The following is a 54089-nucleotide window of genomic DNA, read 5'->3' on the forward strand; positions in this document are numbered from 1 at the left end:
TGTTTTTCGCCAGGACCTTGCCCGGCCCGTCCACCCGCAGCGTGCTGCAACCCGCCCCCGTCTTGAGCAAATAAGGACTACACGATGAACACAGAACATCAACACCACGCCAACGGCGCCCCGGTCGTTACCGGGCTGCAAGTCATCCCGGTGGCCGGCCACGACAGCATGCTGCTCAACCTCAGCGGCGCCCACGGGCCGTTTTTCACGCGCAATATCGTGATCCTTACCGACAGCGCCGGCCGTACCGGTGTGGGTGAAGTACCGGGTGGAGAACGTATCCGCGAGACCCTGGAAGACGCCCGCAGCCTGGTGATCGGCAAGCCCATCGGCCAGTACCAGAGCATCCTCAATGCCATGCGCCAGACCTTCGCCGCGCGGGATTCGGCGGGCCGGGGTTTGCAGACGTTTGACCTGCGCATCACCATCCATGCCGTCACGGCGATGGAAGCCGCGCTCCTGGATTTGCTCGGCCAATTCCTCGAAGTCCCGGTCGCTGCCCTCTTGGGTGAAGGCCAGCAGCGCGATGCGGTGAAGATGCTGGGCTACCTGTTCTACATCGGTGATCGCCAGCAAACCGACCTGGCCTATCGCAGTGAAGACCATGCCGAAGACTGGTTCCGCCTGCGTCACGAACAGGCCATGACCCCTGAAGCCATCGTGCGTCTGGCGGAGGCGGCCAAGGCGCAATACGGTTTCAATGACTTCAAGCTCAAGGGCGGTGTCCTGCGCGGCGCCGAAGAAATCGAAGCAGTGACGGCGCTGGCCGAACGCTTCCCCGATGCGCGCATCACCCTGGATCCCAACGGCGCCTGGTCGCTGAAAGAAGCCATCGCCCTGTGCCGCGACCAGCATCACGTACTCGCCTACGCCGAAGACCCTTGCGGTGCGGAAAACGGTTACTCCGGGCGTGAAGTCATGGCCGAATTCCGCCGTGCCACCGGGCTGCCGACCGCCACCAATATGATCGCCACCGACTGGCGCGAAATGGGTCACGCGATCCAGTTGCAATCCGTGGACATTCCACTGGCCGATCCACACTTCTGGACCATGCAAGGCTCGGTGCGCGTGGCGCAGATGTGCCACGAATGGGGCCTGACCTGGGGCTCGCACTCCAATAATCACTTCGATATTTCCCTGGCGATGTTCACCCAGGTGGCCGCCGCCGCGCCGGGGGAAATTACCGCTATCGACACCCACTGGATCTGGCAGGACGGCCAGCGGTTGACCAAGGCTCCATTGAAGATCGTCGACGGGCATATCAAGGTGCCGGCCAAACCGGGCCTGGGCGTGGACATCGACATGGACGCCGTGGCCCACGCCCACGAACTGTACAAAGGCATGGGCCTGGGGGCGCGTAATGACAGCGTGGCGATGCAGTTCATGATTCCGGGCTGGACGTTCGATAACAAGCGGCCGTGCCTGGTGCGCTGACCTCAGCTGAAGATCATCGAAAAGTGCGCGCCCACCCCGGCGCGCACGCCCTCGCCCACTGCCAGCGCTACCGAGCCGCCGGCCAGGTTGGCATCACCACAGGCAAACACGCCGGGCACTGTGGTCTGGCGCGTTTCGTTGGTCAGCAGGTAAGGTCCGGTCGGCCCTTCGACAAACTCACACCCCAACTGCTCGGCCAACGGGCTGGCCATGTGCGTTCGGGACAGGGTGAACATACCGTCCAGGGCGATCACCCGGCCGTCTGCCAATTCAACATCCACCCGCTCACCGACAATCCTCCGCACCGCCTGGCTTTCGACGCTGACCCCGCGCCGATCCAGTTGCGCCTGCTGTTCGGCATCCGGCACAAAGACGCCGTTGGTAAACAGCGTGGTGGTGCCCCAGTCCGGCAGCATCATGGCGTGATGCATCGCCAGCGGTGACGTCGCCAGCACGCCGATGCGGCCTTGATCCAGTTCATAGCCGTGGCAATACGGGCAATGGAACACCTGCTTGCCCCAACGTTCTTTCAGCCCCTCGACCTCGGGCAACTCATCCACCACGCCGGTGGCAAGAATCAGGCGCTTAGCGTTGAACCCACCGCTGCAGCGGGTTTGCACCACGAAACCGTCCTGGTTTTGAATCGCTTCAAGGGCCGTGTCCTGCACCCAGGTCACCGTCGAATACTCCATCAACTGCCCTCGCCCTTCGGCAGCGATCAGCTCCGGCGGCTGGCCATCCTGGCTGAGAAAACCGTGGGAGGTGGCCGCAAACCGGTTGCGTCGCTGCCCGGCATCAATCACCAGCACTTTGCGCCGAGCTCGCGCCAACTGCAGCCCGGCAGACATTCCGGCGTAGCTGCCGCCTACGATAATCACGTCGTAAACCATGAAGATGACCTCTCTGGTGGCCCTTGCATCGGTTGCCGGGCACTCACGACACACCATAAGTTACGTAAAAATACCTCGTCAAGCGTCTCGCAACTCCAATCGTTACGAACGATACTTTCGGGCAGGAAATCCAGAGGTTTGCAGATGAGAAACGACACCCGACTTTCGCGCATGCTCCACGTGCTGATCCACATGGGCCGCCACGAGGAACGCGCCACCTCGGAGACCATCGCGCAAATGCTCGGCACCAACGCGGTGGTGGTGCGCCGCACCCTGGGCCTGCTCAAGGAGAAGGGTTATGTGCGTTCGGAAAAAGGCCATCAAGGCGGCTGGAGCCTGGGCAAACCCTTGAGTGAGATCACGTTGCTGGACATCCACAACGCCCTCGGCACGTCGTCGATCTTTGCCGTCGGCTTGTCCACCGATCACCCTCAATGCCTGGTGGAACAGGCCGTCAACGCGGCGCTGAACCAGGCCTTTGATGACGCCCAGGCGTTGCTCCTGCAGCGTTTGGGCGAGGTCACGCTGGCGCAGTTGGCGGATGATTTTGATGAGCGCTACCAGGTCGCGATGACGCCGGTGCCGTGCGCGTGATGCCTTCGGCGCCCTAGGCGCCGCCCACCGAACGCCACGCGGCCTCGGCCAGGGTCTCGCGATAGAGCCGCGGGCTGCTGATCGCCCGCCCGGCCAGCCAGGCGCGGCAGTAGGTATCGGCCTGGCCGATGATCAGAGCCGGCAGCAGCTCGGCCGGTACCTGATTCAGCTGATCAGCACGCCCAGGTAGCCCCATCCACTCCTTCAGCACTGCATTGCGCGCCTGGTTGCGGCTTTCCAGCTCGGCGGCGAATGGCCCCTTGGTCACGGCGAAATGCGCGTGGTACTGGAAACGCGCCCATTGCGGTTCGCTGTCCACCCAATCGACATAGCTGTGAACCAGCGCGTACACACCCTCCTTCGCCGTTTCGGCCGATTCAAGATAACGCCCACGCAATTCGGCCTGGTCTTCCAGCGCGGTAAAAAACAGTGCGGCGACCAGGCCTTCCTTGTTGCCGAAGTGGTGATAGATCGCGCCGACGCTGGTGTCGCAGCGTGCGCGGATCATCTCGATGGTGGTGGCTTCAAGGCCCTGTTCGTTGAACAGGTCGAGGGCGGCCTTAAAGATATCGCGCTTCAATTCGGCCCTTCGACCAGGGAAGCAACGCTGGAGCAGATCCGGGGTTTGCATGCTGAACACGAACTCAGTCAGTGAAGAAGAACAAGCCCGGGCAGCTTGACAGATTTCCCATGGGCAGAATACTGTTCCGTTACAGAACATTATTCTGTAACGGAACAGTATTCCGTGAATTCCATTTATTCAGCGAGGCAGCACCATGAGTCAGGCTTTGAGCATGTTCAACAGTGTCGGTCCCGAAGCGTTCAGCAAACTGGCGTGCCAGATGGCGCCCTACTTCAGCACGATCAATCCATTGATGACCCAATTGCGTCCGGGGTTTGCTTCGGTGGAAGTGCCGTTCAGCAAGGCCATTACCAACCACCTGGGTACGGTGCATGCGATTGCCATGTGCAACGCAGCGGAGTTGGCGGCGGGTACCATGACGGACGTTTCTGTGCCGGCGGGTGCGCGTTGGATTCCCAAGGGGATGACGGTGGAGTATCTGGCCAAGGCCAAGAGCAGCGTGACGGCGACGGCCAGTGGTGAGGGGATTGACTGGCAAACGGCGGGTGACAAGGTGGTGCCGGTTGAGATGCTGGATGCGGAGGGGAAATTGGTGTTTACCGCGCGGATTACCATGAACGTGAAATTGGGGTGAGTGTGTTGGGGATTGGGGGTATATCCGTTATTTATGTAACGGCCGCCTATGGTTCCGCTCTTACAGCGGCTCACTTTTGAAGAGCGCAAAAGTAAGCAAAACGCTCTTGCCCCACCACTCGGCACCTCGCCCAGGCTCGGTGTGCCCTCACTCCGGCTTTGGACCGTGGGCCGCCGTCATGGGCCATCCCTGGCCCAGGACGGCTAACCTGGCGTCCTGCCAGGTTACCCACGCTCCAAAGCCTGCGTTCGGCCAGCGTGGTTTAACGGGGCGCCTAAGATCAAGATCAAAAGCAAAAGCACAGCGGCCTACCGGCCGGCTTGAGTGTTGAAGAGCAAAAGCCAAATCAAAATCTAAAGCGGGCACGGTCCAAATGTGGGAGCGGGCTTGCTCGCGAAGGTCGTTAACGATGACGCTGGCATTCTGGATGAACGCGGCGCTCTCAGGTTTTTCGCGAGCAAGCCCGCTCCCACAGAAAAGCAGCTTTGTTTTCGCTCTGGTTTTTGCTTTTGCTTTTGATCTGGCTTTTAACACTCAAGCCGGCCGGGAGGCCGCTGTGCTTTTGCTTTTGATTTTGATCTGACTGCCCCAATAAGCCCGAGGCCGAACGCAGGCAGTGCGGAGCGGGTAAACCGGCAGGACGCCGGTTTAGCCGCGCCGGGCCATGGATGGCCCGTCGCGGCGGCCCGCGGAGCAATGCCGGAGTGAGGGAACACCGAGCCCTAGCGAGGTGCCGACAGGCGGGGCAGAGCCCTTTGCTTACTTTGGGGCTTTTCCAAAGTGAGCCGCTGTAAGAGCCATCCCTTTCAAGGTCTGCGTTTAAAAGTCCGTTTAAGGCCATGTTTAAGTACGTTTATCCGACTTAGCCGCCTTAAGCACCCTAGCTGTTGAGACATGCACCCGTGCCGCCTTACCTTCCAGCCACTCCTTGGGCTTGGCTACTTTGGGGCCACGAGGGCTTTTGGCTACGGACTTAGGTTTGATCATCCTTGCCAGGGCCAGCAATCGCTCTGCCAGCCCTTGCGGAGTCTTTTCAAGAGGGAAATTTTCCGCAGGCAATGCGATCTGCAAGCCTTGATAATCACTGCGAACATGCACCGCCAAATGGAAAATCGAAACCTCCCAACCCTCTGGCTGCGTTTCGCGGTGCGCCTGCTCAACGCTACGCTTGAGAACCGACAAAACGTTGTAAGCCAGGACCGCCGAGGCAAAGCCCAATAGCGCGGCTTTCGGGCTGCCAAGGCCTGTAATTTCACTGTCCAGTACCGACTCAAGGCGCTGAAACATTCCCTCGATACTCCAGCGATGACGGTATAAATCGGCTATCTGCCGGGCACCGATGGTGTCGGGCAAATTGCTCCAGAACCACATCACCAAATCACCTGAGTCATTCGCCGTTTGCAGGCTCAACTCAACACGTCGCCAGCGGCGGCCACCCTTCACTTCGATGATTTGTTCGCGAACGGTTCCGCTATCGACCGTCCCTGAGTCTTGCCACTCACTTTCCTGGACCAGGCGTGGATGCTTGCTGGGTTGGCGAACGATGAACGAAGCCCCCGTGTCCTCGCAGGCTTGCAGGACGGGCAGCGTGCAATAGAGCCGGTCAGCCATCCACAACTGGCCCGCGCATGCGCGGGCCAGCAGCGGTAAAACACTGACTCGCTCACTGGCGTAGGCATCTTCCCACGGCTGAAGATCAACGACTAAATCCAGGTCCGGATCGTAGGCAACTACTGAAAATCCTGGGCGCGCTGCGCCGCGCTCATTGCGCAGAGCGCCTAGACGTTTTTCAGTGGCCGGCAAGTGGTTGCCATCCACAATACGCAACTGCCAGCCAGGCAGGATCGATGAATGGCCGAGCGTTTCGACGGTCGGTATCAAACGCTCGGCACTGCCCGAAATGAGGGCGCGAAGCAGCTCGGGTTCGGTTCGCTTGATCTTGTCATAGAGTGCCGAAACACTGACCGAAAGGCCCTCCATCTTGCGCGCCGCCGCGTGTAACGACGGCCTCAAGCCCAATGAAACAAGGGACATCAGCTCAACAACGGTTGAAAACAAAAGCTCACGTGAGTACTGCCGTTGGCGGTGATCATCGAACACCTTGTCAACCCAAGCGGCATCTACTGCCTGCTCTAATATCAACTTGGTCATGACGCTGGCCGGCGCCTGTTTTTCAAACCGTTCTAAAACCTTTTCCCACATAGTTTCGTCGTCCTGACTGGATTGGTTAGGGGATTTTAAACCAAGACCTTGAAAGGGATGGCTGTAAGAGCGGAACCATAAGCCGCCGTTACCTAAATAACGGATATACCCCCCCAAAAAAACGCCACCACCCGCTGCTCAATGGCCTGCAAGCAATCACGCTGACTCACCTCATACGCAGGCACCGCGCACTCGTTCAAATAGTCGGCAAGCACGAACGAAGGATCAAACAACGTAGCAGTACTCAGCCGCAGGGCAAACGTCGGCACCACCGAACTACGTGCTTTTTTCGTACCGTGAGCCCACGCCATCAACGACCAGCCACCCGGCGCGATTCACCAGCCCTCTTTCAACATCCGCAATTCAAGATACTGCAACAGCATGATGGTCTTGCCGTCGACGATCTCGGCACTGTCTACCATGGCCAGGGCCGCCTCAAACCCCAGCTCCAGCACCTCGATATCCTCGCCCTCATCTTCCAGCCCGCCGCCATCACTGACCCGATCACCCGGCTGATATTCGCCGATAAAAAAGTGAATGCGCTCCGTCACCGAGCCCGGGCTCATAAAGGCCGAGTAGATCTTTTCTACATGACCCACCCGGTAGCCCGTCTCTTCTTCCGCCTCCAGGCGAATACGCTCCTCGGGGCTGGCGTTGTCCAGCAAGCCGGCGGCGGACTCAATCAGGTAACCGTGGTAGCCATTGACGTAGGTAGGCATGCGGAACTGGCGAATCAGCAACACCGTCCGCCGTTCGCGGTTGTACAGCAGGATCGTCGCGCCATTGCCTCGGTCATAGATCTCGCGGGTCTGGGACTGCCAGCTGCCGTCCCGGCGGCGCAGGTCAAAGGTGTACTTTTTCAGCACATACCAATTATCCGAGAGCAGTTCTTCAGCGTGAATACGAACGGGGCTGTTTTCCATGGCGGGGCCTTTTTGTCTTGTGTTATTCAGCATGTCGTGCAAAATCGTGCACAGTCAAGAAAAAACATGCAGGAAGCAATCGATGCTCACCCAACAACGCAAACAACACCTGCTGGACAAGCTGCACCGCGACGGCCGGCTGATTGCCAAGGAGTTGAGCCAGGCATTGGAGGTTTCCGAGGACACGATTCGCCGCGACCTGCGGGAAATGGCCAAGGACGGTTTGCTGCTGCGGGTGCACGGCGGCGCCTTGCCGGCTTCGCCCGCGATGGCAGATTTTTCGGTACGGGAACACTTGGTGCCCAAGGAAAAAATCGCCATTGGCCGTACGGCGGCGCAACTTGTGCAGCCCGGCCAAGTAGTGTTTATCGACGGCGGAACCACATGCCTGCAACTGGCCCATCACTTGCCAGCGGGCCTGAACGCCACCGTGGTCACCCACAGCCCATCGATTGCCATGGCGCTGGTGGATCATCCGCAGATTGAAGTGATCATGCTCGGCGGCCGGCTGTTTCGCCACTCATTGGTGGGGGTTGGCGCGGCCACGCTGGAGGCCATCGGCCGGGTAAACGCCGACCTGTATTTCATGGGGGTGTGCAGCGTGCACCCGAGTGCCGGGCTGTCTACCGGCGATTATGAAGAGGCGGTGGTCAAGCGCGCGTTGTGCCACGCCGCGGCTGAAACCATCGTGCTGGCCACCTCGGAAAAGCTCAATACCGCATCGCCCTACCAGGTGGTGGAGCTGGCACAGGTCAGCGCGATCGTCGCATTGGCCAGTACGCCGCAAGCACTGCTGCAACCCTATGAGGCCCAAGGGCTGACGCTTTATCTTGCGTGACCGTCAACACTCCTTGATGGCCTCCCATGATGCGGCGACTTGCGTAGCATCCGAGGCTTGGACCCGCGCCAGGTCAACTGGATATTCGACATGTGGGTTCTCAGCGAAACGTGTGGCGGTGAACTGGCCGTTACTGGCCCGCAGGATGTAGCCGCTGTCCTGGCACGATGCCGAGGCCAGGAAGATCACCCCGGGGGTTACCCACTCCGGCTTGAGGTTGTCCGGTTCGCCGCTCACGCCCCACATGCGGGTCTTGGCGACCGGCGAGATGGCATTGACCAGAATTCCATCCTCGGCCCCTTCGCCACTCAACGCATTCATGATCCCCAGTTGCGCCATCTTGCCGGCGCTGTAGGCAACCAGTCCCGGCTGGGCATAGTGCGTGTACATCGCACGGTCGGAGGTGGTCAGCACGACGCGCGGTGCGGTGGATTGCTGGAGGTGCCGCCAGGCGTGTTTGCACAGCCAGATCGGCGCGTAGACATTGATGTCCATTGCCCGCCGGATGAACGCCGCGTCGGCGGCTTTGATCGGCTGATAGCCGACCCAGCCGGCATTGTGGATCAGGATATCGAGCTGCCCGAAATGGATGATGGCGCACTCGATCAGTTCCTGGCAGCCGGCTTCAGCAGACAGGTCACCCGCGTGGCTAACCACCTGCAGACCTTCACGTTGAAGCGCCAACGCAGCCGCCTGGACCACCTGCGGGTCCCCACCATCACCGAGGGCGTCCGCGCCGATATCACTGAGCACCACCTGCGCGCCGAGGCGCGCCAACTCACGCGCATAGCTGAAGCCCAAGCCTCGGGCGGCACCGGTCACAATTGCAGTTTTACCTGTAAAGTCCATCGTTGCGTTCTCCTCATAGGCGCTCCACCCTAACAACTCGCAACCGCACTGTTTAATACTGAAAAACAGCGATTTTGATACCCACCGCGTATCAGGCCACGCAGGCCGCTCACCTGAAGGAACAGCCGAGATGATCGAAACCCGCCTACTGCGCCAGTTCATTGCCGTCGCCGAAGAGCTGCACTTTCACAAGGCCGCGCTGCGCCTGCATATGGCGCAGCCGGCGTTGAGCCAGGCGATCAATCGCCTGGAGCAGAAGATGGGGTTTTCCCTGCTGCAGCGGGACCGGCGCGGAGTGCAGCTGCTGCCGGCCGGGGCAGCGTTTCTTCAGACGGCTTACTCCGTCCTCGGGCAATTGCAGCAAGGCGTCGAACACGCCCGGCAGGTGTCCCAGGGGGTCGCCGGCACCCTCACCATCACCTCGGTGTCGATTGCCGGTTATCCCTGGCTGCTGGATGCCCTCAAGCAGTTTCGCCTGGCGTTTCCCGAGGTACAGCTGGTGATCAAGGAAATGCCCTCCGCCAGCCAGGCCAAGGCCCTGATAACGGGTGATGCCGATATCGCCTTTTTGCGTTATCTGCCGGGTCAGGCGGATCACATCGAGTCCCGGCTACTGCTGGATGAACCGATCCTGATGGCGCTGCCCGTGGACCATCCCGATGCCGGCAACGCCGCTATCGAGCTGAAGGATTTCGCCGATGCCGACTTTGTGTTCACCCCACAGGTATTGGGCAGCGGCTATCACCACCAGTTGATCTCATTGTGCGAGGCCGCAGGCTTCTATCCGCGCGTGGTCCAGGAAGCCGATCAATTGCACACCCTGATTGGCTTGGTGGCGTGCGGGTTTGGGGTGGCACTGGTACCAGAGTCGATTGCCCGTTCGATCACCGGTGACAAGGTGGTGTTTGTTCCCCTCTCCGTCTCGCCTTCCACCATCGGGCTCTACCTCAATTGGAGCACCGACAATCCCTCGCCATTACCCGGACACTTCTTCTCGGTACTGGAGGGACACCTGTAATACTTTGCAAGCAATGCCCGGTGACGACTGTCTAAATATTTCCTGCGGGGCCAAGGCATCTGTTAAAAACCGTGCTTAGCCTCTGTCCTGGAACCTTCATGTCTTCACGTTTACTGTCCCGCCTCGGCCTGCGCTGGTTTCCCCTGCTGTGCATGGCAGCCTTGATCATCGGCCTGCCCGTGGGGTGCGCGGTGCTGCAACACAAGGAGCGCGAACTGCTGTTTCGCGTCGAGCCGGGCACAGCCAGTTGGTACAGCGGGTTGCCGCGTGATGTGCAGGAGTTCGACCTGAAACCCGCAAGTTTCAAGTCCGGGCAAAATATTCACGGCTGGTGGTGGCCCGCTGCACAGAAGGACGCACCGGCGATTCTCTATCTGCACGGCGTGCGCTGGAACCTCACCGGCCAGCTGTTTCGCATTGAGCAACTGCGGGCCCTGGGTTTCTCGGTACTGGCCATCGACTACCGCGGCTTCGGCCAGAGCCAGGGCGACCTGCCTTCGGAAGCCAGCGTGTACGAAGATGCGCGCATCGCCTGGGAGCGCTTTCAGGTGCTGCAACCCGACCCCGCCAAACGCCTCATATACGGGCACTCCCTGGGTGGCGCAGTGGCCATCGACCTCGCGGCGGAACTGGGCAAACAGGCAGCGGATAATCATGTGCCGCCGCCGGTGCGCGGGCTGGTGATCGAGTCCACGTTCACGTCACTGGCGGACGTCGCCACGGCGGTGGCCAAGACCTCCCTGCCGGTGCGCTGGTTGCTGTCGCAGAAGTTTGATTCGATCGACAAGATCGCCGATATCCACATGCCGCTGCTGGTGGTTCACGGACTCGCCGACGCCTTCGTACCACCGCGCTTCAGCCAGCAACTGTTTGACGCGGCACAAGAGCCCAAACACCTGTTGCTGGTGCCCGGCGCTACTCATAACGACAGCATGCGGCTGGCTGGGCGCACCTACCGCCAGGCCTTGGATAGCCTGATGCAATCGAAGCGCCCAACCCAGGTGGCCGGTCCCTCTACCGGGCGTCCTAACGACTCGTAAATCTGCATTTCGGCACCGGTTTCGCCGGTGCCTGTCAAGGCGCAAAGCCTGCCCATACTGGCCATAAACAGCGACTGATCAAATATTAACCGCAGGTTAAATCGCCATACCCGCCGGGCTCAAGGGAAGTTATCCACAGAGATACCCACGGTTTCCGTGGACAACTCTTTTTATTTTTTTACGATTTTTTTGCTCAGTAATGCTCTGTTGGAAAGCTTCACGGCAGCTAAAACGCCTGCATCACCTCGCTGACAGAAACCACGGCACTTGATAGCGAGCACGCTCATGACCCTGCGTGGTTTGGTCATGATTTTCAGCACATTCGACAGGACGTCGGAGGGGCACAGCCATTGCGTTTGCGCCTGATGCTGATTAATCTCGCACAAACACGCATTAACGAGCATAAAAATGCACAACACCCACGCCGCCGTCGACCTGCCCTCCCTGCGCAAACAAAAAATCCTGTTGCTGCTGGAGCGCGACGGCAAGGTCACCGCCTCGGAACTGGTGGAACATTTCGCCGTTTCCCAGGACACCATTCGCCGCGACCTCGGCGAACTCGCCTCTGCCGGTTTGCTGCAACGCGTGCATGGCGGCGCCCTGCCGCGACCAAAGGACACGGGCAAGGACTTCTTCACGCGTTTCGGCGAAACCACCGCGACCAAACGCCACCTGGCGCAACTCGCCGCTGATCGCGTGGAAGACGGCCAGATCGTGCTGTTCGACTCCGGTACCACCACCCTGCAAATCGCTCAGTCCTTGCCGCATTCCATCAAGCTGACCGCCGTCACCCACTCACCGATGATTGCCATCGCGTTGTCCGAGCACCCCAATGTGACGGTGATCCTCGCCGGTGGCCAACTCAACCCGGTGACCATGGCGGCCAGCGGGCACGAGGCGTTGCGGCTGATCCAGGGCATCAAGGCCGACCTGCTGTTCACGGGTGTGTGCGCCCTGCATCCACAGGTCGGCATCAGCTCGCTGCACTTTGAGGAGGTAGCAGTAAAACAAGCTATGCTCGACAGCGCCTCCCACGTGGTGGCCGTCACCTTGGCCGACAAACTGGGCGCCGTGGAGCCATTTGTGGTGGCTCCGTGCAGCCGCATCCATACCCTGATTACCGAGTGGCATGTGCCGCCGGGCAGCGTCGAGGCTTATGAATGCCAGGGGCTGGAGGTGTTGCAAGTGGATGCCTGACAAGCCGTCCCATGACAGGCCAGGCCCGATAGCCTGTGCAGAGGAATATTCCCATGGCGTTTCCCGTGCTGATTCTGGATGCTCCCAACCCTCCACTGCTCCATGATGAAATCGAACGGTGCCTGGCATATGGGTTGGAAATCACCCTCAACCTGCACTACTTCGCCGACCAGCAAAGCATCAAAAAACAGTACGCCGGGCGGATTCAGTTCGTGGATATCAACTGCCACGACACACCTTCGCTGATCAGCACCGTGGTCAACGCCGGGGGCTACAGCGTCCTCAAGACCCGCTTAAACATCCCCTTGGGCGCTGCACTGATCAACGCCGCGGCCTCGCCTCATCTAAGCCGCCCGTTGCAGGCAATCGCCCAGGCTGGAGTCGGGCTCAACCATATCGACTTGCAGGCCGCCGCCGAGCATGGCGTGGCCGTGCTCAATACCCCGGGCTCCAACGCAACCGCCGTGGCGGAGTATGTGCTGGCACAAACCCTGTTCCTGTCTCGGGACCTTAACCTCTACAACACCCAAACCCATCAAGGCCAGTGGTCGAAAGGCCTGCTCGCGCCCGCGTTGCAAATCGCCGAGTTGACGCTGGGGCTGGTGGGCACCGGCAGGATCGCCCAGGCGCTCGCCCATAAAGCCCAAGCCTTGGGTATGCACGTGATCGCCACGGGCTCCGAACGATTCACCCGGCAAGCCGCCGCTTACCTGGGCCTGCAATGGCGCGCCACACTCGGCGAATTGCTGGGTGAGGCCGACGTCGTGTCCATTCACACGCCGCTTACCCCGCAGACCAAGGGCTTGTTCGACAGCAGTGCATTCACACGGATGAAACCGGGTTCGATCCTGATCAATACAGCCCGTGGCGGCATCGTCGACGAGGGCCAACTGGCAAGCTTCATGACGCGCTTTCCCGGCAATATCAAGGGGGTCGCCATCGATACCTTCGCCAGGGAAAAAGATCAGTTCGAATCGCCTTTGACGGGTATTGCCAACGCGATATTGACGCCACACATTGCGGGCAACACCCGTACCGCAATCATCGAGGCGTCAGCGCAAATCATTGACCACATTCATGCCTTCCACCAAGCAAGGCTTGAAGGCTGAGGGCATCCGCAACCGCATGGCCACTGGCGGTGTTGTCAAAAATGCACCAGGTGGGAACGCCCTCGGTTGACGATCTTTGCATCGCCTCACCCAAGGCGTGCAGTCGATCCATTTCGTAGGCGCTGTGATAGATACGCGGCGAACCGTGCAGGCGCCAATAACGCACGCCCTGCCAACCTCTCGGTACGTCACCTTCAGCAATCACCGGCGGGTCGGCGGCCACCCGGCCTATTTGATACTCCTGCAACATGCCTTCGGCCTGCACCCAACTGGCATGCCGCGGCTCCAGCACCACATTGCCGGCGAAGCGCTGGCGCAAGGCCGTGAAGAAACCGGCAGCGATGGCTGCCTCATAGTTCAATGAAGGCGGTAATTGCACCAGCAGGCAGCCCAGGCGATCACCCAACTGCAGGCACTGTGAGAGGAATTCATCCAGCGCCTTATCACAGTCATGCAGACGCAACTCATGGGTTATCAGTCGAGGCACCTTGACCGAAAAACCAAAACCACGCGGCACCGACTGCGCCCATCGCTCATAGGTTTGCGGGCGATGGGGACGATAGAAAGAGCTGTTGATTTCAACCGCATTCAAGCACGCGGCATAACGTTGCAGATGGGTGCCCTGCCGAGGAAATCGAGGCCATTGCTCTCGAGGCAGGCTCCAACCGGCACACCCTAGAAAAATCGGCATCAGAACAACACCGACGCTGCATCCCTCATGAAAATCTCCACCGTCTTCGGCCCGACGCCCTCGAACGCGTTCAAGCGTTTTTCAAACTCCGCGCGGTCGGCACTGGCGTTGTGTATGTGGCTGATCTTGCCCGCGTACTCCGCGTTCAACTTGCTGCTGAGGTCCAGCAGGCGTTGCGCGGTGCTTTCGTCGTAACGCACGTAATGCGCCTCGCCGAGCATGGCCACCAACTCACGGGAGGTGCAGTGTTGCAGTTTGCGCGGCGTGTCCCGGCCATGCTTCACCACAATCACCTGATAGGCCTGGGCCGCAATCTGCGCCTGAATGCGCTTGCCCATCAAGAAGCTGGCGATAAACCACTTGAACAAGGCGTTGTCATCGCCGGGTGTGAGCTCAATACCCAGCTCACCGGCGCTGATGGATCGGCCCATGGCTGCCTCCGTTATTCACTGGCCCAGCTTGCGCTCGGCCTTGGCGGCTTGCTCGTTGATCTGGTCGGTTTGCCGTTGTGTGTCCTTGATGGACGTCGGCGTGATCACCTTATCAACGGTTTCAGTCTTGGGATTCGGGCGCTGCAAGGAACTGTCCTTCTCGTCAAGCTGGCGGCCTTTCTGCGCCTGTTCGGAGCTGATTGCATTGGGGGTTTTGTCGGGTTTTTTTTCAGTGCCCATGGTGATTCTCCTGCTGTTAAAAGATCACGCTCCAGCGCGGAGCCGCTATGCAGCAGAGCCCATGGTTTTTTGATAGTTCAAGGAAATTGCGTGGGCTGCGGCCCGGAGAAATAAGCGCAAATTAATTTAAACCTTTTGCTCAGGCACCCGCTCAACAGTCAGGTAACGGCATCGCGCCACTCTTCAGGAGAAGCATCATGAAGCACTTGCTGATGAAACAAATGGGACTGACCTTCGCGCTGGCCGCAGGCTCGATTGGCGTGGCCATGGCGTCCTCCTCCAACGACTTCGTGGACGCCGCCGCCCAAGGCGGAATTACCGAAGTTGAGGCTGGCAAACTGGCGTTGGAAAAGAGCGGCGCCGCCGATATCAAGGCGTTTGCCCAGCACATGATCACCGACCATACCAAGGCCAACCAGGAGCTGACCGCCCTGGCGACGAAGCTCGACATCAAGGTGCCGGACGACGCCAGCCTGACCGACAAGGCCAAGAAAATGATCCTGGAGATTCGTGATGAGTCTTTCGACAAGGCTTACGCCAACAACCAGGTGAAGGCCCACGAAGACACCGTGGCGCTGTTCAAAAAAGAAGCCGCGTCCTCGGACGACGCCGAACTCAAGGCTTTCGCCGAGAAGACGCTGCCGACGCTCGAAACCCATCTGAAGATGGCCAAGGAGCTGCAGTCCAAGCACGCCAATTAATATCTACCCACTCAGGAGACACTCGACCATGAGTTCGCAACTGTACGGCAAGAAGATTCTGATCATCACCTCCAACACTGGCATCGAGCGCGACGAGCTGCTCAAGCCGCTGGAAGCCCTGCGTGGCTTTGGTGCCACGGTGACCCACGGCTCCAGCAAAGGTGGCAGCACCCAGACCTTTCTCCAGGACACCGAGAAAGACAGGACAGTGGAGTCCGATGCCAAGCTTTCGGATCTGCACGGCAGTGATTTTGATGCACTGGTCATCCCAGGAGGCACCGTCAACGCCGACACCCTGCGTCAGGACGCGGATGCCTTGCGGCTGATCAATGATTTCGTCAAGGCCGGGAAAACTGTCGCCGCCATCTGCCACGGCCCTTGGGCCCTGATCGATGCCGGCGTGATCGGCGGCAAGACCCTCACCTCCTACAAGAGCGTGCGTGCCGACCTGGTCAATGCCGGCGCGGCCGACTGGGTGGATGCGCAGGTGAAAGAATGCCCGGCCAATGGCTGGACCTTGATCACCTCGCGCACGCCTGATGATTTGCCGGCGTTCAACGAAGCGATTGCCAAAACCCTGGCGGCTTGACGCCAGCCAATGCAAACAGGCGCCCTAGGGCGCCTGTTCTTTTTCGATTCTGTCTTAGCTTTTGCCGTGCTCGGCGGCGTGTGTCGCGCGGTTCACACCCTTGGGCCCAAACAGCGCCCAGAGGATCAGCCCCAACAGCGGCATGAAGATCAGTACCACCAACCATAAACCCTTGGTTTCCCAGCCACTGCCACTGCGCAGCACGCTATTGATCGCCCACAGTTCCAGCAGCACCAGAATCACCGCCAAGCCAATCCAGACATATTCGATTTGCATGATTCATCCTCCTGAGGTCGTATGCGTTAGGTCAAGCAACACGCCCGAGGGTTCATTAAAATTGCAGCGGATGGCTCTCGCCCAACGGTTGCGGCACATGCGCCGTAACCTTCTAGACTCAACTGCACGTCACCTCTCACCCCACGGAGGCCCAGGATGACCGAGCACATCATCCACTTTCACTGCCAGATCGATCAGGGCACCACCGAGCGCTTTCGGGATTGCTGCCTGGACGCCATCGAGCAAGGCGCCAGTTCGTTGCTGTTGAACCTGTCGACCACCGGTGGCAGCACCAATTTCGGCTTTACCCTCTACACCTTCCTCAAGTCCCTGCCGGTGCCGCTGTGTGCGATCAATGCAGGCAACATCGAGTCCATGGGCATCATCATGTTCCTGGCCGCCGGTCGCCGAATCACCACGCCCCACTCCCGCTTTTTGATCCACCCGATGAACTGGTACTTCAACCAGAGCTCCGTCGATCACCAGCGTCTGCGCGAATACCTCTCGAGCCTGGACAACGACCTGGCGCGCTACGTGAAAATCTACGAACTGGAAACCGCCAACGCCGATACGCACCTGGATATTTTCAAGTGCCTGTCGGCCGAGGAAAAAGTCATCGCCGCCCACGAGTCACTGGCCTACGGGATTGCCCATGAGGTCGAGCAGATCGTGTTTGCCGACGACATCAAGCACTGGAAAGTCAGCGGCGGCTAGGCATTGTTTAATGCATGCCAACCGCCACCTGACCGTGCAACCTGCACGACCAACGCCGCTATTTATTCGATATAACCGATTGATTTTTAATAAAATAAATATTCAGTTCAAGTTGGTACAACTCATGCTGTAGAGGTGTGCACAGGCGGGCAATTCGACCCGCCCTTTCGCTACCCGTGAGGTGTCACCCATGAATGCCATTGATCTTCTCAAGGCCGACCACGAACGCGTCAAAGCCATCCTGAACCAACTGAGTGAGTCTACGGAGCGCGGCGTCAAGAAGCGCACTGAGCTGCTGGCGAAGCTGGAGATGGAAATCAGCCTTCATACCCGCCTTGAGGAAGAAATTCTCTATCCGGCTTTTCGCAAGGCCGGGGGCAAGGATCAGGAAATCATGTACCACGAAGCCAAGGAAGAACATCGCACCGTCGACTCCCTCGTCCTGCCAGACCTGAAGCAGACTTCGCCCTCCACCACCGAGTTTTCCGGCCGGGTGAAAGTCGTCAAGGAACTGTTGGAGCACCATATCGAGGAAGAGGAAAGCGAGATGTTCCCGCAGGCCAGGAAGCTGTTGGGCAAGGCCTTGCTGGAAGAGCTGGGCGCGGAGATGGAAGCGATGAAAGCCGCGCACAAGAAAGCACCCGGCGCGAAGCCAATGGCCGCTTGATGTCCATTCGTCGCATGCCTGGAAACTATTTCAAACTTTGATTTGGCTGGAGGATTCCCAATTAGGCAACACCATTGATTCGCTCATCATTGAGGGTTTTCAAAATGGCTAATAGTGGAAAAACCACCCCAGGTGCTGGTCACAAAGACCAGAAAGACACAAACCGTAAAAGCGGCGGCCAGGGTTCAGGCGGCAACTTCGCCAATGACCGCGAGAAGGCTTCTGAAGCGGGCAAAAAAGGCGGGGCTCACAGCCACGCCCCAGGCTCCAAGAAGTCTTGATTGAGGCGTCGCCGAAGCCTGGATGTGTTCCGGGCTTCGGTCCCCATCGCCAAGAGGGATTGAGTCATGAAGACCAGCATTTCCCAAAGGATCGTACTTGCCGCCAGCTTGACGCTTGTACTGTATGCACCCGCCTACGCGGCCTTCGGCGACAACACCGCACCCGAGACGCCTGCCTTGAGCGGCAACAGCGTGCCAGGCTCGGCACTGCCGCCAGGCACCTATCCCAGCAGCCCATCCGGGGCCGACAGCAGTGGCAGCAAGGACACTGAGACCAAAGCGCCCGCGCCGTCAAAAAGCGTGAAGAGCACGCGCCACAAAGGCTCCTCGACCCAGCACCCGTCCATCAAGAGCGACAAGAAACCCGCGCCTGCATCGGGAAGTTGAGAAACTAGAGCTCGCTCGGGCCACCGATAAAGTCCAGGCGCAAGTTCAACCACTGCCGAACGATTTCCCGAGACGCTTGCCGGGCATCAACTGCAGAGAAGCCGCGCTCACGTTGCAGCCAGTCGCTCGTCGCTTGGCGCGCCGGCTCGATGGCTGCCAGCGCCTGCTGGCGTTCCTTGGCGGGCCATTGCTTATCGGCGCCCCAGTTACGCAGGGTCAATTCAGGATCCTGGCCTTTCCCTGCGGCGCCTGGCTGGAGGAACAGCCGAGGTGACGCGGTGGCCTTGAGCGAAAGAGCGTTCCAGTCGGCATAGCTGGCGAAGCGGATCGTGCCCTCGTTCTGCGAGGCCGTGGACAAAGGCTCGGTCAAACTGTCTTCCAGCCGCTTCCATGCCGGCTGAGCAAACAGATCACCTTGTGGGGCACAGATCGGCGCAAAGCTGTCGCGGGTGGAGCCGTACAACGACCCGAACGACTCATACGCAACCTCGCCCTGCCGGCTAAAAACAAAACAGTGCACATACGGGCGTTGGTCGGCGTACATCTCATACTGTTGGCGCTCGATCATCATGCGCAGCAAGGTCAACATCACCCGGTCACGGCTGACAGCAGGATCATTCTGCAGGTCCTGCCAGATCGACCAGGGAAAACTGTCTTCCTTGAGTGCTACGAGAACCTGCTTGCGATTCTCTTCGGCCTCATTCTCCGTCACGCCACTGTCAGGCTCAAAACGCTGCAGGTAGACAAGCCAGGCGGCGGCCAGATCGTTCATCGGGTAGCGCCGAAGCCCTTCTGCTGCCTGGGCCGGATGGTACGGAATACTGGCGATGATTGCGTCAACGGCTGCCGTGTCCTTGTGGGTGATCGTACCCACCTCGACCACTCTCTGGCTCAGTTGGGATTGCAGGCAGCCGGGCAATTGTTCCGGGGTACCGGCACACGCGTTGCGAGTCTGCAACCACGTGCGCTGGCCACGGCGCAATTCGTCGCGCTGGTCGGGTGCCAGTTTGGCCATTGCCTGGCTGTAGTAAACGCCCAGCGTAGTGTCGAGTTCGCTTAATTCAGGGCTGGCGCAAATGGCCTTTTCCACCGTGGTGGAGGCCTTTTTACAATCGAAGGACGCGCCACTGGCAGGCATCGCAGCGCCTATCAGCGCGCCAGCGAGCAACAACATTGGGTAGGCAGAATGAATACGGCGGGCCATGGCTTTCCTTGGGTGAGTTCCTTTCAAGGCGCTTATTGTGCCGACGCGATTGCCAATGTCCAGCCTGTCGGCACAGTACTACGAAGCACTGGCCATGGAGGGTCGATCACTTGCCAGTTCACGCTCAATCTGTTCGATGCTGGGCAGGCTGGTTTGCAGCTCTGCCGGCAGGGATTCCACCAGTTGATATTCGGCAACCCCAATAGGGCGGGAGCTGTCACGCAGAGCGTATTCGGCCACTACTTCGTTCTTGCTCTTGCACAGCAGCAGGCCGATGGTGGGGCTGTCCTGCGGGTGCTTGAGCTGGGCGTCTACCGCCGCGAGGTAAAAGCCCAACTGCCCCAGATGGTCGGGTTTGAATTTACCGGCCTTGAGTTCGATCACCACGTAGCACCTCAGCTTGAGGTGATAAAACAGCAGGTCGACGAAAAACTCCTCGCCCCCTACGTCCAGCAATACTTGCCGTCCCACGAAGGCAAAACCGGCGCCCAGCTCCAGCAGAAAATCGGTGACATGTTTGACCAGGGCGTTTTCGATTTCACGCTCCTGCGCGTCAAGGGACAGGCCCAGGAAGTCGAAACGGTAAGGATCTTTAAGTGATTCCCGAGCCAGGTCGGATTGGGCTTTGGGCAGCAGTCCCTCGAAGTTGCTGACCGCATTGCCGCTGCGCTCCAGCAGGCGACCTTCGATTTGCATCACCAGGACGTTGCGCGACCAGTTGTGTTCGATGGCCTGAGCGGCGTACCAGCGACGGGTTTCTGGGCCGGGCAACTTGTCCAGCAACGCCAGTTGGTGATACCACGGCAATTGTGCAAGCACCCCTTGCACAAATTCCCCGTCCGGCCACGCCTCCGCAAATGCGCGCATGTACTTCAGGTTGCGCGGCGAAAAACCCTTCATCTCCGGAAATGCTGAACGCAAATCCTGCGCCAGCCGCTCAATCACCTTGCTCCCCCAGCCCTGCCGCGCTTGCCGGGTCAAAATATCCTGGCCGATTTGCCAATACAGCAACACCAGCTCGCGGTTTACCGCCAGGGTGGCGCGTTGCTGGGCGCGGTGGATTCGACTCTTGAGATCGGACAGCCAGTCGCTGTATCCCTCGGGTGGTGTGTTCAAGCTATCGGGGGTCTCACTCATTCCTTTTCCCTCGTGGGTTGGGCAGGCGGCCGATAGTAGCGAGGGAAAAATGCGTGATGGGCCAGCAGAATGCTTTCGATACAAATCCACTGGAACCGTACCTTCAGGCGCATCAAGGGGTGCCTCAACATGCGTGCTGTGGTCAAATGAGCCGGTCACTTCCATGGTTATTCCCGATCTATGAACACCACACCCACCGACGACAGCCAGGCATCCACCGGGGACCGCATCCTGTTCCTGCTAAAGACCCGTGGCCCACTGAAAACCACGGACCTGGCTGCACTGTTGGACATCACCTCCGAAGCCGCCCGCCAGCAAATCCAGAAGTTGCAGGTCGCGGAGTTGATCGTCGGCGTATCAGCCCCCATCTCGGGTGCCGGTCGGCCATCCTTGAAGTGGACCCTGACCGAGACCGCCCAGAGCAAATTCCCCGATTCCCATAGCGTTCTGACCTTGCACCTGATCGAGTCCATCGAAGGGATTTTTGGCAGTGAAGGCGTGGAGAAAGTCATCGCCAGCATGGAGGCGACCGCCAAGCACGAATACATCCAGGCCTGCTCCGCCGCATCGAGCTTGCAGGAGAAAGTCGCGATCCTGGTGCAGATTCGTGAGCGCGCCGGGTACATGGCGCAGATGGAGCCGCTGGACGATGGCTGGCTACTGGTGGAAAACCACTGCCCGATCTGCGTGGCCGCCCGCAAATGCCAGGGTTTCTGCCGTTCGGAGTTGCAGATTTTCCAGGCTGCGCTGGGCGATGAGAATGTGGTGGAACGCTGCGAGCATTTGATCTCTGGGGATCGACGCTGCGCCTACAGCATTCAGCCCCGCCACCCGTAAGAAAGAGGCTGTGATGGGCTGCGCAGCAACCGCAATTCCTGCGCCGCAGTGTCCCGGATACACCAACGGTTCAGGACTCACCATTGCTGCGCAGTCCATCGCAGCCTCATGCCGAAGTCAGGCCCATTGCAGGTTGAACAGAGCGAACGCCGACAGTGCCCAGATCGCCAGCACCAAGTGCGTCAGTTGCAAGCCCTCCTGGCGAATCCAGTAGCCAAACCACAAGCCACCCAGCAGCATCGCGAAAACGAAAGCCGAGAAGCCGCTGAGGGCGAGATTGAGCCATGGCCGCGCGGCCGAGAGGCCATCACCGAGGACCAACTGGTAACTGCCGGTCCATGCCGCCACTGCCGCGATCACTTGCAGCGCCAACACACTCAGCAGTGCCAATTGATGCAAGTGGTGGGAACGCACAGCGCGCCTTAACAGGGGTATGTCGATGGCCGGAGCCTGGTGCAGTGGCGCCATGGCCATGGTCGCGCCCACCGCACCGACCGAGCTGCGAAAGGCCTGCAAATTGTTGACCACGGCGAGGGTCAGCCAGACACTCAAACCCAGGGCCTGAGTGATAAGGAACAGCCCTGCGGTACCTCCCGGCAACCATAGCTCGACGCTCATCCAAACCTCCTTGTCTGCTGTAGGGCAAATCAGGCTCTTGGCATATAACCAAGAATGTACTTGGATAATACGGTGAGCGCTTTAACTTACACAAGGCAAACTTTTAGATCCGGTAACCGTTGTTGCCCAGTGGATCGAGCGGAACCTCAAGGCACCGGCAACCACCCGCTGAACCTTCCCTGGCTATCCAGCGCGCACCAGGCGAAATCTCCGGGCAGCGGCGGCAAGTTCTGCAGCGGTACGCCGCTGCCCTGCTTCCAGTCCACCACTTGCAGGGATGAACCTTGCCAGGCCAGGACCAGGCCCCGGGCCTGGCTGGTGTCATCGCTGACCCAACGGGCTGCCGCCGCCGTCATGAACGCTTCGATGGGTTCTTCATCGATCTGCGTGCGATACACCGAACCGAGCAACCAACGGCACACGTTTACATGGTAGGTCCAATCCAGGGAGGGACGATTGCGGTAAGCCCAGGTCATGAAACTGCGAAACAGGTTCAAGCCCTCCGGCGGGTCGAGCTTGAGCAGACCGGGGCAGATGTCGAACAAGGTGTGCCAATACGGCAGCAACCGTGCATCCAGGTGGACGAAACAGCGGGCGTTACTCGGGTATTCGACAGACGGTAGCAACACGTCGCCGCGGGGCGGACGGCGCGACGCCTTGCTGACCAGGCGGGCAGCGCCGGAAGGCAGGATAGAGCTCATGGAACGCACTCACACTCGTGACGATAGAACGCCTCCTGGTAACAGGAAGCCCAAGGCACACGTCAGAATGCAGGGGAAGCGCGAGGGTTGGCCGAGGGCCAGGAATACCGCGGAGGCGCCTTGTTACGCTGCTCATGGGCCGGGCGCGGCTTTTGCCCCAGGCCCAACAACCAGGCCAGGCAAAACAGGAAGACGATGCCCAGGGTCACGGCGGAGCACACCGGGCAGGCGAAGAAGTTCGACCAACTGCTGGCCGTCGGATTACCCAGGCCGGCGTCCGAGGCCGGCGCTTTGGTGCCCAGGCTTGAGCAGAACTGACCGCCCAGGCCGTTGAGCTCCAGGCCCATCATCTGCCCATGGCCCAAACCGCAGACGAACACATTGAACAGGACGCAAAAATACAGGGTCCAGGCAATGAGTGAACGGTCCGGGCGGGAGAATTTCATGGCGGCGACTTTACCATTCCCCCTGTAGGAGCTGTCGAGCTTTAGCGAGGCTGCGAATGGATCGCCTCGGTGCCCCTGCAAGACCGTGGCGCCTGCATCGCAGCCTCGCTAAAGCTCGACAGCTCCTACATTTGGTCTTGCCCGGCAGGGCCTGTGACAGAACGTCGCAGATTACGCCCAGAGGCTCGGGTTGTTAGAATGCCACGCTCTCCTCGCCTGATTTAACGCTTCGTGGTACCCAGGCGCTTCACAGGATGCACAGTTGATGAGTACGTTATTCACCCGCCGCAAAGTCCTCTCCGGCATGGGATTGCTGGGCCTGGGCCTGCTGGCCGGCTGTGACAACAGCCCGAAACTGAACTTCAAGTACGGCAAGGATCTGAGCGACAAGATCATGGGCCGTACCTTCAAGCTCAAGAACACTGACGGCGAAACCGTCACCTTGAGTTCCTTCCGCGGCTTGATGCCGGTGGTGTTCTTCGGCTTCACCCAGTGCCCGGCCGTGTGCCCGACCACCCTGGCGCGCATGGCCCAGGCGAAAAAACTGATGGGCCGCGACGGCAAGATCATGCAGGTGGTGTTTATCACCCTCGATCCGGAACGCGACACACCCGAGATTCTCGACGCCTACGTCAAGGCCTTCGACCCGAGTTTCGAAGCGCTGTATGGCACACCGGAAGAAATCGCCGTGGCTGCCAAGGAATTCGGGATCTTTTATGAAAAGATCCCCGCCGGCGACAGCTACACCCTCTCCCACACCGCCACCAGCTTTGTGTTCGACACCCGAGGCACCCTGCGCCTGGGCCTGTCGGCCTCGCTTAACGCCAAAGAGTGCGCAGAAGACCTGCTCACCGTCATGGAGGTCTGCTAATGACTGCCGTTCAACACCTCAAACGCTTCGCCCTCGGTCTTTCCCTGCTGGGCCTCGCCGCACACGCCAGCGCACAGGCAGTGGTCACCGACGCCTGGGTACGCGCCTCGGTACCGGGCCAGCCGTCCAGCGGCGCGTTCATGACCGTCACCGCCGACAGCGACAGCAAACTGCTCAGCGTGGCGTCGCCGGTCGCCAAAACCGTGCAGATCCATGAGATGACCATGAAGGACGACGTGATGCGCATGGGCCCGGTGGATTCGGTTGCGCTGCCCGCCGGCAAGGCAGTGAAGCTCGACCCGGACGGCTATCACGTGATGCTGATCGACCTGACCGCCCAGATCAAGAAAGGCGACCAGGTGCCGCTGACCGTCACCGTTGAAAATGCCAAGGGTGAAAAACAGTTGATCGAAGTGAAGGCCGAAGCCCGTGCGTTGAATGAGACGGAAACCATGGATCACAGCAAGATGCACTAAAGCGCAGATCAAAATGTGGGAGCGGGCTTGTGTGGGAGCGGGCTTGCTCGCGAATGCGGTGTAACACTCACCGGATGTATTGACTGATCCACCGCTTTCGCGAGCAAGCCCGCTCCCACATTGGCCTTTCAGTGTTTGAGAAATCGAGCGCACCCTTCTGATACTTTTTTCGTCTCGCCTCAACACTTTCTATATATTTTCAATCTGCAAAACAACTCGTTAGCCTGCGCAAGCCGGACGCGTCTCCCTGTCGCCGTCCGGCCAGATAATTCTAAAAATAAGCAGCAGACAACGGGAATAACAATGAAAAAATCCCCCATTACCCTGGGCTTGACTTCGGCCACCCTCGGTTTGACCCTCGCCTTCCCAACCTTTGCCGAAGCTGACTTTTTTGAAGACAGCAAGGCCGACCTCGAATTTCGCAACTTCTACTTCAACAGCGATTACCGCCAGCCCAACGCCAGCCAGTCCAAACGGGATGAGTGGGCCCAAGGGCTGATCCTCAATTACCAGTCGGGTTACACCGAAGGCCTGGTGGGATTTGGCATCGATGCCATCGGCCTGCAAGGCCTGAAACTCGACTCAAGCCCCGACCGCCAAAACAGCGGCCTGCTCCCCGTCGGCGAGGATGGCGCACCGGACAGCTACAGCCGAATGGGTGCCACCGCCAAGGCACGCATCTCCAAAAGCGTACTTAAATTCGGCACGCTGATCCCCAAGCTGCCCACCGTACTGCCCAACGACGGCCGGCTGCTGCCCCAGACTTTTCGCGGCACGCAACTGACCAGCCAGGACATTGCCGGCCTGACCTTCGATGCCGGGCGCCTGACCAGCAACACCCTGCGTAACGACAGCGGCCATGCAGACATCGAAGTCGACGGCAAAGGCATCAAGGGCGCCGTGCCCAGCGATAAATTCGACTTCGCCAGTGCCAGCTACGCCTGGACCAAAACCTTCGTCACGGGCTACCACTACGCCAACCTCGAGAACAACTACAAGCAACACATCTTCAACCTGGTCCACACCCTGCCATTGGGCGACGCGCAGTCGTTCAAGACCGACCTGCGTTACGCCGACTCCAGCAAGGAAGGCAACAGCAACATCGACAACCAGGCCTTCGGCGCCAAGTTCACCTACAGCCTCCACGGCCACTCGTTCGGCGCCGCCTACCAGCGCATGAAAGGCACCACCGGCTTCCCGCACCTGGACGGCACCGACTCCTACCTCGTCAACTACGTGATGATCTCGCCGGACTTTGCCAACCCCGAGGAAAAATCCTGGCAGGCCCGCTACGACTATGACTTCGCCGCCCTCGGCATCCCCGGCCTGACCTTCATGACCCGCTACCTCAAGGGTGACAACTTCGTGCGTACGCGCACCCTGGAAGGTACCGAGTGGGAGCGCAACACCGATATCGGCTATGTGTTCCAGAGCGGTGCCCTGAAGAACCTTGAAGTGAAATGGCGCAATGGCACGTATCGCAGCAATGGCAGCGGCAGCGATATCGACCAGAACCGCTTTATCGTCAGCTACACCCTGCCCTTGCTGTGATTTTTCCCGGAGCGTTGCACATGAATACCCATAAAAGCCTGATCCACCTGGCCGTCGCCTTTGCCCTGTTCAGCAGTTACGGCGCCTACGCCGCCGACACCGGCGCGTTGCCCTGCAAAACCACCGAAGAATGCGCGGCCCAGGCGGCCAAAGTCGGCGCCACGCCGGGCTCCTCGCAAAGCGCCCACAAGGCCAAGGGCGACCCGACCCAAACCCAGTTCGCCTGGCTGAACCGCATCAACAAAGCCTCGATCGTGATGCTCACCGAAGAAGGCATCGTCAAGCCGGACATGGGCCACAAGATCGCCGGCGGCGTGCGCTTTGCCATCGACCAGGCCGACCAGCCCGATGGCAAGCGCCCGGAAGATGTACTGCAACTGGAAAAAATCATGACCGACAAGATCGGTCCTGAAGCCTCCCTGATCCACTCCGGCCGCAGCCGCCAGGACATGCTCGCCACCTACCGCCTGGCCAAACTGCGCTCACAGGTGCTGGCCTACAGCGACGCACTGAACGCCACTCGCCAACGTATCCTTAACATCGCCGAGAAGAACGTCGACACCCTGGTACCTGCCTACACCAACGGCGTGCAGGCCATGCCCATCAGCTATGCGCACTACCTGCTGGCGTTTGAAGCCGCTTTTGATCGCGACGGCCAGCGTATTCGCGAACTCTACACCCGCCTCAACCTGAGCCCGATGGGCACCGCCGTGCTGGCGAATTCCGCTTACCCGCTGAACCGTGAACGCCTGGCTGAACTGCTGGGCTTTGACGGCGTGCGGGAAAACTCCCTGGACTCGAGTCAGGTATCGACCTATGACATCCCGATCGAAGCGGCCAACCTCGCGGCATCTTCGGCGATTCGCATCGGCGCGATGATTGGTGATATCCACACCCAATACCATCAGATCCGCCCTTGGCTGTTGCTGGACGAAGAGTCCACCTACACCAGCAGCGCGATGCCGCAAAAACGCAACCCGGGGTTGTTGATGCGCACTCGGGAATCAGCCTCGGACGTGGTCGGCCTGGCGCAGACCGTGACCTTGCGCGCGCACAACGTCACCACCGGCATGACCGACTACAAGTTCGCGTTTGATTCACTGGGGCTGTTCCAGTCCACCGACGAAATGTTCAAGAGCATGGACGCGGTGCTGGATGCGCTACAAATCAATCCGCAGCGTGCGCTGGATGAGCTGGAGTCGGAGTGGACCACTTCGATGGAGCTGGCTGACACCCTGGAGCGCCAGTTCAAGGTGCCGTTCCGCATTGGGCACAGCTTCGCGTCGCTGATCGTCACCGAGGCGCGCAGCAACGGCACCACGCCAAAGACCTTCCGGTATGCCGACGCGCAGAAGCTGTACACCCAGGCGGCAGACAAATACAAATGGACGCCGAATACCTTGCCGCTGGATGAAGCGGGTTTCCGTGCGGCGCTGTCGCCGACGACGATGGTCAAAACCCGTAAAGGCACGGGTGGGCCGCAGCCGGAAGAGGTCAAGCGGATGCTGGTGGAGGCGCGCAAGAACCTCGACGCGGACCAGAGCTGGTTGAAGGAGCGTCGTGAGAAGCTGAAAGGTGCTGAAGGTAACCTGGACAAGGCGTTCGACAAGTTACTCAACGCCAAGGGCTGAAATGCAATCTAAATGTGGGAGCGGGCTTGCTCGCGAAGGCGGTGAATCAGTCAATACATAGGGTGACTGTCACACCGCCTTCGCGAGCAAGCCCGCTCCCACATTTGACCGAGTTGGGGTCTGGAAGTGGTGTTCCGCTCAGTGACTCAATTCTCGCTTCAACACCTCACGATCAATCGCCTTCTGCCACCCGCATATCGCCAGGCACGCCACGCAATTGCCCAACACATTGGTCAACGACCGACACTTCATCAGCCGCTCCACCCCCAACAACAACCCCACCCCTTCCAGCGGCACCAGTTGCAGGATGTTCAAGGTAGCAATCAGGGTAAACAGCGCCGAGCCCGCCACACTGGTAGACCCCAGCGAGGTGAACAGGCAGATCACCAGCACCGCCAGCAACTCGGGGACCGCAATCTCGACCCCAGCCAAATGCGCCAGAAACATGATGGCTGTGGTCAGGTAAATATTGGTGCCAGCCAAGTTGAACGTATAGCCGGTGGTGAGTACCAACCGTACTAACTGGCGATCACAGCCCAGCGCTTCAAGTTTGCTGACACAACCGGGAAGTGCGGCAACCGACGAACCGGTAAACGTCACCAACAATAACTCTTCTTTCAAGTAAACAATTAGCCGCGTCAATTTAAATCCAACCAGGCGCGCAATCGTCGCAAAAACTAAAATGACGAAAATCGCGCAAGCCAGATAAATAACCACAATAAACTTCAACAGCGGCAAAACAGAACTTACACCGTACTTCCCCACCACAAATGCCATCGCCCCAAAAGCCGCGAGCGTTGCAAATTTCAAGATAAAGCGCAACAGCAAGAACAGTCCGGCGACTGCTGCTTCCAGCCAGCCGAGGCAGCGGTTGCCAACCCTACCGCCACGCCCCAGCACCAACCCGCACAGCACCGCCACCAGCATCACCTGAAGCACCAGACTCTGGGTAAAAACCCTGTAAAGGCTGGATGAAATCGAGGTCGCGGACAGTTCATGCAAGAGCTTTTCCGGCGCAACAGGCGGCGTCAGATGGTCAAAGTCCAGGTTAGCCACCGCCGTGTGATCCAGGCTGAACAGCCACCCCGTCGACATTCCCAACACCAATGCGGCCAGGGACATCAGCTGGAAATACACCACGATCCGCCCCACTACATGCCGATGGTGGGGCTCGCGCTTGATACCTGCGACACCGGTCGACACCAGCACAAACAACAGAAACGGCATCAGTAACCCGACCACTTTTATAAAAGTGTCACTGAGCAGTTTCATCTCGACCGCAACGCCCGGATAAAACAACCCCAACACCATGCCAAGTGCAATGGCAATCAAAATAGGCAAAGTGGCGTTAGTGGAAAATCGGGCTGACATCAATGCTCCAGGGTCTTTTTATTTATTGTTATTGTCGGATCAGGCCACTTTCGGCATATTGGTCGCCAAGGCGCATTCTGGCCACAAATAATAAAGTCTTGTCACGGGATATACCACCATGGAACTTCGCCATTTACGTTATTTCATCATGGTGGCCGAAGAGCGACATTTCACCCGCGCTGCCGCCCGCCTGAACATGCAACAACCGCCCCTCAGTCAACAGATTCGTGCCCTGGAACAAGAGCTGGGGTTCGACCTGTTCAAGCGCCACCCCAAGGGCGTCGACCTGACTGCCGGCGGCCTGGTATTTCTCGATGAAGCGCGGGCCATCCTCGCCCGCGTCGAACAAGGCTCCCTCAAGGCCGCCCGCGCCGCCCAGGGCATCGAGGGCACACTGGTCATCGCCTTCACCAGCTCCGCCGCTGCCCATCCACTGATCCCGCGCATCATCCGCGCCTACCGCGAGCACTACCCGGGCGTGGAACTCTCGATCAACGAAGGCAGCGCTCGGGAAGTCACTGAAGACACCATCGAAAAACGCATCGATATCGGCATCCTCCGCGCCCCGGTGGGCGACCACCAGAGCCTGACCTTCCACCGCCTGCTCAACGAAGAAATGCTGCTGACCTTGCCCGTCGGGCATGCGCTGCTCAAGGGCGCCGAGCCAAAAATCACCATGGCCGACCTCAAGGACGAACGCTTCATCCTGGTCCGCCGCCCCGGCGCGCCGGGGATGTACGCCAACCTGATCAAGGCCTGCCAGAACGCCGGCTTCGAACCGAAGATTGCCTTTGAAGTGGAGCGCATGCTGACCAACGTCAGCCTGGTGGCCGCCGGTGAAGGCATCTCCGTGGTGCCCGCGTCGATGCGCGATGTGCACCGCGAGAGCGTCGTGTATTGCCGAATCAGCGATGCGCGGCCACGATTATTGGCGCCGATCACCCTGGTGCGGCGCGCGTTCAATCCGTCGGCGCCGTTGCAGAATTTCATTGGCTTGGCGCGGGAGTTGGCGGGGGTTTATCGCAAGGGTTGACCTGCATCGTCGGCGCGTCGAACGACTCAACGGAAAGAGATACTCCAGGCAAATCCGAAATACTGTCATTGAGCCACCACTCCTTGTACGCTAACGGGCCTTTTTGACCGTGAGATAAAACATGGATGTGCTGCACAAACTGAAAAACGCCTACGTCAGCGAACGCAAAGCCCATATGGTCGCCACCTATTTTACTTTCCGCCACATAGGCCTGCGACTGGGTAACGCTGAGAAATACTGGGACGAACTGACTCGTCAGGAAGCCCGCCTACTGGAGAAAGGCTTCCAGGTTCTGGCCGATACACTAACCCAGCAGCCGAAAACGCAAGCCGAGTTGAAGGCCTATCAACTCGTCCTGAAAAACACCAACGCGAAGCTAACCGAGCGTGGCAACTTTCTGCTGGCGCTGGTTACCCTGATGACGGCCTTGAGTCTGACCAAACTCAATGACGTGTTCCATTGGCCTGATGGTTTCTGGTCCGCCGGACTCGCGTTCTTCGTCGTTGGTGCAGCCATCTTTTTTTCGATTTTCGACACCGTACGAGTACGCAGCCGGGCGGCGATCCACGAGGAACTGATAAACGTAATAGAACGATATCTACAACACGCGCCCTCTGTCGCACCTGTTACTCCTCAAATGCCTGCTCCAATCCCAGCGGCCCCTACGTCGCGTCCCGCCCCCGTAGCAGAAGGCGTTCTGGAAAGGGTCTTCAGCAAGGAGGTCTACTCAGCGCTATTTAAGGCTTCCATATTGGCCTTTGGTATTGCCTTGGTCGGAATATCACAAACCGGACCGACTCTTTACGAAAAAGAACTGAGTGCCTACGCCGACAAGTTCAACATCGAAGCCGTTACTGGTCGCACTCTCGAGGAAATCGACTGCGAACTGCTGACTACGCATAAAGCCGGATGCAATATGGCCAAACACAAAATCGACGCGTCGAATAGCGCATTAGACCTGCTCGATACAATCGTTAAAGGTGGCCTGCGCTTCGGAATGGGATTGTTCCTGGCGGCGGTCTTCATCTTTATCGCCTCATTTTTTGTGCATCGTGCCGCCAACGAAAGCCGCCCGTAATCGTTGGGTACTTCGTACTTAACGAGTCAATCAACGACAAACAACTTCGCCCCAATGGCGGTGGAGGAACGATGCCCTTCCATGTCATTGCCCACCTGATAACTCATCCCGGCAGTCAGCGTGAACTGCCGGCCATCCTCCAGCTCGGTGTGCAACTCACCTTCCAGGCACAGCAGGATATGCCCGCGCCAACACCAGTGGTCAGCGAGATAACCGGCGCTGTATTCGACCATGCGCACGCGGGTTGAGCCGAACTGACAGGTGCGCCAATACGCGCTGCCGGTTTCGCCGGGGTGCAGCACGGGTTCGAGGGTCGACCAGTCGGTGGTGCCAAAGGGGATTGCGGTCAGGTCCATGGTTTTCTCGGCATTGAATACGTGTAGATGAACCGTACCGATAAGGTGAATGCCGCGATAGAGACAGATCCGCTGCATTTGCGGGATACAGGGCAACAACTCTTGGTATCCTGCCAACCCTCTTCGCATGGAAGCCCGTCGATGAAGATCGATCCATCCTTTGTTGTGCATGAGACCGAGCATTGGCTGCTCAATCATCACCTGTCGTCCACGCTGCCGGGCTACCTGATGCTGGGTGCCAAGGCGCCTATACACTCCCTGGCTGACATGCCCGATGCGGCGCTCGCGGAGCTGGGCGGGTTGCTGGCCAACATCCAGCGAGTGATGGAAGCGCAACTGAAACCCAAGTGGCTTTACATCAGCCGGTTCGGGCATATGCCGGGCTTCCCGCTGCACTTTCATTTCATACCGGTGTATGGGTGGGTTGAAGCGCTGTTCTGGCAGGATGAGCGCTATCGGGTGTTGCAGCATTTCGGGACGCAGCAGAAGGCAACCGACGGTGCAGAGCTGACGCTTTTTATCTGGCGGGAGTTTGGTGAGAGTCCTACGCCGCCGGTGGTTCAAGGCGCTTCGGTGAGCGAGGTGATCAGGTGTTTGCGTACGGAGTTCAATACCCAAGACCACACATGACCTGTGGCGAGGGAGCTTGCTCCCGCTGGGCTGCGCAGCAGCCCCAAAAAGGTCAGCGAGTTCTTTCAGTCAGATTGCGATAGCTTTATTGGGGCCGCTTCGCGACCCAGCGGGAGCAAGCTCCCTCGCCACAGCAAGCGCCCTCACCACAGTTTTTTTCCGTGTCAGCGCAAACGGCGCAGGTGTTTGCGCATAGGAATACAGGCCAACTGCAACCCCGATGGCGAATGGTAGATTGCCTGCTCATCGCCCACATACCCACACCGCCGATAAAAATCCGCTGCGTTCAACGTCGCGTCCAGGATCACTTCTTCAATCCCCAATTCCTGCGCCAACACCTCCAGATACACCAACACCTGCTTGCCAATCCCGCGTCCGGTAAACCCGGGCAACACAAACAGCGCACCGATTTCGTTGTTCGCCAAATCCAGCATCCCCGTGGCCACAGGTTCACCGTTCACGCAGCCCAGGTAAAAATGCTTGTCCATCAGCGTGTCGTAACCGTCCTCAGCGGCGCCCCGGGTCCACACCATCATCTGCTCGGACGTGTAGGCGCCGATGCATTGGCTGCGTATGGCCAACAGGCGAATGTCGAAGGCTGTCTGTGCATCTTCCAGCGTGGCGCGTCGTATCTCGAGCATTTGTCCCTCCATGGACGTCAGGCGTTCTCGTCACCCGGTCGGGTAAACGAATAGCGGTCAATATCGGTCCTCAGTTGCCAGCCCTGGCCCTGCCAATAACGGGCGGCGCTGTCATTGGTCTTGAACACATCCAGGTGGCATTTACGAATGCCCAACTGCGCAAGGCTGGTGAGGCAGCGCTCTACCAGCGCGTTCGCAATGCCCTGGCGACGATACTCAGGCAGCACCAGCAGATGCTGCAAATAACCGCGCCGGCCATCGTGCCCGCACATCACGCACCCACCCAGCACACCGTCGATCTCGGCCACGAAACTCATGCCGGGATTGCGCTCCAGGTAACGCGCGGTGGCCTCGCGGGAGTCGGCGTCGCGTAGGGAGATGCCAGGCGTGTTCTGCATCAGTTCAAGCACGGCGTCGTAGTCGGCGGCGCTCATTACGCGAAGAGTGACCATGGTGTTCAAAACCCTCTGAGTTCGCGCTGAGTTTGCCTGCACTTGTGCCGGTCGCGCACGCATAAATACACGACCGGACGACTGCTTGAGTTAACGCAGCTGAAACCAGGTGGTTTTCAGTTGTGTGTACTTGTCAAAAGCATGCAGCGACAGATCACGCCCGAACCCGGATTGCTTGCCGCCACCGAAAGGCACCGCCACATCCAGGGCGTCGATGGTGTTGACCGAAACCGTTCCGGCATTCAGGGCTCGGGCCACACGGTGCGCACGGTTGAGGTCATCACTCCATACCGAGGCCGCCAGGCCGTAGACACTGTCATTGGCCTGCTGGATCGCCTGCGCTTCCGTGTCGAAGGCGCTCACCGCAAGCACCGGGCCGAACACTTCATCACGGGACAGGGCCATGTCGTGGGTCACACCGGCAAAAATGGTTGGCTGGATGAAGTTTGCTGAACCATTGATGATCAACTGTTCGCCACCGCACAACAGCCTGGCGCCCTCCCCGTTGGCCTGACTGATGGCGTTCATGATGCGCGCGGTTTGCTCACTGTCGACGATTGCACCGGCTGCACTGCCAGGGTCCAGCGGATCACCCGGCATCCAGGCGCGCGATTTGGCAATCAGGCGCTCGATGAATTCATCATGGATGGAGCGTTGCACGTAGAGACGGGAGTTGGCCGAGCACACTTCGCCCTGGTTGAAAAAGATGCCGAAGGCGGCCTTCTCCGCAGCGAGGTCCAGGTCCTGGCAGTCGTCAAACACCAGGTTCGGGCTTTTGCCACCACATTCCAGCCACACCTGCTTAAGATTGGACTGGGCGGAATACTGCATGAAGTACTTGCCCACCTGAGTGGAGCCGGTGAACACCAGGCAATCCACATCGTTGTGCAGCCCCAGCGCCTTGCCGGCACTTTCGCCGAGGCCGGGCACCACATTCAACACGCCTTCCGGGATACCCGCTTCCAGCGCAAGTTGGGCCAGGCGCAGGGCAGAAAATGGCGACTGCTCAGCGGGCTTCAACACCACGCTATTACCGGCCGCCAATGCCGGTGCGAGTTTCCAGGCGGCCATATCAAGCGGGAAGTTCCACGGCACCACCGCCGCGATCACCCCCAGTGCTTCACGCGTGATGGTTGCCAACGCGTTGTGAGCGGTGGGCGCGACTTGATCGTAGAGCTTGTCGAGGGCTTCACCGTACCAGGCAAACACATTGGCGGCGCCGGGCACGTCGACGTTGTAGGCATCCATCACCGGCTTGCCCATGTTCAGCGAATCGAGCAGCGCCAGCTCTTCGCGGTGGGTCATCAGTAACTCGGAGAGCCTGATCAAAATTTTCTTGCGCTCCACCGGCGGCATCCGTCGCCAGGGGCCCGTATCGAAGGCCTGACGAGCGCTGCGCACAGCCAGGTCAACCTCTGCGTCACCGCAGGCCGCCACCCGCGTTAGCAGTTGCTGGGTGGCCGGGTTGATCGCATCGAAGGTGGCCCCGGACTCCGCACTCACTGAGCGGCCACCGATCAGGGCGGAGTTGATGAACGTCTGGCGGGCAACACGCTGTTGCCAGTAATTAAGGTCAAACACGTTGTACTCCCAATGAATGGCGATAGAGAAACAGAGGACTCACTCGGCGATCTGTAGCTCAGGCATCTTCACGCTCAACCCCCGCGTGATACCCAGCAAACAGATGAGGCCAAGCCCCATCCAGCACAGGCCGATGGTGAATGACAGGCTGGACAAGCTGGTCCACAGCCAGATCGTGCTGAGGAATCCCAGCCCCGGCACAACGGCGTACAGCAGGTAGTTCTTCGTGCCGCGTAACTTCTGGTCGACCACGTAATGCTTGATCACCGCCAGGTTCACCGCCGAGAACGCAAACAGCGCACCGAAGCTGATCATGTTGGCGACGGTATCCAGCGTGATGAACAAGGCAATCAGTGAGAACAGGCTGACCAGCACGATGGCCGTGGCGGGCACGCGCTTTTTCGTCACCAGCTTGCCGAGCACGCGGGGCAACGCGCCGTCACGTCCCATGGCGAACAAGACCCGCGACACGCTGGCCTGGGAGACCATCGCCGAGGCGAAGCAACCGGCGACATAGGTCGCGGTAAAGGCAGTCACCAGCAGTTCGCCGCCTACCCGGCGCATCACATCCACCGACGCGGAATCCGGGTCGACGAAGCTGTTCCATTCCGGGAACACCATTTGCGCGAAATACGAAACCAGCAGGAACAGCAGGCCGCCGAACAGCGACACCACCATGATCGCCAACGGGATGGTGCGGCGTGGGTTGGGGGTTTCCTCGGCCATGGTCGACACCGCATCAAAGCCGAGAAAGGACAGGCACAACACCGCGGCACCCGCCATGATCAGCGGCGCGCTGAAGCCTTCGTGGTGGAACGGCGCAAGCAGCGACACCGGTGCGGACTGCTCGCTGAGGGTGTGCACCGATAACGCTACGAACACCACGATGAACACCAACTGGGCGACGATGAGTATCCAGTTGACCCGGGTGATGGACTCGATGCCCACCAGGTTAAGTACCGTCACCAGGGCAATCGAGCCGAGCACCCACACGGCGGTGGGCACTGCGGGGAAGTATTCAGACATGTAGATACCGATCAGCAAATAGCTGAGCAGTGGCAAGAAGATGTAGTCCAGCAATAGGGTCCACCCGGCGATGAAGCCGAAGTAAGCGCCAAACGCTTTGCGGGTATAGGAGTAGACCGAGCCTGAAAACGGGTGCGCCTGCACCATGCGTCCATAGCTGTAGGCCGTCAGCAGCATTGCGGCGAGGGTCAGCATGTAGGCGGTTGGCAAGTGGCCCTTGGTCATTTGGGTCACCAGGCCATAGGTGGTAAACACTGCCAGCGGCACCATGTACGCCAGGCCGAATAGCACCAACCCGACCAGGCCGAGCGGCTGACGGAACCGGCGGGACGAAGCGGTTTTGGGTGAGGGTTGATGAGCGGGCGTCGCGGTCACGTTTGTTATTGTATTCATGGGTGACTCCTGGAAATGGGGATGCAGGGCGTCGCGGCATTCGATGGCATCGATGCCGTTCAAGCGTTGCCTGATGGAGATTGCGCACCACCCCTCACTTGGGGCGGCGCGCAGGTCACTTCAGAGTTTTCCCGCGATCCGTGCGGTGCGATCGACGGCGATGCGGGTCTTTTCAACCAGCTCGTCCAGCTCAGTGCGCGTGGCCACCAGTGCCGGCGCCATGATCATGCGGCCGAGCGTCGAGCGAATGATCACGCCCTCTTCAAAACCGAAGGTACGGCACTGCCAGGCCAGGTCGTTTTCATTGTCGAAGCGTTTGCGCGTGCTCTTGTCTTCAGCGAACTGCAAGGCCGCAAGCAGGCCCGTGCCCTGGATCTCGCCGATCATCGGGTGATTGCCGAACACTTCATGGAGGATTTTTTGCAGGTACGGCCCGGTGTCGTCCTTCACTTGGCGCACGATGCCTTCATCCCGTAGCGCCTTGAGGTTGGCCAGCGCCACCGCCGCCGCCACCGGGTGCCCGGAATAGGTCAGCCCGTGGGCGAACACGCCGCCGTGTTCCACCAGCGCATCGGCAATGCGCTTGCTCAGCACCAGGCCGCCCATCGGCAGGTAACCGGAGGTCAGGCCCTTGGCGATGGACAAGGTGTCCGGCTCAAAACCGAAGTGTTGATGGGCGAACCACTCGCCAGTACGGCCAAAGCCACCAATCACCTCATCGGCGCACAGCAGCACATCGTATTGACGGCAAATGCGCTGGATCTCGGGCCAGTAGCTTTCCGGGGGGAAGATCATGCCGCCCGCGCCCTGGAACGGTTCAGCGATAAACCCGGCAACGTTTTCAGCCCCCAGTTCGAGGATTTTTTCTTCCAGCTGCAAGGCGCAGCGGCGGCCAAACTCGGCCGGCGTCAGCTCGCCACCATGGGCGTACCAATAAGGTTCGTCAATGTGTGCAACGTCGGGAATCAGGCCGCCCATCTCGTGCATGAACTTCATGCCGCCCAGGGCAGACGCCGCCAGGGTGGAGCCGTGATAGCCGTTCCAGCGGCCGATCATGATTTTTTTCTGCGGCTGACCCACCACCTGCCAGTAGCGGCGCACGGTACGGATCAGTACTTCGTTGGCCTCGGAGCCGGAGTTGGTGTAGATCACGTGGCTGTAGTGGCCCGGCAACAGGCTGAAGAGCAACTCCGACAGCTCAATCACCGCCGGGTGGGTGGTGTGAAAGAACATGTTGTAGTACGCCAACTGATCCATCTGCGAGGCAGCGGCAGCGGTCAAATCCCTGCGGCCATAGCCCAGCTGGGTGCACCACAGGCCCGACATGCCGTCCAGGTAACGCTTGCCTTCGCTGTCCCACAGGTAAAGGCCCTCACCGCGCACCATCACCCGCGGGCCTTCGGCATTCAGCGCTTTTTGATCGACAAAGGCATGGATGTGGTGGGCCGCATCCGACTTCTGGTAGTCCTCGGTCAGGCGGTTCAGTTGGACGGGTACGTTCATGGTATTTCTCTCTTATTAGTAGTGACGCAAGGGCGAGCAACGCCGCTCAGCGGTGCTTGCTCATGTAGCTTTCGAGGGGGTCTTTGCTCAGCACGCCCTGGGCTTCTGCCAACGAGTCGATAAACAAGGCAAACAGTTCCGATTGCGCGCCGATATCGAGCTTGGTGTAGATGTGTTTGCGGTGGGACTTGATGGTGTCTTCCGAGACGTCGAGGCGCTCGGCCAACGAGCGGGTGGAATGCCCACGCAGGATCAGTTGGGCGATCCGGCATTCACGCTCGGTCAATATCGACGAGCCGAAGTTGTTCAACGCCGAGTGAATGCGCTGCTCCAGCAGGTTTTCGAAACGTGCACCCTGGGCATCCAGGCCAACGAAATGCTTGCCCAGCACGGCCAGCACCCACGGGGCGATGCGCTTGAATTGCTGGGTGGTGGCGGCGTCGAGCTTTTGCGTAAAGGCCAGTGACACCGCCAGGCTCGAGCCGTTGCTCGACTGCAGGATGTAGTTCAGCTCATCCTCCAGATGGGAGTGGCGGTAAAACGACTGGAAGTACTCGCTGAGTTCGAAGTGATCGGGGGCGACGTCGGCCAGGTCATAACACCCGGAGCTGACGCCTTCCACGCAGGCCCCATAAAACGGGTCGAGTAAATAAAACCCCGACAGGTATTGGCGCACATTGCCTTGTGGCAACCATGGCCCTTCCAGCTCGAACAACGCGCTGGGCATGCCGCCACGCGGGTAGAAATACAGCGTGGTGGCCTGGATCGGATGGAGATAGCCGAGGGCCTCGAACAGGATCGCGGCGAACCCCGATTGCCCGATGCTGTCGGTCACCCGGGCCATCTGTTCGAACCATTGCGCAGAAGAAAGCCGGTCGTTTTCCACTTCAAACACTCGCTGAAAGAACTGCCAGGATGGTTACACACCCGCCCCATCCTCGAAATCACCCGATAGGGTGAGCCTGCATCCGATATTTATGCTCACTTCCCAGCTTAATAATATTTTATTAAAAACCGCCCTCCCCCTAGCCTTGAAGCCATGCCCAAGCTGAATCCAACTGCATTACGCAAGGACAGACACATGACTCAAGCAATAACAAAAATAGACACGCTGGTAGTGGGAGCCGGTCAGGCTGGCGTCGCCATGAGCGAGCACCTGAGCAAACAAGGCGTGCCGCACCTGGTGCTGGAGCGCAGCCGTATCGCGGAGCGCTGGCGCACCGGCCGCTGGGACTCGCTGGTCGCCAACGGCCCGGCCTGGCATGACCGTTTTCCGGGCCTGGCCTTCGATACTGTCGCCCCCGATGGCTTTGCGCCAAAAGAACGCGTGGCGGACTACTTCGAAGCCTATGCACGCAAGTTCAATGCACCGATTCGCACCGGCGTGGACGTGACCTCCGTGGTGCGCAATGTCGGTCGTCCAGGCTTCACCATTCACACCAGCGAAGGCGTGATCGAAGCCAACCGCGTGGTGGCGGCGACCGGGCCGTTCCAGAAGCCGGTGATTCCGGCGATTGCCCCTCAAGACAGCGCGCTGCACCAGATCCACTCCGCCGACTACCGCAACCCCGCGCAACTGCCGGCTGGCGCCGTGCTGGTGGTGGGCGCCGGGTCCTCCGGGGTGCAGATCGCCGATGAACTGCAACGCTCCGGGCGCCAGGTGTACCTGTCGGTCGGTGCCCACGACCGCCCACCGCGGGCCTATCGCAACCGCGATTTCTGCTGGTGGCTGGGGGTGCTGGGCGAGTGGGACCAGGCCGCGATGAAGCCCGGCCGCGAGCACGTGACCATTGCGGTGAGCGGCGCCCACGGCGGCAAGACCATCGATTTCCGCGAGCTGGCCCAGCAAGGCATGACCCTGGTCGGCCTGACCCAATCCTTCGACGGCAGCGTCGCCCGCTTCCAGCCCAACCTGGTGGAAAACCTGGCCCGCGGTGATGAGAACTACCTGGCCCTGCTGGATGCGGCGGATGCCTACATCGAACGCAACGGCCTCGACCTGCCGCCAGAGCCCGAAGCACGCCGCGTGTTTCCCGATGCCGAGTGCATCAAGCAGCCGATTCTGGAACTGGACCTGGCCAAGGCCGGTATTACCTCAATCATCTGGGCTACCGGCTTTGCCGTGGATTACAGCTGGCTGAAGGTCGACGCATTTGACGCCGCCGGCAAGCCGCAGCACCAGCGCGGCGTGGCCAGCGAGTCGGGAATCTACTTCCTCGGTTTGCCATGGCAGTCGCGCCGGGGTTCGTCGTTTATCTGGGGCGTGTGGCATGACGCCAAATACGTGGCCGACCATATCGCCATCCAGCGTCAATACCTTGAGTACCGCGAATCCGCGCCGGTTGCTCACACCTCACCTGTCAGCGCCTGATCACTTTTTTCTGGAGTTTTTTTGATGCCTACTCACACTCGCATCCGCATGTTCAACACCAAGGAAACCTACCCCAACCAGAGCCTGGACAATGACCTGTGCCAGGCCGTACGCGCCGGCAACACGGTGTATGTGCGGGGCCAGGTGGGCACCGATTTCGACGGCAAGCTGGTGGGCCTCGGCGACCCGCGCGCCCAGGCCGAACAGGCCATGCGCAACGTCAAGCAACTGCTGGAAGAAGCCGGCAGCGACCTGAGCCACATCGTCAAGACCACCACCTACCTGATCGACCCGCGCTACCGCGAGCCGGTGTACCAGGAAGTCGGCAAGTGGCTCAAGGGCGTGTTCCCGATCTCCACCGGGTTGGTGGTTTCGGCCCTGGGCCAGCCACAGTGGTTGATGGAAATTGATGTGATCGCCGTCATCCCCGAATAAGGAGTCGCTCATGACCTTTTCAATCGTCGCCCGCTGCGCGGAAACCGGCCAGATGGGCATTGCCATCAGCTCCTCAAGCATCGCCGTAGGCGCCCGCTGCCCCTGGCTGCGGCCCGGCGTGGGTGCGGTCTCGACCCAGAACATCACCCTACCGGCCCTGGGCCCGGATGTACTCGACCTGCTGGAGCAAGGCCTGGCCCCTGCCGACGCGGTGGACAAGGCGCTCACCCGCAACGGCTACAGCCAATACCGGCAACTGACGGCGATTGATCACCTGGGGCGCACCGTGCATTTCAGCGGCAGCGAAACCCTCGGCACCCATAACGCGGTGTCGGGTGAACAGTGCGTCGCCGCCGGCAATATGCTCGCGGACCGCTCGGTGATCCAAGCCATGGTCACCGCATTTGAACAGGGCGAAGGCCAACTCACTGATCGCCTGCTGGCGGCGATGCACGCAGCCATCGCCGCCGGTGGCGAAGCCGGCCCGGTGCATTCGGCAGCCGTGGTAGTGGTGGGTGAACTGACCTGGCCGATCATCAACCTGCGGGTGGATTGGGCCGATGAGAACCCGATTGGCGAACTGCAGAAGTTGTGGGACGCCTACCGCCCGCAGGTGCAGGACTACATTGACCGCGCCCTGGCCCCGGACCGTTCACCGGGCTACGGCGTGGCCGGAGACGACCGATGAGCAACAGCCGCGAATTGCTGCAGACGCTGGTGGGGTTTGATACCACCAGCCGCGAGTCCAACCTGCAATTGATCGAGTACGTACGCGACTACCTGGCGGGGTTCGGCGTCGCCAGCGAGCTGATCTACAACGATGAGCGCAGCAAAGCCAATCTGTTCGCCACCATCGGCCCGGCGCAAGTGCCCGGGATTGTGCTGTCGGGGCACACCGACGTGGTGCCGGTGGATGGCCAGCCGTGGACGTTGCCGCCGTTTGAATTGACCGAGTGCGACGGCAAGCTGTTTGGCCGGGGCACGGCGGACATGAAGGGCTACATCGCCTGCGTGCTGGCGCTGGTGCCGTCGCTGGTGAACGCAGACCTGCGGATGCCGGTGCATATCGCCTTGTCCTATGACGAGGAAGTCGGCTGCCTTGGGGTGCGCTCGCTGCTCAAGGTGCTGGAGCAATGGCCGGTGAAACCGCTGCTGTGCATTATCGGCGAGCCCACCGAGCTGAAGCCGGTGCTGGGCCATAAAGGCAAGCTCGCCATGCGCTGCGAAGTGCATGGCGAGGCGTGCCATTCGGCGTATGCGCCTCAGGGCGTGAATGCAATCGAGTACGCGGCGGAGTTGATTGGTGAGCTGGGGCGGATTGGCCAGCGCCTCAAGGTGCATCAGGACGAGCGCTTTGACCCGCCGTTCAGCACCGTGCAAACCGGGGTGATTTCCGGGGGCAAGGCGCTGAATATCGTCCCGGCTGATTGCCGCTTCGACTTTGAAGTGCGCGCCCTGCCCTCGATGGACCCGGGTGAAGTGGCTGAGGAACTGCAGGCGTATGCAATGCAGCAGGTGTTGCCGCGTATGCAAGCGGTGAGCCGGCAGAGTGCGATTCGCTTCAGTGAATTGTCGGCGTACCCGGGGCTGGCCACTGATCAGCGTAGCCAGGCGGCAGAGCTGATTGCGGCGTTTTGCGGCTCGCGGGAATTTGGCACCGTCGCGTTCGGGACCGAGGGTGGGTTGTTTGATGCAGCCGGCATTCCCACCGTGGTGTGCGGGCCTGGGAGCATGGACCAGGGGCATAAGCCGGATGAGTTTGTGAGTGTGGAGCAACTGAAGGGTTGCGACGCCATGTTGTTGCGCATGCTCGACTCGATTCGCGCCTGAAACGCGGGCCAAATGTGGGAGCGGGCTTGCTCGCGAATGCGGTGTGGCAGTCACCCGATGTATGGACTGATCCACCGCTTTCGCGAGCAAGCCCGCTCCCACATTTTAGTTCTGTGTCTAACTCAATAGCTGAGCCAGCTCTTCCCGGCAATACTCCACAAACAACTGCACCGGCTTGGTCAACGGCGCCCGCCGCAACCACACCGCCGACAACCCCGACCCCGTCACCGTCTCCGCCAACGGCACACACACCAGCTTCTGCCCGTCATAGGAGTACAGCGAAAACGGCTTGGTCACCAGAATCGAAAAGCCAAACCCGCGCCCCACCATCCCGCGCACCATCTCGATCGACGGCGAACTGAAGACAATATTCGGCGTCAGCCCACGCTCCTCAAAGATGCTCACGAAGTACGTCCGGCTCGGCAGCACATCCAGCAGAATCATCGGTTCCAACACCAAATCCGCCAACGACACCTTGGCCTGCTGCGCAAACCGGTGATCCGCCGGCAACAACGCATAGGGCTGCTGCGGCGGCATCAGCGGCGTGGTCTCGATGGCGCTGCCCAGGTCATGCTCAAACAGCATCGCCACGTCGATACTGCCGGCAGTCAGCGCCTGCACCAGCTCCTGCTGCTCACCGTCCCGCAGGCGGATTTCCACCCCCGGCCAGCGCTGCTTGAAGCCTGCAATCAAACGCGGCAAATACAGCGGCGCCACCGTCTCGAAACACCCGATATCGATCTGCCCGGCCACCACGTCGTTGTCTGCCAGAGCGTTCTGCTCGAATTCATGGGCGACCCGCAGCAGCTCCAGGGCCTTGCGGTAGAACCGTGCACCACTGGGGGTCAGCGACACGCCTTGGGCGTGATGGCGGATAAACAGCTGCACGCCAAAGCTGTCTTCCAACTGCTTGATGGCGGTCGACACCGACGGTTGCGCGATATAGAGCTTGCGCGAAGCCTCTGCCACGCTGCCGCACTCGGCGGTGGTTACAAAATATTTGAGCTGGCGCAAATTATAGGCAGCCATCGGGACCTCCAGAAACGTGGGATTTCGCCCCAAACAAGTCCATGCAACATACCGGAGCGAAAATCGCCGCGAGATATTATTTTTAAGGTCTATAGCAACAAACTTACTAATTTACCTACCCGTGACCATTGCACATGATCACTCCAACAACAAAAGCGACGCACACGCGCCGCCCAGCGAAGTACGTCAACGTACTCACCTTGCCTTGGAGCTCGTCATGGTTACCACTGCAACATCCTCCGCCCCGCTTATCGAAAAACACACGATTGGATACGTGCCCCCGGAAGATCGCCACGGAAAGGTAAGAGACCTGTTCACCCTGTGGTTCGGCGGCAACATCGCGCCGTTGCCCATCGTCACCGGCGCGCTGGCCGTGCAACTGTTCGGCCTGAACCTGGTGTGGGGCATCATCGCCATCCTCGTCGGCCACCTCGTCGGCGGCGTACTGATGGCGCTGCACTCGGCCCAAGGCCCGCAAATGGGCATCCCGCAAATGATCCAGAGCCGCGCCCAGTTCGGCTCCCTCGGTGCGCTGCTGGTGGTGGTAATCGCCGGCGTGATGTACATCGGCTTCTTCGCCTCCAACATCGTACTGGCGGGCAAATCCCTGCACGGCGTAGTCGATGCGATCCCGGTGCCAGTGGGCATCGTCATCGGCGCCATCGGCTCGGGCATCATCGGCATCATCGGCTACCGCTTCATCCACGTGCTCAACCGCATCGGCACCTGGGTGCTGGGCGCGGGCATCGTGCTGGGTTTCGGCTACATCTTCACCCATGTGCAGACGGCCGACTTCCTGACACGCGGCAACTTCAACATCTCCGGCTGGCTGGCCACCGTGTCGCTGGCCGCGCTGTGGCAGATCGCGTTTGCGCCGTACGTGTCTGACTACTCCCGCTACCTGCCGGCGGATGTGCCGGTGGCGTCGACCTTCTGGACCACCTATTTGGGCACCGTGCTCGGTTCCAGCCTGTCGTTCATCTTTGGTGCGGTTGCGGTACTGGCAACGCCGGTGGGCATGGACACCATGGACGCGGTCAAACTGGCGACCGGCTCCATTGGCCCGCTGATGCTGTTGCTGTTCCTGCTCAGCGTGATCAGCCACAACGCGCTTAACCTGTACGGTGCGGTGCTGTCATTGATCACCCTGGTACAGACCTTTGCCTACCGCTGGATCCCCACCGCCAAGGCGCGTGCCGTGATCTCGGTACTGGTGTTGGCGGCGTGTTCGATTGCGGCGGTGTTTGCGTCGAAGGATTTTATCGGGCACTTCGTGGACATGGTGTTGGTGCTGCTGGTGGTACTGGTGCCGTGGACGGCGATCAACCTGATCGACTTCTATGCGATCCATAAGGGCAAGTACGACATCGGTTCGATCTTCCGCGTGGATGGCGGGATTTACGGGCGGTACAACCCTCAGGCGCTGGTGGCGTATGCGGTGGGGATTGTGGTGCAGATTCCGTTTATGAATACGCCGCTGTATGTCGGGCCGATTTCGGCACACATCAACGGGGCGGATTTGTCCTGGTTGGTGGGGTTGGTGGTGACGTCGCCGCTGTATTTCTGGTTGGCGAGTCGGGACAGTGCGTATAAGCGCCGGTTGGACAGTGGGAAGTTGGTGGGTGGGGTTTGAGGCCCCCAGGGTTTGCTGATTAATTTTTGATTTTTTAGAAAACCCGCGATAGCGGGTTTTCTGGATTGCGAGCCTGCCCTTCGAATTGTGAGCAAAGGAAGCATATCGCCTGGTCCGCGCATCCATTTTTTTGGGAGGGGCAATCAGAGCTCCATAAAGTCGTCGTATTCACGATAGTGATTGACCGCTTTAATCAGGATCCCTTGGTCGAGTACCTCGATGTTCTTCTGGATAATCTGAGATATAGCTTGGAGAGTTTGCACGTCGAGCCACGTCTCGATGTCTTCCTGCTCCAATGATCGGGGAATGGGTTCCCCGACAGTATTTTCTACCGTTCCATACTCTTCTTCGAGTACGTCAATCTCTTCTTCGGTGATGTGATAGAACACCGCTTGGTCAGGCCGCTGCTCCCATTTTTCAAGATTTGTATATATCCAGTCGTTACCTGCGAGAACGTTGACGGTTTCGAAGAGGCTAGCGATACCTTGAATCTTTTTCATCAGAAACTCCCTATCTACACGGCGAACCGCCGACCCACGTTTTTCTACCGCCAATTCGCTTTCCGTTGTGGCCTTTAGGGTGGTAATCGCCATGACGATTTCTGTGATCCTCGTAACCCACCAGCTGTAGGTTTCCACCTACGACTGGATGGTGGTGGAGCCAGCCATTGCCGTCGTTCTAAACTTGCCGTTTGCTTTCGGAGTGACCCATTCCTGCTTATGGTTCAGCAGCCGGACCACTAGTTATTGCTCGACACTCAGGATTCACACAAGAATTAGCCGACCTCCTTACAACACGCATAACTAACGAGGTTTCATATTCTAGATCTAACTCACGTTTGAGCACCTGATGAACCGATCTACGATCTTTTCCCAACGTTCAATCCGCTTCGCCCACAAGGCCCTGAACGAATCGAACGAAATTTGTGCAGATAATTTCTTCCGCTTCAGCTTGATTTTCTTGCATGCTTAACTCACTGCGAAAGTTATCCGTCGTAAAGTAGCTAACGGAGCCAGAATCGACGTTAAGGCAAAAAAAACTCCCTCCCCAATCGTTCGCAAATGGAAGCAGATGACAAGGAATAACTTGCTTCTTCACCATGGTTTGATAGGTGAGCAACAGGTTAGATGGAGCATCCGAGATTGATTTGAAGGCTGCTACCTCCAACGGTTCATCCCGCTCGCCACTCACCCAATATGCCCGCTCAGGGACGCCCCCGTTGTACTTGGTGTAATGCTCTCGGAAAGAGCGCGGAAGCCTCGCTCCGATAGCAGATTCCAATGCTTCCAAGTCTGCGAGCGTCATAGTTCGTTCGCTATTTGAGAATTTGTTTTCCATCATCACCAACCTCCGCTTATGAGCAGCGCCCAATTTTAGCCTTAGGAATACTATTGACTAGCCAACCCTTCTTGGACGATATCAAGACTGATTCCACGCTTTCGTATCTGACCTTAAAGTGTTTTTCATACTGCGCCACTGAGCCGCTATGGGGAAAAGTGGCTTCTTGCGCAATAGTCTTAACCAGCTGCATGGTTGTGGTGCCAGTCTTCGGATTAAAGTCATCAACGTGATGCCAGGTGTAACCCGCCGCTGCTTTTTTAGAAACTCCAGCTATGTTGAACGCTTGAGTGAAATCGCGTCCTCTTGCGCCCTGCATTTTTATAATCACGCTATTTTTCTGTGTGCCTGTTGCAGGAAAGAGGTCACTACTACCCGTAAAGTCAATTCCGGCGAAAGCCCAGCCCCATGGATCAGCCCATCCAATCGGATTAGGTGCGTATCGATAAAGATTGATCCCACCCACCAACCCAATCGGATCCGGCGTCGTAAACCGCCCCACATCCGGATCATAAAACCGAAACGTGTTGTAGTGCAGCCCGGTCTCCCGGTCCAGGTACTGCCCCTGAAACCGCAGGTTCTGCTCTTCAATGTAGTAAGGCTCACGCACCTCCTCAACCGTGTTCCCCCACACCTGATACCGCGCCTGCCATACCGTCTGGCCATCCGCTTCGGTCAGTTGCTCAGGCAACCCGTTAAGGTCGTTGTGATAGTAGCGAACTTGCTGGTATTCCCCCGTGCCATCCACGCGGGCCAGCGGCTCATAGCCGTCACCGTCATAGATATAAAGGCTGGTCTGGCTATGCTTATGCTCCTGCAGCAAGCGCAGGCCATCCCAGACGAAGCGGGTTTCTCCCAGCAAATATCCGTTGCCGTCCCGTTCGGTCTTCGCAATTCGTCGCCCCAACGGGTCATAGGTCATTTTTACGACCGTTTCCCGCTCGCCCTGTTGGCTGTGCACTTCAATCAACCGGTGCTCGGCGTCATACGCAAAGCGTTGCCACCCACGCAAGGCACTGCGCTTTTCGATCAGCCGGCCAAAGCCATCGTAGCGATAACGTTTGTCCTGATAGGTCAATAACCTGTTGTGCCGCACCCAACCACCAGGGGCGTGTGGGCCGTCAAGCAAGTTGGCGGCGGCGTCGTAGGCGAAGGTCTCTTGCAGCCCCTGGACGCTGTCCTGGCTGGCGATGATCCGACCAGTAGCGTCGTAGTGCAGCCGTTGGCGTTGTTCGCGCCGGGCAGGCGTATCGGTTTCGGCCCGTTCAACCAGATCGTCGACGAGGTCATAATCAAAATGCTTTTGCTGTGCGGCCGGCAGTTGCACGGGCTGGCTTTTGGGGCTGCGCAGCCGTGAGCGCACGCGCCCGCCACGGTCGTAACCGGTTCGGGTGCTGATTTGGCCTTGGGTACGCAACACTTCGCGGTGCAGGCGGTCGCGTTCAAAATCACTGATCACCACGCCATCAAGATTGATCTGGTGCACATGCCCGCTGCCGTAATACAGGCGGTTGAGCCAGCGACCATCGGGCAGCTCGGACTGAGTCAGGTGACCGAGTTCGTCGTAGTGATGATTCAGACGGCCGGCCGTACTTTGTTCAGTGAGTAGCTGGCCGAGTGGGTCGTAGGCAAAGCTCAATGCCTGGCCGTGACCTTCGTTGTCGGTGAAGGTGATAGCGGTCAGTCGGTCGAGCAGGTTGTGGGTGTATTCGGTAACGCCATCATCCGTGGTTTTCACCTTCAGACGGCCAACAGCATCGCGCTCCAGTCGATGGATAATGGCTGTCGACTCATCGCTGCCAGGCGACGGGACGTGTTCGACCACTGTCACATTGTCCAGTGCGTCATAGGCGTATCGCCGGGCGCTGCCGTCCAGGTCGCGCTGTTCACTCAGGCGGTCGCCGTCATCCCAGGCAAAACGGTAGTGCTCGCCGTTTTCATTGGTCAGGGTGCGCAGGCGGCCATAGGCGTCGTAACGAAATCCAATTTTCCGACCATGGGCATCTATACGCTGGAGTACATGGCCACGACGCCCGTACTGATAGCGCGTGGTACTACCCGCTGCATCGGTGTAAGCCACCAACTGTCCGCTGGGATCTCGCTGATAGCACTCCGTCCGGTCTTTGGGGAACTCGACTTTCAGCAGCCGCCCTTGGGGGTCGTACGAATAGTGGACGCGCTCACCCTCGGCGTCGATGACAGTGCGCAAATGGCCACGCGGGTCATACTCAAAATACGTGGGGTAGCCTGAACAATCGGTGTGATGGATCACCTGGCCGAATTCATTCCAGCGCAGGACTTTGCGCTTGCCGCTGGCATCGGTGATTTCCACCGCCTGGCCGAAGGCATCGTAGCGATAAGCGGTGGCCTGGCCGAGCGGATCGATTGCTCTTATGCAATTGCCGCGTTGGTCGTACTGATAATGCCAGGCCTGCCCGGCGGCATCGGTTTCTACGAGAGGCAGCGACCAGTGCTCCAGCCACAGCGTGGAGTCGATGCGGCCCAGTGGGTCCTCTGTGGAACAAAGGTTGCCCGACTCGTCATAGCTGAACGTCCACTTCCCGCCCTGAGGGTCGATGGCGCCCAGCAATTGGCGCTCATCGTTCCATTCAAACTGCCAGGTTTGTCCGAGGTTGTCGGTGCACTCGGTGATCTGGTATTGCGGGTTCCACCTGCGTGTACTGACACGCTGCAAACCATCGATAATCCGGGTGGTTCCGGCTTGCAGGTCATAGTCGAACTGGTAGTGGTCACCTTCGTCGGTCCAGTGCCGGACAATGCGCCATTCGGCATCCTCCACGCAGCCCCATTGATAATAACAACGCAGGCCCGCAGGCAATTGGTGCTCAACCATGCGCCGGCCAGTGTTATAGGCAAAGCGACGCTGAACATGCCCTGTGGCACCACGGACCTCGGCCAAGTCCCCAGCGGCATCGTAGCGATAGCTGACCAGCACTTCGCGGGTTTGATCCGGGTACAGCCGTTCGATCTGCTCCACGCGCCCTGGCCATTGGCGGCTGTAGCCGAGTTCGATACGGACAAGGTCAAAGGTATTTCGCAACGCCAACAGCCGCCCGCTTGCGTTGTAGTCAAGGTAGATCCGGTTGTCGTTGCGATCGCCCAATTGGCTAAGGCGCAACCGTGAGGCGTTGTCCGGCGAGGGTTCAAATAACCGATACACCCCGTCGACACTTTCAATCAGCAATTGGCCGTTGGTGTTGCGCCGCACGCTCAACCCTTCGCCCGCACTGAACGCAGCTGCGCCCATGGGAATGACGCCCATGTCGATTCGCCGGGCCTGCTCGTCGGTGTAGATCAGTTGCTCACCGCCGCCCGGGTAGTTGCAGATCTCGACGAAGACCTCGTAGGTCACACTCCAACTGGCGCCAAACAATCCGTCGCGACGCTCATCACGGCTGCAGTAATAGCGTTGCCATTCGATGGGTAACAAGCCCGGCAACGAGAAATCCAGGTCATCTTCGCCGTCGAGAATCTTCGCGCCCGTCGCGCTGTGCACGGGATTGGGCGAAGCGACAATCGCCGACGACAGCGCATTGGTCACTTGGCTGGTGCCCCACGACACCAACCCGCCCACGGCCATGCATGGCAAATGGCTGAAGAACCTGGAGCCGCCGCCGCGCAATGTCATCAGCGTTGTAACCGCGAGCCCTACACCGGGTGTCTTGCCGCTGCGAATTTCACGCGCCACCACGGGCGCACCACCGATAAAAACGTTCGGCGAAATCAGCCCTGTCACCGCCCCAACCTTGGCCTCGCAGGTACTACGGTCGCCGCTGCGAACGGCGGGCTGCCCGTTGATGAAGACGCTGCTGGAACCCTCGGCCAAATACTGCTCCGGCATCGAAGGGTGTTTATGGCAGTCGATTTTGTCTGCCGGACAAGGCACGGCACCCGCCACCGGGGTCGCCACGGTAGGGCGCCATAGCTGAGAGAAGAATCCTTCGGCGATATCCAGATAGGTCGGGGCGTCACTGGCCTGCGTCACGACGCAAGCCATTTTCCCGGCAGCCCGAGCGGCGGGTTTGCCGTTGATGAATACGTCCGGCGAACCACTGCTGATGAAGGCGTCGATGACAGGCGGGAACAGCGCATCGGCGAAAGACTCACACAATCGTGAGAGACTTTTATCGGCGCCGGTCTTGTTCATCCCAAGGCCGACCACTAGACCAACGACGGCGCCGAGGACAATACAGCCGAGGCCGCCGGTCGCCACGGTAATACCCGTGGCCGCAACGACGGCAGCGGTCGCCAATGCAGTCACGGCCACGTTAGCCGCAATCTCCAGCACGCCGCCCAACACATCCGCCAGCATTGAGCTGTGCAGCAGTGCATCACCCTCGCGGGCAGCCCAAAGCGCGTCCGTCATGCGCAACGATCCCTGTCTGAAAAGACGGGGATCAAATCACGCTGTTATGACCTTGCTCAGGTGAGACTTTCCGAGGCATTCGTAGGAGGATTCCCAGGGTGAAATGATCGGGGATACTCAAAAGGGTCTCGACAGCTGCTTGGTTGCAGTTAACAAAACTGCCGCTTATAGTTCGCCCCGTCGCCGGCATCGGTCAGCGACAGGGTTTCGCAGCCCTACCAAAATAGAATCAACCTGCACAGTCATCAGACCCTCAGGCGGCTCCCGCCTGCGTCTAGCTTTATGGCGGCTGTGCGTGGGAGACCTTCGGGTCTGCCGGGGGTGATTCTTCCTGGTCTGCGAACCCGCGCACAGTTGCCACCCATTTTGTTTCGCAGCAGAAAGGTGGCAGTTCATTTTCCTAAATAGAATCGAACCTTATGACTACTCAACACACGCCCCACCGCTTCACCCCCATGTCCCAAACCGCCACCGAATCCCCCGTCCTGCTCATCGACAGCGACGCACCTCTCTGCGATCTCCATGCCTGCATCAGTGAACGCCTCAACGCAGCCCTCAAATACCTGCACCTGATGGCCTGTTCCAACGTGTCTGATTACGGCGAACAAGACATCAATACCGTCGCCGAAACCGCTCGAATCCTGGTCCAGGATGTGGCGGATGTGTTTGGGGTGATTGAGCGGCGTGGGATGCATGCACCTGTAGCCAGCTGATTTATTTCCAGCATTGAGAAAACCCGCATTGGCGGGTTTTCCAGTTATAGGGCTTGGCGAGTCTGGGTGGTGTCAGGGAGGCCGCCATCGCGGCCTCGCTAAAGCTCGACGGCTCCCACAGGGGGGGGCGGGGGTGTGGGTGGGTTTTGTGTTCGGCGGTGCTGTCGGGGTGTTCTTTCTTTATCATGGGGGCCGTCGTTCAACTTCTTCGGTAACCCAATGCCCGCCCTCACCTTCCGTAACGCCAACCCCGCCGACGCCAACCGTTGCTACGAAATCGAAATCACCGCCTACGAAGGCGACGAAGCCGCGACCCTGGAAAAGATCGCCACGCGCATTGCGCTGTACCCGCAAGGCTTTCTGATCCTGGAGGCGGATGGTGTTGTGGTCGGTTTCATCAACTGCGGTTGCGCCGATGAAGTGGTGATGTCGGATGAGGCCTTCAAGGAGTTGGTCGGGCATTCAGCCGATGCGCCGAATGTGGTGATCATGTCGGTGGTGGTTGACCCGGCTCATCAGGGCAAGGGTTATTCGACGCAGTTGATGGAGACGTTTATCCAGCGCATGCAGGCGATGGGCAAGAAGACCATTCACCTGATGTGCAAGGACCGTCATGTGGAGCTGTATAAGCGTATGGGCTACCGCTATGTGCAGCCGTCGGCGTCGGACCATGGGGGGATGGCGTGGCATGAGATGGTGATGGATCTATGAAGCCGCATCTGATTGAGGTCGGCGACCAGCCAGACGCCAAAGCCGAGCAGCTCCTGGGCAGCGGCCTCGCCGCCTTCAACGAGCACGTCACCGGGTCCAATGACCGACGTCCGTTGACGGTGCTGATCAAGCATCCCGACACCGGTGAAACCCTCGGCGGCATCACCGGCAAAACCAGCCTCGGCATGGCCTTTCTCGACCTGTTTCATCTGCCCGAGGCCCTGCGTGGCTCAGGCCTGGGCACAACGCTGCTGAAAGCATTCGAAGACGAAGCCCGTCACCGTGGCTGCCGCTCGGCGATGCTGTACACCCTCAGTTTCCAGGCCCCGGAGTTTTACGAGAAGAATGGCTGGGTGCGGTTTGGTGAAATCCCTTGCGACCCGGAAGGCAGCAGCCGGGTGTTCCTGAGCAAAATGCTCTGAGGAACTTACTTCACTCGATGTCGAACATACGCTCAATCAGCTTTATCGCCTGACGCCCATCCGCCGCATACAACCCAGCCAGCGCTTGTTGATCCGAAAGCCGGTGCAAGTTGAAGTGGTTGTAGAACGCTTGGCCGGTGCGCTGCGGTTCAAAATGACTCGCCTCAAGAAGGCGCAGGAACTCCAGATAAGCCAACTTCTCCAGTGCGAGGCGCTCAGCCATCACCCTGTCCTTCCAACGGGAAAATGACTTCCTGAGTGTCCAGGTTCTTGATCGTCGAGTACGTGCGGTACTCCACGCTGTAGGCACCCGGGTAGCCCTTGGTGCTGGCGGTCATGCGGAAGGTCACGACATACCGCTGGCCCCCGGCAAACACCACATCATCGGCGCCTTTGTTGCAGAAGGCGCCGCCGGTGCCCAAGGCGTTCATCGACACGTTGCACCAGCGCAATGAATGCTTGCCCGGAGCCAACTTGAGCGCCTGTTCACCGGACACATCAAGGATTGAACGTCGACCGGCGCCCGGGAGCGCAACGCCGTCTACTTCCGTGGCCAACACCAAGCGGTGAAACGGCACGCCCAGTTCACGTACCCGGAACGTTTCGAAGTACACCAGCGCTGCATTCGGGTGGTTGTCGGAGAGGTCGACCGGTTGCATTTTTTCCGGGGCCCAATCGCCTTGGTAGTTCTTGTAGTGGTAGTCGGAACAGGCGCCGAGCAGCGGGAATACACAGGCAACGGCGAGCTTTAACACTTTCATCGGATAAACGGTCCTTGTGAGCGATGGCATCATATCGACATCATTTCGATTTTCTTAAGTGCAATTGCTCACGCGTTAAGACTGAAGTCTTTTACCAAACAGCCGATTTTCATGGCTCTCATTCTGAAAAGTGTAAGTCGGCGCCCCCAGCAGCTCATAACCACGGCGCGGATAAAACCCCAGCGCCCGCTCATTGCCGACCCACACCGTCGCCCACAACAAAGAAGCGCCACCCTGCCCTGCGCGCTGTTCAGCCGCTTGCAGCAAACGGTAGCCGAGTCCGAGCCCGGTAAACCGTTCCTGGATGTAGAGCCGCTGCAACTCCGCCGCCTTCGGGGTTGAGATCAGCGCATGGCCGGTGTCCATCGCCACCTGGGCAAACCCCACCAGATGCCCGTTGGCTTCAGCGACGATGATGGCCGTGCCCGGCTGGGCGATCAGCGCGGAAATCGTCTGGGGCGAAAACGCGTGCAGCGCCTCGGCGGCGATTGAGTCGCGAATGCCTTCGGTGGCGTAAGTATCGAGAAAAACCTGCATGCCCAGCACACCAACGCATAACGCGTCTTCAGGCCGTGCATCGCGGATAAGCATGTCGGGGAGCATTCGAGGGGTACTCTCAAAATCAGCAAAGGCAA

At 59.4% G+C, this 54089-nt stretch carries 60 protein-coding genes and 2 pseudogenes (1 of these 62 only partly in view); 32 read left to right on the top strand and 30 right to left on the bottom strand.

The window, feature by feature from the left end; genetic code table 11:
• Both NVB75_RS05580 and gudD read left to right on the top strand, forming a co-directional pair.
• Positions 1-74, top strand: partial view of an MFS transporter gene (locus NVB75_RS05580; RefSeq protein WP_258346368.1) — the end only. The gene continues 1276 nt to the left of window position 1, outside the view; the window shows 74 of its 1350 coding nt (coding positions 1277-1350); the start codon falls outside the window, past its left edge; it ends in the stop codon at positions 72-74.
• A gap of 10 nt (positions 75-84) precedes the next feature.
• Complete coding sequence (gene gudD, locus NVB75_RS05585; protein WP_177026754.1) at positions 85-1434, top strand: glucarate dehydratase; 1350 nt, start codon at positions 85-87, stop codon at positions 1432-1434.
• A gap of 2 nt (positions 1435-1436) precedes the next feature.
• Here gudD and NVB75_RS05590 read toward each other — a convergent pair whose 3' ends face one another.
• Positions 1437-2324 carry an NAD(P)/FAD-dependent oxidoreductase gene (locus NVB75_RS05590; protein ID WP_258346369.1) on the bottom strand — a complete coding sequence of 296 codons (888 nt, stop codon included), beginning with the start codon at positions 2322-2324 and terminating at the stop codon, positions 1437-1439.
• Between the two features lie 144 nt (positions 2325-2468).
• On the opposite strand from NVB75_RS05590, the gene NVB75_RS05595 reads away from it, so the two are divergent.
• Positions 2469-2918: an Rrf2 family transcriptional regulator gene (locus NVB75_RS05595; RefSeq protein ID WP_026077973.1), complete on the top strand. Its 450-nt coding sequence runs from the start codon at positions 2469-2471 to the stop codon at positions 2916-2918.
• 13 nt (positions 2919-2931) lie between these two features.
• Here NVB75_RS05595 and NVB75_RS05600 read toward each other — a convergent pair whose 3' ends face one another.
• A complete protein-coding gene (locus NVB75_RS05600; protein WP_258346370.1) occupies positions 2932-3549 on the bottom strand; it encodes a TetR/AcrR family transcriptional regulator in 618 nt (205 codons plus the stop codon).
• 145 nt (positions 3550-3694) lie between these two features.
• On the opposite strand from NVB75_RS05600, the gene NVB75_RS05605 reads away from it, so the two are divergent.
• Together NVB75_RS05605 and NVB75_RS05610 are read left to right on the top strand one after the other, a co-directional pair.
• Positions 3695-4135 (top strand): hotdog fold domain-containing protein, encoded by a 441-nt coding sequence (locus NVB75_RS05605; protein ID WP_258346371.1) that lies wholly within the window; start codon positions 3695-3697, stop codon positions 4133-4135.
• Positions 4136-4544: 409 nt separating this feature from the next.
• Positions 4545-4718, top strand: coding sequence for a hypothetical protein (locus NVB75_RS05610; protein ID WP_258346372.1), 174 nt, complete (start codon positions 4545-4547; stop codon positions 4716-4718).
• Between the two features lie 260 nt (positions 4719-4978).
• Here the strand turns inward: NVB75_RS05610 and NVB75_RS05615 are convergent, their stop codons facing one another.
• The 3 genes and pseudogenes from NVB75_RS05615 to nudK form a co-directional block, all read right to left on the bottom strand.
• Positions 4979-6286, bottom strand: a complete 1308-nt coding sequence (locus NVB75_RS05615) for an IS4 family transposase (RefSeq protein WP_258348477.1) — start codon at positions 6284-6286, stop codon at positions 4979-4981.
• Between the two features lie 173 nt (positions 6287-6459).
• Positions 6460-6627 (bottom strand): annotated as a pseudogene (locus NVB75_RS05620) (alpha/beta hydrolase); the annotation flags it as partial.
• A 45-nt stretch (positions 6628-6672) separates the two neighbouring features.
• Complete coding sequence (nudK, locus tag NVB75_RS05625; RefSeq protein ID WP_258346373.1) at positions 6673-7260, bottom strand: GDP-mannose pyrophosphatase NudK; 588 nt, start codon at positions 7258-7260, stop codon at positions 6673-6675.
• Positions 7261-7342: 82 nt separating this feature from the next.
• Between nudK and NVB75_RS05630 the strand changes: the two genes are divergently transcribed.
• Positions 7343-8098, top strand: coding sequence for a DeoR/GlpR family DNA-binding transcription regulator (locus NVB75_RS05630; protein ID WP_258346374.1), 756 nt, complete (start codon positions 7343-7345; stop codon positions 8096-8098).
• Positions 8099-8101: 3 nt separating this feature from the next.
• On the opposite strand, the gene NVB75_RS05635 is transcribed toward NVB75_RS05630, so the two are convergent.
• On the bottom strand, positions 8102-8947 hold the full coding sequence (locus NVB75_RS05635) for an SDR family NAD(P)-dependent oxidoreductase (RefSeq protein WP_258346375.1): 846 nt from the start codon (positions 8945-8947) through the stop codon (positions 8102-8104).
• 130 nt (positions 8948-9077) lie between these two features.
• Between NVB75_RS05635 and NVB75_RS05640 the strand changes: the two genes are divergently transcribed.
• The 4 genes from NVB75_RS05640 (at position 9078) to NVB75_RS05655 (ending at position 13311) form a co-directional block, all read left to right on the top strand.
• Positions 9078-9965 carry a LysR family transcriptional regulator gene (locus NVB75_RS05640; RefSeq protein WP_258346377.1) on the top strand — a complete coding sequence of 296 codons (888 nt, stop codon included), beginning with the start codon at positions 9078-9080 and terminating at the stop codon, positions 9963-9965.
• Positions 9966-10063: 98 nt separating this feature from the next.
• Entirely contained in the window at positions 10064-11005 is a 942-nt protein-coding gene (locus NVB75_RS05645) for an alpha/beta hydrolase (protein WP_258346378.1), read from the top strand.
• 408 nt (positions 11006-11413) lie between these two features.
• Complete coding sequence (locus NVB75_RS05650) at positions 11414-12202, top strand: DeoR/GlpR family DNA-binding transcription regulator (RefSeq protein WP_258346379.1); 789 nt, start codon at positions 11414-11416, stop codon at positions 12200-12202.
• Between the two features lie 53 nt (positions 12203-12255).
• Positions 12256-13311, top strand: a complete 1056-nt coding sequence (locus tag NVB75_RS05655; RefSeq protein ID WP_258346380.1) for a D-isomer specific 2-hydroxyacid dehydrogenase family protein — start codon at positions 12256-12258, stop codon at positions 13309-13311.
• On the opposite strand, the gene NVB75_RS05660 is transcribed toward NVB75_RS05655, so the two are convergent.
• From NVB75_RS05660 to NVB75_RS05670, 3 genes are read right to left on the bottom strand one after another with little or no spacing between them, the layout of a single operon-like run.
• Positions 13265-14002: a DUF72 domain-containing protein gene (locus NVB75_RS05660; RefSeq protein ID WP_258346381.1), complete on the bottom strand. Its 738-nt coding sequence runs from the start codon at positions 14000-14002 to the stop codon at positions 13265-13267. The genes NVB75_RS05655 and NVB75_RS05660 overlap by 47 nt on opposite strands.
• Positions 14002-14433, bottom strand: a complete 432-nt coding sequence (locus NVB75_RS05665) for a DNA methylase (RefSeq protein WP_258346382.1) — start codon at positions 14431-14433, stop codon at positions 14002-14004. Before NVB75_RS05665 ends, NVB75_RS05660 begins: the two co-directional genes overlap by 1 nt.
• A 15-nt stretch (positions 14434-14448) precedes the next feature.
• Positions 14449-14673 (bottom strand): hypothetical protein, encoded by a 225-nt coding sequence (locus tag NVB75_RS05670; RefSeq protein WP_258346384.1) that lies wholly within the window; start codon positions 14671-14673, stop codon positions 14449-14451.
• 197 nt (positions 14674-14870) lie between these two features.
• On the opposite strand from NVB75_RS05670, the gene NVB75_RS05675 reads away from it, so the two are divergent.
• Together NVB75_RS05675 and NVB75_RS05680 are read left to right on the top strand one after the other, a co-directional pair.
• A complete protein-coding gene (locus NVB75_RS05675; RefSeq protein WP_258346385.1) occupies positions 14871-15374 on the top strand; it encodes a DUF4142 domain-containing protein in 504 nt (167 codons plus the stop codon).
• 28 nt (positions 15375-15402) lie between these two features.
• The gene (locus tag NVB75_RS05680; protein WP_258346386.1) at positions 15403-15963 is read left to right on the top strand and encodes a type 1 glutamine amidotransferase domain-containing protein; all 561 of its coding nucleotides are present in this window, start codon (positions 15403-15405) and stop codon (positions 15961-15963) included.
• 54 nt (positions 15964-16017) lie between these two features.
• Here the strand turns inward: NVB75_RS05680 and NVB75_RS05685 are convergent, their stop codons facing one another.
• Positions 16018-16239 carry a PLD nuclease N-terminal domain-containing protein gene (locus NVB75_RS05685; RefSeq protein ID WP_063030824.1) on the bottom strand — a complete coding sequence of 74 codons (222 nt, stop codon included), beginning with the start codon at positions 16237-16239 and terminating at the stop codon, positions 16018-16020.
• A gap of 156 nt (positions 16240-16395) precedes the next feature.
• Between NVB75_RS05685 and NVB75_RS05690 the strand changes: the two genes are divergently transcribed.
• The 4 genes and pseudogenes from NVB75_RS05690 (at position 16396) to NVB75_RS05705 (ending at position 18288) form a co-directional block, all read left to right on the top strand.
• Complete coding sequence (locus NVB75_RS05690) at positions 16396-16953, top strand: ATP-dependent Clp protease proteolytic subunit (protein WP_017475152.1); 558 nt, start codon at positions 16396-16398, stop codon at positions 16951-16953.
• 190 nt (positions 16954-17143) lie between these two features.
• Positions 17144-17620, top strand: coding sequence for a hemerythrin domain-containing protein (locus tag NVB75_RS05695; RefSeq protein ID WP_008435010.1), 477 nt, complete (start codon positions 17144-17146; stop codon positions 17618-17620).
• Between the two features lie 167 nt (positions 17621-17787).
• Positions 17788-17901: pseudogene (locus NVB75_RS05700) on the top strand (general stress protein); the annotation flags it as partial.
• Between the two features lie 66 nt (positions 17902-17967).
• Positions 17968-18288 carry a hypothetical protein gene (locus NVB75_RS05705; protein WP_258346387.1) on the top strand — a complete coding sequence of 107 codons (321 nt, stop codon included), beginning with the start codon at positions 17968-17970 and terminating at the stop codon, positions 18286-18288.
• Between the two features lie 4 nt (positions 18289-18292).
• Here NVB75_RS05705 and NVB75_RS05710 read toward each other — a convergent pair whose 3' ends face one another.
• A complete protein-coding gene (locus NVB75_RS05710; protein ID WP_258346388.1) occupies positions 18293-19492 on the bottom strand; it encodes a lysozyme inhibitor LprI family protein in 1200 nt (399 codons plus the stop codon).
• Between the two features lie 78 nt (positions 19493-19570).
• Positions 19571-20629 (bottom strand): YhcG family protein, encoded by a 1059-nt coding sequence (locus NVB75_RS05715; protein WP_258346390.1) that lies wholly within the window; start codon positions 20627-20629, stop codon positions 19571-19573.
• Positions 20630-20809: 180 nt separating this feature from the next.
• Between NVB75_RS05715 and NVB75_RS05720 the strand changes: the two genes are divergently transcribed.
• Entirely contained in the window at positions 20810-21466 is a 657-nt protein-coding gene (locus NVB75_RS05720) for a metalloregulator ArsR/SmtB family transcription factor (RefSeq protein WP_258346391.1), read from the top strand.
• Positions 21467-21583: 117 nt separating this feature from the next.
• Here the strand turns inward: NVB75_RS05720 and NVB75_RS05725 are convergent, their stop codons facing one another.
• The 3 genes from NVB75_RS05725 to NVB75_RS05735 all read right to left on the bottom strand — a co-directional run bounded on the left by NVB75_RS05725 (position 21584) and on the right by NVB75_RS05735 (position 23231).
• Complete coding sequence (locus tag NVB75_RS05725; RefSeq protein ID WP_258346392.1) at positions 21584-22084, bottom strand: DUF2165 domain-containing protein; 501 nt, start codon at positions 22082-22084, stop codon at positions 21584-21586.
• Positions 22085-22230: 146 nt separating this feature from the next.
• Positions 22231-22785, bottom strand: coding sequence for a putative natural product biosynthesis protein (locus NVB75_RS05730; RefSeq protein WP_258346393.1), 555 nt, complete (start codon positions 22783-22785; stop codon positions 22231-22233).
• Positions 22786-22847: 62 nt separating this feature from the next.
• On the bottom strand, positions 22848-23231 hold the full coding sequence (locus tag NVB75_RS05735; RefSeq protein ID WP_258346394.1) for a DUF2946 domain-containing protein: 384 nt from the start codon (positions 23229-23231) through the stop codon (positions 22848-22850).
• 265 nt (positions 23232-23496) lie between these two features.
• Here NVB75_RS05735 and NVB75_RS05740 point away from each other — a divergent pair, with 265 nt between their 5' ends.
• The 4 genes from NVB75_RS05740 to NVB75_RS05755 all read left to right on the top strand — a co-directional run bounded on the left by NVB75_RS05740 (position 23497) and on the right by NVB75_RS05755 (position 27760).
• Positions 23497-24102 carry an SCO family protein gene (locus NVB75_RS05740; protein ID WP_076017103.1) on the top strand — a complete coding sequence of 202 codons (606 nt, stop codon included), beginning with the start codon at positions 23497-23499 and terminating at the stop codon, positions 24100-24102.
• On the top strand, positions 24102-24578 hold the full coding sequence (locus tag NVB75_RS05745; protein WP_258346395.1) for a copper chaperone PCu(A)C: 477 nt from the start codon (positions 24102-24104) through the stop codon (positions 24576-24578). Before NVB75_RS05740 ends, NVB75_RS05745 begins: the two co-directional genes overlap by 1 nt.
• 303 nt (positions 24579-24881) lie before the next feature.
• Positions 24882-26129: an OprD family porin gene (locus NVB75_RS05750; protein WP_258346396.1), complete on the top strand. Its 1248-nt coding sequence runs from the start codon at positions 24882-24884 to the stop codon at positions 26127-26129.
• 20 nt (positions 26130-26149) lie between these two features.
• Positions 26150-27760, top strand: a complete 1611-nt coding sequence (locus NVB75_RS05755) for an argininosuccinate lyase (RefSeq protein ID WP_258346397.1) — start codon at positions 26150-26152, stop codon at positions 27758-27760.
• A gap of 138 nt (positions 27761-27898) precedes the next feature.
• Here the strand turns inward: NVB75_RS05755 and NVB75_RS05760 are convergent, their stop codons facing one another.
• On the bottom strand, positions 27899-29131 hold the full coding sequence (locus NVB75_RS05760; RefSeq protein ID WP_258346398.1) for a cation:dicarboxylate symporter family transporter: 1233 nt from the start codon (positions 29129-29131) through the stop codon (positions 27899-27901).
• 118 nt (positions 29132-29249) lie between these two features.
• Here NVB75_RS05760 and NVB75_RS05765 point away from each other — a divergent pair, with 118 nt between their 5' ends.
• Positions 29250-30164 (top strand): LysR family transcriptional regulator, encoded by a 915-nt coding sequence (locus NVB75_RS05765; RefSeq protein ID WP_258346399.1) that lies wholly within the window; start codon positions 29250-29252, stop codon positions 30162-30164.
• 121 nt (positions 30165-30285) lie between these two features.
• A complete protein-coding gene (locus tag NVB75_RS05770; RefSeq protein ID WP_258346400.1) occupies positions 30286-31242 on the top strand; it encodes a hypothetical protein in 957 nt (318 codons plus the stop codon).
• 26 nt (positions 31243-31268) lie between these two features.
• Here NVB75_RS05770 and NVB75_RS05775 read toward each other — a convergent pair whose 3' ends face one another.
• Entirely contained in the window at positions 31269-31598 is a 330-nt protein-coding gene (locus tag NVB75_RS05775) for a DHCW motif cupin fold protein (protein ID WP_258346401.1), read from the bottom strand.
• Between the two features lie 141 nt (positions 31599-31739).
• On the opposite strand from NVB75_RS05775, the gene NVB75_RS05780 reads away from it, so the two are divergent.
• The gene (locus tag NVB75_RS05780) at positions 31740-32228 is read left to right on the top strand and encodes an HIT family protein (protein WP_258348541.1); all 489 of its coding nucleotides are present in this window, start codon (positions 31740-31742) and stop codon (positions 32226-32228) included.
• 164 nt (positions 32229-32392) lie between these two features.
• Here NVB75_RS05780 and NVB75_RS05785 read toward each other — a convergent pair whose 3' ends face one another.
• The 6 genes from NVB75_RS05785 to NVB75_RS05810 all read right to left on the bottom strand — a co-directional run bounded on the left by NVB75_RS05785 (position 32393) and on the right by NVB75_RS05810 (position 38668).
• Positions 32393-32869, bottom strand: coding sequence for a GNAT family N-acetyltransferase (locus NVB75_RS05785; protein WP_258346402.1), 477 nt, complete (start codon positions 32867-32869; stop codon positions 32393-32395).
• A 17-nt stretch (positions 32870-32886) separates the two neighbouring features.
• Positions 32887-33384, bottom strand: coding sequence for a GNAT family N-acetyltransferase (locus tag NVB75_RS05790; protein ID WP_275713333.1), 498 nt, complete (start codon positions 33382-33384; stop codon positions 32887-32889).
• Between the two features lie 27 nt (positions 33385-33411).
• Complete coding sequence (locus NVB75_RS05795) at positions 33412-34902, bottom strand: aldehyde dehydrogenase (protein WP_258346403.1); 1491 nt, start codon at positions 34900-34902, stop codon at positions 33412-33414.
• 39 nt (positions 34903-34941) lie between these two features.
• Positions 34942-36321, bottom strand: a complete 1380-nt coding sequence (locus tag NVB75_RS05800; protein ID WP_258346404.1) for an APC family permease — start codon at positions 36319-36321, stop codon at positions 34942-34944.
• A gap of 120 nt (positions 36322-36441) precedes the next feature.
• Positions 36442-37824 (bottom strand): aspartate aminotransferase family protein, encoded by a 1383-nt coding sequence (locus NVB75_RS05805; RefSeq protein ID WP_258346405.1) that lies wholly within the window; start codon positions 37822-37824, stop codon positions 36442-36444.
• A 46-nt stretch (positions 37825-37870) separates the two neighbouring features.
• Complete coding sequence (locus NVB75_RS05810; RefSeq protein WP_258348542.1) at positions 37871-38668, bottom strand: helix-turn-helix transcriptional regulator; 798 nt, start codon at positions 38666-38668, stop codon at positions 37871-37873.
• A 195-nt stretch (positions 38669-38863) separates the two neighbouring features.
• Between NVB75_RS05810 and NVB75_RS05815 the strand changes: the two genes are divergently transcribed.
• Genes NVB75_RS05815 through argE form a run of 4 tightly spaced genes read left to right on the top strand, consistent with a single transcriptional unit; the run spans position 38864 to position 42460 of the window.
• The gene (locus tag NVB75_RS05815) at positions 38864-40195 is read left to right on the top strand and encodes a flavin-containing monooxygenase (RefSeq protein WP_375378911.1); all 1332 of its coding nucleotides are present in this window, start codon (positions 38864-38866) and stop codon (positions 40193-40195) included.
• A gap of 24 nt (positions 40196-40219) precedes the next feature.
• On the top strand, positions 40220-40630 hold the full coding sequence (locus tag NVB75_RS05820; RefSeq protein WP_026077677.1) for a RidA family protein: 411 nt from the start codon (positions 40220-40222) through the stop codon (positions 40628-40630).
• Positions 40631-40640: 10 nt separating this feature from the next.
• Entirely contained in the window at positions 40641-41318 is a 678-nt protein-coding gene (locus NVB75_RS05825; RefSeq protein ID WP_093197759.1) for a DUF1028 domain-containing protein, read from the top strand.
• Entirely contained in the window at positions 41315-42460 is a 1146-nt protein-coding gene (gene argE / locus NVB75_RS05830) for an acetylornithine deacetylase (protein ID WP_258346407.1), read from the top strand. Before NVB75_RS05825 ends, argE begins: the two co-directional genes overlap by 4 nt.
• A 117-nt stretch (positions 42461-42577) precedes the next feature.
• Here the strand turns inward: argE and NVB75_RS05835 are convergent, their stop codons facing one another.
• Positions 42578-43489, bottom strand: a complete 912-nt coding sequence (locus NVB75_RS05835; protein WP_258346408.1) for a LysR substrate-binding domain-containing protein — start codon at positions 43487-43489, stop codon at positions 42578-42580.
• Positions 43490-43706: 217 nt separating this feature from the next.
• Between NVB75_RS05835 and NVB75_RS05840 the strand changes: the two genes are divergently transcribed.
• The gene (locus NVB75_RS05840) at positions 43707-45122 is read left to right on the top strand and encodes a cytosine permease (protein ID WP_258346409.1); all 1416 of its coding nucleotides are present in this window, start codon (positions 43707-43709) and stop codon (positions 45120-45122) included.
• Between the two features lie 143 nt (positions 45123-45265).
• On the opposite strand, the gene NVB75_RS05845 is transcribed toward NVB75_RS05840, so the two are convergent.
• The 3 genes from NVB75_RS05845 to NVB75_RS05855 all read right to left on the bottom strand — a co-directional run bounded on the left by NVB75_RS05845 (position 45266) and on the right by NVB75_RS05855 (position 50847).
• Positions 45266-45715 carry a hypothetical protein gene (locus tag NVB75_RS05845; protein WP_258346410.1) on the bottom strand — a complete coding sequence of 150 codons (450 nt, stop codon included), beginning with the start codon at positions 45713-45715 and terminating at the stop codon, positions 45266-45268.
• A 286-nt stretch (positions 45716-46001) separates the two neighbouring features.
• Positions 46002-46463 carry an SMI1/KNR4 family protein gene (locus NVB75_RS05850; RefSeq protein WP_258346411.1) on the bottom strand — a complete coding sequence of 154 codons (462 nt, stop codon included), beginning with the start codon at positions 46461-46463 and terminating at the stop codon, positions 46002-46004.
• Positions 46464-46476: 13 nt separating this feature from the next.
• Complete coding sequence (locus tag NVB75_RS05855) at positions 46477-50847, bottom strand: RHS repeat-associated core domain-containing protein (RefSeq protein WP_258346412.1); 4371 nt, start codon at positions 50845-50847, stop codon at positions 46477-46479.
• Positions 50848-51266: 419 nt separating this feature from the next.
• Between NVB75_RS05855 and NVB75_RS05860 the strand changes: the two genes are divergently transcribed.
• From NVB75_RS05860 to NVB75_RS05870, 3 genes are all read left to right on the top strand, one after another.
• Entirely contained in the window at positions 51267-51560 is a 294-nt protein-coding gene (locus tag NVB75_RS05860; protein WP_258346413.1) for a fructose-bisphosphate aldolase, read from the top strand.
• A gap of 219 nt (positions 51561-51779) precedes the next feature.
• Positions 51780-52271, top strand: coding sequence for a GNAT family N-acetyltransferase (locus NVB75_RS05865; RefSeq protein WP_258346414.1), 492 nt, complete (start codon positions 51780-51782; stop codon positions 52269-52271).
• Entirely contained in the window at positions 52268-52693 is a 426-nt protein-coding gene (locus NVB75_RS05870; protein WP_093197772.1) for an N-acetyltransferase, read from the top strand. Before NVB75_RS05865 ends, NVB75_RS05870 begins: the two co-directional genes overlap by 4 nt.
• A 10-nt stretch (positions 52694-52703) precedes the next feature.
• Here the strand turns inward: NVB75_RS05870 and NVB75_RS05875 are convergent, their stop codons facing one another.
• The 3 genes from NVB75_RS05875 to NVB75_RS05885 all read right to left on the bottom strand — a co-directional run bounded on the left by NVB75_RS05875 (position 52704) and on the right by NVB75_RS05885 (position 54045).
• Positions 52704-52916 carry a hypothetical protein gene (locus tag NVB75_RS05875; protein WP_063030888.1) on the bottom strand — a complete coding sequence of 71 codons (213 nt, stop codon included), beginning with the start codon at positions 52914-52916 and terminating at the stop codon, positions 52704-52706.
• Positions 52909-53454: a hypothetical protein gene (locus NVB75_RS05880; RefSeq protein ID WP_017475120.1), complete on the bottom strand. Its 546-nt coding sequence runs from the start codon at positions 53452-53454 to the stop codon at positions 52909-52911. Before NVB75_RS05880 ends, NVB75_RS05875 begins: the two co-directional genes overlap by 8 nt.
• 75 nt (positions 53455-53529) lie before the next feature.
• Positions 53530-54045: a GNAT family N-acetyltransferase gene (locus NVB75_RS05885; protein ID WP_258346415.1), complete on the bottom strand. Its 516-nt coding sequence runs from the start codon at positions 54043-54045 to the stop codon at positions 53530-53532.
• Positions 54046-54089: the final 44 nt, after the last annotated feature.

Source organism: Pseudomonas sp. CBS (assembly GCF_024734645.1).
Taxonomy (GTDB): Bacteria; Pseudomonadota; Gammaproteobacteria; order Pseudomonadales; family Pseudomonadaceae; genus Aquipseudomonas.

Coding starts and splice junctions, on each gene's coding strand:
- gudD (WP_177026754.1), top strand. CDS start 85: ATGAACACAGAACATCAACACCACGCCAACGGCGCCCCGGTCGTTACC.
- NVB75_RS05590 (WP_258346369.1), bottom strand. CDS start 2,324: ATGGTTTACGACGTGATTATCGTAGGCGGCAGCTACGCCGGAATGTCT.
- NVB75_RS05595 (WP_026077973.1), top strand. CDS start 2,469: ATGAGAAACGACACCCGACTTTCGCGCATGCTCCACGTGCTGATCCAC.
- NVB75_RS05600 (WP_258346370.1), bottom strand. CDS start 3,549: ATGCAAACCCCGGATCTGCTCCAGCGTTGCTTCCCTGGTCGAAGGGCC.
- NVB75_RS05605 (WP_258346371.1), top strand. CDS start 3,695: ATGAGTCAGGCTTTGAGCATGTTCAACAGTGTCGGTCCCGAAGCGTTC.
- NVB75_RS05610 (WP_258346372.1), top strand. CDS start 4,545: ATGACGCTGGCATTCTGGATGAACGCGGCGCTCTCAGGTTTTTCGCGA.
- NVB75_RS05615 (WP_258348477.1), bottom strand. CDS start 6,286: ATGACCAAGTTGATATTAGAGCAGGCAGTAGATGCCGCTTGGGTTGAC.
- nudK (WP_258346373.1), bottom strand. CDS start 7,260: ATGGAAAACAGCCCCGTTCGTATTCACGCTGAAGAACTGCTCTCGGAT.
- NVB75_RS05630 (WP_258346374.1), top strand. CDS start 7,343: ATGCTCACCCAACAACGCAAACAACACCTGCTGGACAAGCTGCACCGC.
- NVB75_RS05635 (WP_258346375.1), bottom strand. CDS start 8,947: ATGGACTTTACAGGTAAAACTGCAATTGTGACCGGTGCCGCCCGAGGC.
- NVB75_RS05640 (WP_258346377.1), top strand. CDS start 9,078: ATGATCGAAACCCGCCTACTGCGCCAGTTCATTGCCGTCGCCGAAGAG.
- NVB75_RS05645 (WP_258346378.1), top strand. CDS start 10,064: ATGTCTTCACGTTTACTGTCCCGCCTCGGCCTGCGCTGGTTTCCCCTG.
- NVB75_RS05650 (WP_258346379.1), top strand. CDS start 11,414: ATGCACAACACCCACGCCGCCGTCGACCTGCCCTCCCTGCGCAAACAA.
- NVB75_RS05655 (WP_258346380.1), top strand. CDS start 12,256: ATGGCGTTTCCCGTGCTGATTCTGGATGCTCCCAACCCTCCACTGCTC.
- NVB75_RS05660 (WP_258346381.1), bottom strand. CDS start 14,002: ATGCCGATTTTTCTAGGGTGTGCCGGTTGGAGCCTGCCTCGAGAGCAA.
- NVB75_RS05665 (WP_258346382.1), bottom strand. CDS start 14,433: ATGGGCCGATCCATCAGCGCCGGTGAGCTGGGTATTGAGCTCACACCC.
- NVB75_RS05670 (WP_258346384.1), bottom strand. CDS start 14,673: ATGGGCACTGAAAAAAAACCCGACAAAACCCCCAATGCAATCAGCTCC.
- NVB75_RS05675 (WP_258346385.1), top strand. CDS start 14,871: ATGAAGCACTTGCTGATGAAACAAATGGGACTGACCTTCGCGCTGGCC.
- NVB75_RS05680 (WP_258346386.1), top strand. CDS start 15,403: ATGAGTTCGCAACTGTACGGCAAGAAGATTCTGATCATCACCTCCAAC.
- NVB75_RS05685 (WP_063030824.1), bottom strand. CDS start 16,239: ATGCAAATCGAATATGTCTGGATTGGCTTGGCGGTGATTCTGGTGCTG.
- NVB75_RS05690 (WP_017475152.1), top strand. CDS start 16,396: ATGACCGAGCACATCATCCACTTTCACTGCCAGATCGATCAGGGCACC.
- NVB75_RS05695 (WP_008435010.1), top strand. CDS start 17,144: ATGAATGCCATTGATCTTCTCAAGGCCGACCACGAACGCGTCAAAGCC.
- NVB75_RS05705 (WP_258346387.1), top strand. CDS start 17,968: ATGAAGACCAGCATTTCCCAAAGGATCGTACTTGCCGCCAGCTTGACG.
- NVB75_RS05710 (WP_258346388.1), bottom strand. CDS start 19,492: ATGGCCCGCCGTATTCATTCTGCCTACCCAATGTTGTTGCTCGCTGGC.
- NVB75_RS05715 (WP_258346390.1), bottom strand. CDS start 20,629: ATGAGTGAGACCCCCGATAGCTTGAACACACCACCCGAGGGATACAGC.
- NVB75_RS05720 (WP_258346391.1), top strand. CDS start 20,810: ATGAACACCACACCCACCGACGACAGCCAGGCATCCACCGGGGACCGC.
- NVB75_RS05725 (WP_258346392.1), bottom strand. CDS start 22,084: ATGAGCGTCGAGCTATGGTTGCCGGGAGGTACCGCAGGGCTGTTCCTT.
- NVB75_RS05730 (WP_258346393.1), bottom strand. CDS start 22,785: ATGAGCTCTATCCTGCCTTCCGGCGCTGCCCGCCTGGTCAGCAAGGCG.
- NVB75_RS05735 (WP_258346394.1), bottom strand. CDS start 23,231: ATGAAATTCTCCCGCCCGGACCGTTCACTCATTGCCTGGACCCTGTAT.
- NVB75_RS05740 (WP_076017103.1), top strand. CDS start 23,497: ATGAGTACGTTATTCACCCGCCGCAAAGTCCTCTCCGGCATGGGATTG.
- NVB75_RS05745 (WP_258346395.1), top strand. CDS start 24,102: ATGACTGCCGTTCAACACCTCAAACGCTTCGCCCTCGGTCTTTCCCTG.
- NVB75_RS05750 (WP_258346396.1), top strand. CDS start 24,882: ATGAAAAAATCCCCCATTACCCTGGGCTTGACTTCGGCCACCCTCGGT.
- NVB75_RS05755 (WP_258346397.1), top strand. CDS start 26,150: ATGAATACCCATAAAAGCCTGATCCACCTGGCCGTCGCCTTTGCCCTG.
- NVB75_RS05760 (WP_258346398.1), bottom strand. CDS start 29,131: ATGTCAGCCCGATTTTCCACTAACGCCACTTTGCCTATTTTGATTGCC.
- NVB75_RS05765 (WP_258346399.1), top strand. CDS start 29,250: ATGGAACTTCGCCATTTACGTTATTTCATCATGGTGGCCGAAGAGCGA.
- NVB75_RS05770 (WP_258346400.1), top strand. CDS start 30,286: ATGGATGTGCTGCACAAACTGAAAAACGCCTACGTCAGCGAACGCAAA.
- NVB75_RS05775 (WP_258346401.1), bottom strand. CDS start 31,598: ATGGACCTGACCGCAATCCCCTTTGGCACCACCGACTGGTCGACCCTC.
- NVB75_RS05780 (WP_258348541.1), top strand. CDS start 31,740: ATGAAGATCGATCCATCCTTTGTTGTGCATGAGACCGAGCATTGGCTG.
- NVB75_RS05785 (WP_258346402.1), bottom strand. CDS start 32,869: ATGCTCGAGATACGACGCGCCACGCTGGAAGATGCACAGACAGCCTTC.
- NVB75_RS05790 (WP_275713333.1), bottom strand. CDS start 33,384: ATGCGTGCGCGACCGGCACAAGTGCAGGCAAACTCAGCGCGAACTCAG.
- NVB75_RS05800 (WP_258346404.1), bottom strand. CDS start 36,321: ATGAATACAATAACAAACGTGACCGCGACGCCCGCTCATCAACCCTCA.
- NVB75_RS05805 (WP_258346405.1), bottom strand. CDS start 37,824: ATGAACGTACCCGTCCAACTGAACCGCCTGACCGAGGACTACCAGAAG.
- NVB75_RS05810 (WP_258348542.1), bottom strand. CDS start 38,668: ATGGCCCGGGTGACCGACAGCATCGGGCAATCGGGGTTCGCCGCGATC.
- NVB75_RS05815 (WP_375378911.1), top strand. CDS start 38,864: ATGCCCAAGCTGAATCCAACTGCATTACGCAAGGACAGACACATGACT.
- NVB75_RS05820 (WP_026077677.1), top strand. CDS start 40,220: ATGCCTACTCACACTCGCATCCGCATGTTCAACACCAAGGAAACCTAC.
- NVB75_RS05825 (WP_093197759.1), top strand. CDS start 40,641: ATGACCTTTTCAATCGTCGCCCGCTGCGCGGAAACCGGCCAGATGGGC.
- argE (WP_258346407.1), top strand. CDS start 41,315: ATGAGCAACAGCCGCGAATTGCTGCAGACGCTGGTGGGGTTTGATACC.
- NVB75_RS05835 (WP_258346408.1), bottom strand. CDS start 43,489: ATGGCTGCCTATAATTTGCGCCAGCTCAAATATTTTGTAACCACCGCC.
- NVB75_RS05840 (WP_258346409.1), top strand. CDS start 43,707: ATGGTTACCACTGCAACATCCTCCGCCCCGCTTATCGAAAAACACACG.
- NVB75_RS05845 (WP_258346410.1), bottom strand. CDS start 45,715: ATGGCGATTACCACCCTAAAGGCCACAACGGAAAGCGAATTGGCGGTA.
- NVB75_RS05850 (WP_258346411.1), bottom strand. CDS start 46,463: ATGATGGAAAACAAATTCTCAAATAGCGAACGAACTATGACGCTCGCA.
- NVB75_RS05855 (WP_258346412.1), bottom strand. CDS start 50,847: ATGACGGACGCGCTTTGGGCTGCCCGCGAGGGTGATGCACTGCTGCAC.
- NVB75_RS05860 (WP_258346413.1), top strand. CDS start 51,267: ATGACTACTCAACACACGCCCCACCGCTTCACCCCCATGTCCCAAACC.
- NVB75_RS05865 (WP_258346414.1), top strand. CDS start 51,780: ATGCCCGCCCTCACCTTCCGTAACGCCAACCCCGCCGACGCCAACCGT.
- NVB75_RS05870 (WP_093197772.1), top strand. CDS start 52,268: ATGAAGCCGCATCTGATTGAGGTCGGCGACCAGCCAGACGCCAAAGCC.
- NVB75_RS05875 (WP_063030888.1), bottom strand. CDS start 52,916: ATGGCTGAGCGCCTCGCACTGGAGAAGTTGGCTTATCTGGAGTTCCTG.
- NVB75_RS05880 (WP_017475120.1), bottom strand. CDS start 53,454: ATGAAAGTGTTAAAGCTCGCCGTTGCCTGTGTATTCCCGCTGCTCGGC.
- NVB75_RS05885 (WP_258346415.1), bottom strand. CDS start 54,045: ATGCTTATCCGCGATGCACGGCCTGAAGACGCGTTATGCGTTGGTGTG.